This window comes from Bacillus sp. ISL-35 (assembly GCF_018613355.1).
In the GTDB taxonomy this organism is placed as follows: Bacteria; Bacillota; Bacilli; order Bacillales; family Cytobacillaceae; genus Mesobacillus.
This window is the reverse complement of the sequence record NZ_JAGGQK010000004.1, coordinates 288,358-346,028: the sequence shown is the minus strand read 5'-3', so window position 1 is coordinate 346,028 and position 57,671 is coordinate 288,358. Positions and strand designations below refer to the sequence as shown.

51 protein-coding genes and 1 pseudogene (1 of these 52 running past the window's edge) are annotated in these 57,671 nt (G+C 39.6%); 5 read left to right on the top strand and 47 right to left on the bottom strand.

Annotated features, from left to right (window positions below; genetic code table 11):
- On the bottom strand, positions 1-700 hold the 5' portion of the coding sequence (locus J7E38_RS07650) for a YitT family protein (RefSeq protein ID WP_215038299.1). It extends 209 nt beyond the left edge of the window; the window shows 700 of its 909 coding nt (coding positions 1-700); it begins with the start codon at positions 698-700; its stop codon lies beyond the left edge, outside the window.
- A 349-nt stretch (positions 701-1,049) separates the two neighbouring features.
- Between J7E38_RS07650 and J7E38_RS07645 the strand changes: the two genes are divergently transcribed.
- Together J7E38_RS07645 and J7E38_RS07640 are read left to right on the top strand one after the other, a co-directional pair.
- On the top strand, positions 1,050-3,623 hold the full coding sequence (locus J7E38_RS07645) for a CoA-disulfide reductase (protein ID WP_214706274.1): 2,574 nt from the start codon (positions 1,050-1,052) through the stop codon (positions 3,621-3,623).
- A gap of 316 nt (positions 3,624-3,939) precedes the next feature.
- Positions 3,940-4,896, top strand: a complete 957-nt coding sequence (locus J7E38_RS07640; protein WP_214706273.1) for an NERD domain-containing protein — start codon at positions 3,940-3,942, stop codon at positions 4,894-4,896.
- Between the two features lie 45 nt (positions 4,897-4,941).
- Here the strand turns inward: J7E38_RS07640 and prfB are convergent.
- The 26 genes from prfB to J7E38_RS07510 form a co-directional block, all read right to left on the bottom strand.
- Positions 4,942-6,052, bottom strand: a protein-coding gene (gene prfB, locus J7E38_RS07635) for a peptide chain release factor 2 (protein ID WP_215038298.1) whose coding sequence is annotated in 2 segments (ribosomal slippage) — positions 4,942-5,979 and positions 5,981-6,052 — 1,110 coding nt in all. Because the reading frame shifts where the segments join, the coding sequence is not laid out codon by codon here.
- A gap of 101 nt (positions 6,053-6,153) precedes the next feature.
- Positions 6,154-8,667 carry a preprotein translocase subunit SecA gene (gene secA, locus J7E38_RS07630; RefSeq protein WP_214706272.1) on the bottom strand — a complete coding sequence of 838 codons (2,514 nt, stop codon included), beginning with the start codon at positions 8,665-8,667 and terminating at the stop codon, positions 6,154-6,156.
- Between the two features lie 330 nt (positions 8,668-8,997).
- A complete protein-coding gene (locus J7E38_RS07625) occupies positions 8,998-9,840 on the bottom strand; it encodes a DUF1028 domain-containing protein (protein WP_214706270.1) in 843 nt (280 codons plus the stop codon).
- 108 nt (positions 9,841-9,948) lie between these two features.
- On the bottom strand, positions 9,949-10,494 hold the full coding sequence (hpf, locus tag J7E38_RS07620; protein WP_041963944.1) for a ribosome hibernation-promoting factor, HPF/YfiA family: 546 nt from the start codon (positions 10,492-10,494) through the stop codon (positions 9,949-9,951).
- A 173-nt stretch (positions 10,495-10,667) separates the two neighbouring features.
- On the bottom strand, positions 10,668-11,051 hold the full coding sequence (locus J7E38_RS07615; protein ID WP_214706269.1) for a DUF8042 domain-containing protein: 384 nt from the start codon (positions 11,049-11,051) through the stop codon (positions 10,668-10,670).
- A 9-nt stretch (positions 11,052-11,060) separates the two neighbouring features.
- Positions 11,061-11,402, bottom strand: coding sequence for a flagellar protein FliT (fliT, locus tag J7E38_RS07610; RefSeq protein WP_214706268.1), 342 nt, complete (start codon positions 11,400-11,402; stop codon positions 11,061-11,063).
- The gene (fliS, locus tag J7E38_RS07605) at positions 11,402-11,803 is read right to left on the bottom strand and encodes a flagellar export chaperone FliS (protein WP_214706267.1); all 402 of its coding nucleotides are present in this window, start codon (positions 11,801-11,803) and stop codon (positions 11,402-11,404) included. The genes fliT and fliS overlap by 1 nt, the downstream gene beginning before the upstream one ends.
- Before the next feature lie 22 nt (positions 11,804-11,825).
- Positions 11,826-13,928, bottom strand: coding sequence for a flagellar filament capping protein FliD (gene fliD / locus J7E38_RS07600; protein ID WP_214706266.1), 2,103 nt, complete (start codon positions 13,926-13,928; stop codon positions 11,826-11,828).
- A 12-nt stretch (positions 13,929-13,940) separates the two neighbouring features.
- Entirely contained in the window at positions 13,941-14,306 is a 366-nt protein-coding gene (flaG, locus tag J7E38_RS07595) for a flagellar protein FlaG (RefSeq protein ID WP_214706265.1), read from the bottom strand.
- 457 nt (positions 14,307-14,763) lie between these two features.
- A complete protein-coding gene (locus J7E38_RS07590) occupies positions 14,764-17,763 on the bottom strand; it encodes a methyltransferase domain-containing protein (RefSeq protein ID WP_214706263.1) in 3,000 nt (999 codons plus the stop codon).
- Positions 17,764-17,846: 83 nt separating this feature from the next.
- Entirely contained in the window at positions 17,847-19,424 is a 1,578-nt protein-coding gene (locus J7E38_RS07585) for a glycosyltransferase (protein WP_214706262.1), read from the bottom strand.
- 100 nt (positions 19,425-19,524) lie between these two features.
- Complete coding sequence (gene hag, locus J7E38_RS07580) at positions 19,525-20,388, bottom strand: flagellin Hag (RefSeq protein ID WP_214706261.1); 864 nt, start codon at positions 20,386-20,388, stop codon at positions 19,525-19,527.
- A gap of 139 nt (positions 20,389-20,527) precedes the next feature.
- On the bottom strand, positions 20,528-20,746 hold the full coding sequence (csrA, locus tag J7E38_RS07575) for a carbon storage regulator CsrA (protein WP_214706260.1): 219 nt from the start codon (positions 20,744-20,746) through the stop codon (positions 20,528-20,530).
- A gap of 6 nt (positions 20,747-20,752) precedes the next feature.
- A complete protein-coding gene (gene fliW, locus J7E38_RS07570; RefSeq protein ID WP_214706259.1) occupies positions 20,753-21,187 on the bottom strand; it encodes a flagellar assembly protein FliW in 435 nt (144 codons plus the stop codon).
- A gap of 14 nt (positions 21,188-21,201) precedes the next feature.
- On the bottom strand, positions 21,202-21,792 hold the full coding sequence (locus J7E38_RS07565; RefSeq protein ID WP_214706258.1) for a DUF6470 family protein: 591 nt from the start codon (positions 21,790-21,792) through the stop codon (positions 21,202-21,204).
- A gap of 45 nt (positions 21,793-21,837) precedes the next feature.
- The gene (gene flgL, locus J7E38_RS07560; RefSeq protein ID WP_214706256.1) at positions 21,838-22,728 is read right to left on the bottom strand and encodes a flagellar hook-associated protein FlgL; all 891 of its coding nucleotides are present in this window, start codon (positions 22,726-22,728) and stop codon (positions 21,838-21,840) included.
- Between the two features lie 10 nt (positions 22,729-22,738).
- Positions 22,739-24,286, bottom strand: coding sequence for a flagellar hook-associated protein FlgK (gene flgK, locus J7E38_RS07555; protein ID WP_214706254.1), 1,548 nt, complete (start codon positions 24,284-24,286; stop codon positions 22,739-22,741).
- Positions 24,287-24,304: 18 nt separating this feature from the next.
- The gene (locus tag J7E38_RS07550; RefSeq protein ID WP_214706252.1) at positions 24,305-24,775 is read right to left on the bottom strand and encodes a flagellar protein FlgN; all 471 of its coding nucleotides are present in this window, start codon (positions 24,773-24,775) and stop codon (positions 24,305-24,307) included.
- A gap of 57 nt (positions 24,776-24,832) precedes the next feature.
- Positions 24,833-25,102 carry a flagellar biosynthesis anti-sigma factor FlgM gene (gene flgM / locus J7E38_RS07545; protein ID WP_214706250.1) on the bottom strand — a complete coding sequence of 90 codons (270 nt, stop codon included), beginning with the start codon at positions 25,100-25,102 and terminating at the stop codon, positions 24,833-24,835.
- 78 nt (positions 25,103-25,180) lie between these two features.
- Complete coding sequence (locus J7E38_RS07540; protein WP_214706248.1) at positions 25,181-25,582, bottom strand: TIGR03826 family flagellar region protein; 402 nt, start codon at positions 25,580-25,582, stop codon at positions 25,181-25,183.
- 28 nt (positions 25,583-25,610) lie between these two features.
- A complete protein-coding gene (locus J7E38_RS07535) occupies positions 25,611-26,312 on the bottom strand; it encodes a ComFC family protein (RefSeq protein ID WP_214706246.1) in 702 nt (233 codons plus the stop codon).
- Positions 26,309-27,655 carry an ATP-dependent helicase ComFA gene (locus tag J7E38_RS07530; RefSeq protein WP_214706583.1) on the bottom strand — a complete coding sequence of 449 codons (1,347 nt, stop codon included), beginning with the start codon at positions 27,653-27,655 and terminating at the stop codon, positions 26,309-26,311. Before J7E38_RS07530 ends, J7E38_RS07535 begins: the two co-directional genes overlap by 4 nt.
- A 393-nt stretch (positions 27,656-28,048) precedes the next feature.
- Positions 28,049-28,888, bottom strand: a complete 840-nt coding sequence (locus J7E38_RS07525) for a DegV family protein (RefSeq protein ID WP_214706244.1) — start codon at positions 28,886-28,888, stop codon at positions 28,049-28,051.
- Positions 28,889-29,160: 272 nt separating this feature from the next.
- Complete coding sequence (gene sda / locus J7E38_RS07520; RefSeq protein ID WP_214706243.1) at positions 29,161-29,322, bottom strand: sporulation histidine kinase inhibitor Sda; 162 nt, start codon at positions 29,320-29,322, stop codon at positions 29,161-29,163.
- Between the two features lie 151 nt (positions 29,323-29,473).
- Complete coding sequence (locus J7E38_RS07515) at positions 29,474-30,157, bottom strand: response regulator (protein ID WP_214706242.1); 684 nt, start codon at positions 30,155-30,157, stop codon at positions 29,474-29,476.
- Positions 30,158-30,227: 70 nt separating this feature from the next.
- Positions 30,228-31,370: a sensor histidine kinase gene (locus J7E38_RS07510; protein ID WP_214706241.1), complete on the bottom strand. Its 1,143-nt coding sequence runs from the start codon at positions 31,368-31,370 to the stop codon at positions 30,228-30,230.
- Positions 31,371-31,766: 396 nt separating this feature from the next.
- Here J7E38_RS07510 and J7E38_RS07505 point away from each other — a divergent pair, with 396 nt between their 5' ends.
- Both J7E38_RS07505 and J7E38_RS07500 read left to right on the top strand, forming a co-directional pair.
- Positions 31,767-32,399 (top strand): YigZ family protein, encoded by a 633-nt coding sequence (locus tag J7E38_RS07505; RefSeq protein ID WP_214706240.1) that lies wholly within the window; start codon positions 31,767-31,769, stop codon positions 32,397-32,399.
- Between the two features lie 101 nt (positions 32,400-32,500).
- Positions 32,501-33,562 carry an LCP family protein gene (locus tag J7E38_RS07500; protein ID WP_214706239.1) on the top strand — a complete coding sequence of 354 codons (1,062 nt, stop codon included), beginning with the start codon at positions 32,501-32,503 and terminating at the stop codon, positions 33,560-33,562.
- A 74-nt stretch (positions 33,563-33,636) separates the two neighbouring features.
- Here J7E38_RS07500 and J7E38_RS07495 read toward each other — a convergent pair whose 3' ends face one another.
- From J7E38_RS07495 to J7E38_RS07400, 20 genes and pseudogenes are all read right to left on the bottom strand, one after another.
- Positions 33,637-34,692 carry a glycosyltransferase family 4 protein gene (locus J7E38_RS07495; protein ID WP_215038294.1) on the bottom strand — a complete coding sequence of 352 codons (1,056 nt, stop codon included), beginning with the start codon at positions 34,690-34,692 and terminating at the stop codon, positions 33,637-33,639.
- Between the two features lie 170 nt (positions 34,693-34,862).
- Positions 34,863-35,597, bottom strand: a complete 735-nt coding sequence (locus J7E38_RS07490) for a WecB/TagA/CpsF family glycosyltransferase (protein WP_214706236.1) — start codon at positions 35,595-35,597, stop codon at positions 34,863-34,865.
- A gap of 425 nt (positions 35,598-36,022) precedes the next feature.
- A pseudogene (tagH, locus tag J7E38_RS07485) lies at positions 36,023-36,808 on the bottom strand (teichoic acids export ABC transporter ATP-binding subunit TagH); the annotation flags it as partial.
- Positions 36,809-36,823: 15 nt separating this feature from the next.
- Positions 36,824-37,621, bottom strand: coding sequence for an ABC transporter permease (locus J7E38_RS07480; RefSeq protein WP_214706234.1), 798 nt, complete (start codon positions 37,619-37,621; stop codon positions 36,824-36,826).
- A 110-nt stretch (positions 37,622-37,731) separates the two neighbouring features.
- Complete coding sequence (locus J7E38_RS07475) at positions 37,732-38,928, bottom strand: CDP-glycerol glycerophosphotransferase family protein (protein ID WP_214706233.1); 1,197 nt, start codon at positions 38,926-38,928, stop codon at positions 37,732-37,734.
- A 3-nt stretch (positions 38,929-38,931) separates the two neighbouring features.
- A complete protein-coding gene (gene tagD / locus J7E38_RS07470) occupies positions 38,932-39,321 on the bottom strand; it encodes a glycerol-3-phosphate cytidylyltransferase (protein WP_214706232.1) in 390 nt (129 codons plus the stop codon).
- A 209-nt stretch (positions 39,322-39,530) separates the two neighbouring features.
- Positions 39,531-40,376, bottom strand: a complete 846-nt coding sequence (rfbD, locus tag J7E38_RS07465) for a dTDP-4-dehydrorhamnose reductase (protein ID WP_214706231.1) — start codon at positions 40,374-40,376, stop codon at positions 39,531-39,533.
- A gap of 1 nt (position 40,377) precedes the next feature.
- The gene (gene rfbB / locus J7E38_RS07460) at positions 40,378-41,364 is read right to left on the bottom strand and encodes a dTDP-glucose 4,6-dehydratase (RefSeq protein WP_214706229.1); all 987 of its coding nucleotides are present in this window, start codon (positions 41,362-41,364) and stop codon (positions 40,378-40,380) included.
- Positions 41,361-41,927, bottom strand: a complete 567-nt coding sequence (gene rfbC / locus J7E38_RS07455; RefSeq protein ID WP_214706228.1) for a dTDP-4-dehydrorhamnose 3,5-epimerase — start codon at positions 41,925-41,927, stop codon at positions 41,361-41,363. The genes rfbB and rfbC overlap by 4 nt, the downstream gene beginning before the upstream one ends.
- A 1-nt stretch (position 41,928) precedes the next feature.
- Entirely contained in the window at positions 41,929-42,816 is an 888-nt protein-coding gene (gene rfbA / locus J7E38_RS07450) for a glucose-1-phosphate thymidylyltransferase RfbA (RefSeq protein ID WP_214706227.1), read from the bottom strand.
- Positions 42,816-43,145 (bottom strand): hypothetical protein, encoded by a 330-nt coding sequence (locus J7E38_RS07445; protein ID WP_214706226.1) that lies wholly within the window; start codon positions 43,143-43,145, stop codon positions 42,816-42,818. Before J7E38_RS07445 ends, rfbA begins: the two co-directional genes overlap by 1 nt.
- Before the next feature lie 31 nt (positions 43,146-43,176).
- Complete coding sequence (locus J7E38_RS07440) at positions 43,177-44,691, bottom strand: glycosyltransferase (RefSeq protein WP_214706225.1); 1,515 nt, start codon at positions 44,689-44,691, stop codon at positions 43,177-43,179.
- Between the two features lie 109 nt (positions 44,692-44,800).
- Positions 44,801-46,348, bottom strand: a complete 1,548-nt coding sequence (locus J7E38_RS07435; protein ID WP_214706223.1) for a glycosyltransferase — start codon at positions 46,346-46,348, stop codon at positions 44,801-44,803.
- Between the two features lie 15 nt (positions 46,349-46,363).
- On the bottom strand, positions 46,364-47,299 hold the full coding sequence (locus J7E38_RS07430) for an NAD-dependent epimerase/dehydratase family protein (protein ID WP_214706221.1): 936 nt from the start codon (positions 47,297-47,299) through the stop codon (positions 46,364-46,366).
- Between the two features lie 27 nt (positions 47,300-47,326).
- On the bottom strand, positions 47,327-49,225 hold the full coding sequence (locus J7E38_RS23855; RefSeq protein WP_214706220.1) for a CDP-glycerol glycerophosphotransferase family protein: 1,899 nt from the start codon (positions 49,223-49,225) through the stop codon (positions 47,327-47,329).
- An 83-nt stretch (positions 49,226-49,308) separates the two neighbouring features.
- Complete coding sequence (locus tag J7E38_RS07420; protein ID WP_251030264.1) at positions 49,309-50,475, bottom strand: CDP-glycerol glycerophosphotransferase family protein; 1,167 nt, start codon at positions 50,473-50,475, stop codon at positions 49,309-49,311.
- A gap of 49 nt (positions 50,476-50,524) precedes the next feature.
- A complete protein-coding gene (locus J7E38_RS07415) occupies positions 50,525-51,550 on the bottom strand; it encodes a ribitol-5-phosphate dehydrogenase (RefSeq protein ID WP_214706218.1) in 1,026 nt (341 codons plus the stop codon).
- A complete protein-coding gene (locus tag J7E38_RS07410; protein ID WP_215038292.1) occupies positions 51,547-52,260 on the bottom strand; it encodes an IspD/TarI family cytidylyltransferase in 714 nt (237 codons plus the stop codon). Before J7E38_RS07410 ends, J7E38_RS07415 begins: the two co-directional genes overlap by 4 nt.
- Before the next feature lie 223 nt (positions 52,261-52,483).
- Positions 52,484-53,977 carry an N-acetylmuramoyl-L-alanine amidase gene (locus J7E38_RS07405; RefSeq protein ID WP_215038290.1) on the bottom strand — a complete coding sequence of 498 codons (1,494 nt, stop codon included), beginning with the start codon at positions 53,975-53,977 and terminating at the stop codon, positions 52,484-52,486.
- Positions 53,978-54,253: 276 nt separating this feature from the next.
- On the bottom strand, positions 54,254-56,440 hold the full coding sequence (locus J7E38_RS07400; protein ID WP_214706215.1) for a SpoIID/LytB domain-containing protein: 2,187 nt from the start codon (positions 56,438-56,440) through the stop codon (positions 54,254-54,256).
- 227 nt (positions 56,441-56,667) lie between these two features.
- On the opposite strand from J7E38_RS07400, the gene tagU reads away from it, so the two are divergent.
- Entirely contained in the window at positions 56,668-57,603 is a 936-nt protein-coding gene (gene tagU / locus J7E38_RS07395) for a polyisoprenyl-teichoic acid--peptidoglycan teichoic acid transferase TagU (protein WP_214706214.1), read from the top strand.
- The last annotated feature ends 68 nt before the right edge of the window (positions 57,604-57,671 follow it).

Genomic DNA, 57,671 nt, shown 5'->3' with positions numbered 1-57,671 from the left:
CGCGAACTTCATCCTGGCGGTTCGTGATGACCATCGCCATCTTCGAGCGCCCGATGCCAACCTGCACAAGGTCGATTGTTTTACTAGTCACATAAAGCCCGATCAAAGCATAAAGACCGCGTTCAATATCAAAGACAATCGCTGCCGACAATACAATGAGTCCATCAATTAACGCCACGCAGGTCCCAAGTGAAAGTCCAGTGTACTTATGGATGATTTGCGCGGCCAAATCCGTACCGCCAGTTGACGCATTTCCTCTAAATACTATCCCAAGGCCCAGACCGACACCGATGCCGCCGAACAATGACCCAAGCAAAGGATCGAGAGTCCAGGGCTTCACATCATTCGTCAGGAACACGACAAATGGAAGGAAAATGGTTCCTGCAAGAGTTTTATACCCATATTGTCTTCCTAGTAAAACAACCCCCGCGATAAACAACGGGATATTAAAAGCCCATTGCACGTATGCCGGCTCCCAGCCAAGCGTCGCATCCAAAATAGTACTGATCCCGCTCACTCCGCCTGAAGCCACACGGTTCGGCAGCAGGAACACATTAAACGATACAGCCACAATTCCAGAACCTATCAACACATATACATATTCAATCAGCTTGTAAAAAGCTGGATTAATCGTCCGATTTCGCCGTTTTTTCAATGTCCTATCCCCTTTTTCCATTAATGCCGTCAGTGAGTATAGCATGTGTCGAATTTTCTGTAAACGCTAGCAGTGCGCCGTGTTAAAGGATGAAAGAAAGACTTCGATTTTATATGGAGAGTTCTGTCATCTTTTTTTAGGCAACACAGTGTCAATTAGGAACCAGAGATTTTTTAAGCAAATGTTTCGACTTACCTGCAGAAATTTGTGAAATTATGAACATTGTTTGACGATTCACCAAATACCCTTACCCCTAGTCGTACTTTGTGATATATTTCACGTATAAGGATGCGGTCATATTGATTAGTCTTTCCTGTAATAAGAAGAAATTATTTTTTTAACTGAGATTGCTCAACTTTACACAATAAAATTCTCTAGAAAGAGGGTAATATATATGGCTAAAAAAGTGGTAATCGTAGGTGGAGTTGCTGGCGGGGCTACAACTGCTGCACGTTTAAGAAGATTGGATGAACAGACAGAAATCGTGATGATCGAACGCGGTGAATATATTTCTTTCGCAAACTGCGGCCTTCCATATTATATCGGCGGTGCCATCCAGGAACGCGATGCATTGCTTGTGCAAACAGTTGAAGGCATGTCCAAGAAATTCAACATGGACATTCGCAATCTGAGCGAAGTGACTCGTATTGACCGTGAACACAAGGTAGTAGAAATTACTGATTTAAAAACTGGTAAGAGATATGAAGAAAATTATGATGTACTGGTTCTTTCACCAGGGGCTAGCCCAATCAAGCCTCCGATTCCAGGCATTGGTGAAGCGGAAGCATTGTTCACGCTTCGCAATATTCCGGACACTGATAAAATCAAGGCATATGTCGATGAGCAGAAGCCGAAGAAAGCAACAGTCATCGGCGGCGGCTTCATCGGTGTTGAAATGGCCGAAAACCTCTGGGAACGCGGCGTCGAAGTAACTTTAGTTGAGATGGCAGACCAGATCATGGCGCCGATCGACTTTGAAATGGCTTCTATTTTACACCAGCATCTGCGGGAAAAAAGTGTGAACCTGGTTCTTGAAGATGGCGTGAAATCATTTGAAAACAACGGTAAGTTAATCAATTTAAACAGCGGCAAGCAAATCGAGACAGATTTGGTCATCCTTGCGATTGGCGTTGCTCCAGAAAATAAATTGGCTAAGGAAGCTGGGCTGGAGCTTGGCTTGCGCGGTACCATCCGTGTCAACGAACGCCTGCAGACAGCTGACGAAAGCATTTACGCAATTGGTGACGCGATTGAAGTGAAGGACTACATCAACGGACAGGCGACCCATATTCCGCTTGCATGGCCTGCCAACCGTCAGGGACGTATCGTTGCTGACCATATCAACGGCATCGACTCCAAGTACCAGGGAACACTTGGCACCTCCATCGCGAAGGTGTTCGACATGACCGTTGCCGCCACAGGTAACAACGAGAAAACATTGAAGCGTCTTGGCATTTCTTACGATGTCGTGCATGTTCACCCAAGCTCTCACGCCGGATACTATCCAGGTGCGTTCCCTATCGCGCTAAAATTGATCTTTGACCGCGAGACAGGAAAAATCTTTGGTGCTCAAGCAGTGTCTTATGATGGTGCCGACAAACGTATCGACGTTCTGGCAACTGCCATCAAAGGCGGCATGACGATTTTCGACCTGCCAGATCTTGAGCTGGCATACGCACCACCATATTCTTCTGCAAAAGACCCAGTCAACATGGCAGGTTACGCAGCGAAGAATATCGCCGAAGGTCTTGTGGAAACCGTTCAATGGCATGAAATCAACGACATCCTTGCAGACGGCGGCTACCTGATTGACGTCCGTGAGCCAATCGAGCGCGACATGGGCATGATTGAGGGATCTGTTAACATCCCGCTTGGGGAGCTTCGTGAGAGACTTGGAGAGATTCCTACGAAAGAAGTGTATGTATACTGCCAGGTCGGTCTCCGCGGCTACCTTGCTTCACGTATCCTTAAGCAGGCTGGATTCAATGTTCGCAATCTGGATGGCGGATATAAGACTTACTCTTGTGTCTACGAGCCGGATGCCAGCCAGAACTGTGGTACACCAATCAGCGATAATGGTGTTGCCCAGCGTAATGCTGCGATGGAGGAGATTGCTGCTGGTGCTGCGCAGAGCAGTGTTGGATTAGCAGTTGAGGCAGCTTTAGTGGCTGCGGCTCCTTCCGTCGCAACTGTACCGCCAACCGTGAAGACGACTCTTGATGCTTGCGGCCTGTCTTGCCCTGGCCCAATCATGAAGGTGTACAAAACAATCGGCGACATGCAGGACGGCGAGGTGATGGAAGTCCACGCAACAGATCCAGGATTCGCGAAGGACATCAAGGCATGGTGCGAAAAGACCGGTAACAAGCTAATCAGTAACAAGTTTGAGGATAAGAGATTCAAGGCACAGATCATGAAAGGAAACTTCGTGGTGCCTTTGAATACGATGGCAGCACCGGTGGAAGTTCCTACAGGCAAGCCAACAGCTGTTCCAGCTAAAAACGGTGCAACGATGGTCGTGTTCAGCGGTGACCTCGACAAGGCCATCGCAACCTTCATCATCGCATCCGGCGCCGCGGCGATGGGTAAAGAGGTAACCTTGTTCTTCACCTTCTGGGGACTGAACATCCTGAAGCGCAATGACGCACCGGCAACCGAGAAGGACATGATGGCAAAAATGTTCAGCATGATGATGCCAAAGGGCGCAAACGACCTGCCATTATCCAAGATGAACATGGGCGGCATGGGTGCGAAGATGATCAAGACCGTCATGGCCAACAAAAACGTCGACAGCCTAGAAACCCTGATGAAAAACGCCATGGACGCCGGCGTGAAGCTCGTCGCCTGTGGCATGAGCATGGACATTATGGGGATTTCAAAAGAAGAGCTGATTGATGGAGTCGAGATCGGCGGAGTTGCAGCATATCTTGGAGATGCTGAGGATTCTGGATTGAATTTGTTTATCTAATTTGGGAGCGGCCTTCTTCGGGGGGCCGCTTTTTTTGGTACAGCACGCGTGCGGGTTGGGTGGGTGGGATTGCTAAAAGAAGGTGACTGGCTTTTGTATTTTCCTAGTTAATTGGTAAACGTAGAGATTATTGCAGTTTTCGTAGAGAATGTGGTCCATTTCGTAGAGATTATGCTTTTTTCGTAGAGAATAATTGAGATTCCGTAGAGATTACCTTCGATTATTAGTGAATATTTCTCATCTCCCCCTCTTGTAGCAGGAATTATAGTATATTCTGTCGAAGAATTTAGGATCACACACAAGGAGGAAACCAATTTTGATTGTTAAAAGAAGAAAAGTACCATTAAGACTCAAAATAAATGATGCTATCTTAAGAAGATTGCCCGATCCACATCCCAAACGGGCAGAAGTCTTGCAGGATTCAATGAGATTCGGAGCTGGCCACAAAGGAGAGGTAACTTTAGACTACTACACTAGCCTGCTCCATGAAGATGCCTTTCACATATTTCAGGGTTTGCGCTTAAAAACAGGTGAAACTCATTTCCAAATGGACTCCTTGCTCCTCTCCCCTTCTTTCGCCATTATTATCGAATCCAAGAACATGGCAGGCACTCTCACTTTCAATTCCCAATTCAATCAAATGGACCGAAGCTTTAATGATAAGACAGACACGTTTGATGACCCACTTCTACAGGCAAGAAGACACCGCATTCTCTTGCTAAAATGGCTGAATCTCCATCATTACCCTATGATTCCTATCGAATACCTAGTCTTCAGCAGTAACCCTTCAACTGCCTTGCGAAACCCCACTAATGATCCAGAGGTATACCATCGCGTATGTCCACCCGGAAGACTAATTTTTAAAATTGAAGAGTTTCTTTCAAAGTATAAAAAAGACACGCTTACCTTAAAAGAACATAGGAAGCTAAGTAAGCTATTACTAAAGAGTGACCAGCCTCCTGATTCCCACCTTCCAAAATTTCAAATCACCCCATCTGATTACCTTACCGGAGTCCAATGCCCGTCTTGCACTCGTTATGCTATGGAGAGATACAGCGGTACTTGGAATTGTCCCCACTGCGGAGCAACTGCTAAAGATGCCCACTTACAAGCATTAGAAGACTATTTTCTCTTAATTTCCCCAACCATCAATAATCAGCAGTTTCGGTCGTTCGTGCATTTACCATCCCAAAAACTAGCATCCAAGCTGCTGGCAAATTCAAATCTCATTGCGACTGGAGCTACAAAAAGCAGAAGGTACCAACCGAAATAAAAAAATCCCCCGCCAACCCGGCGGGAGATTCCTAATAAGGTTGGGTTACTCACCCAAACTCAACTTAGACCTCAAATAAGCATCAATAAACATATCAATATCCCCGTCCATGACAGCCTGCACGTTGCCGGATTCGGCGCTGGTGCGGTGGTCTTTTACCATGGAGTATGGATGGAAGACGTAGGAGCGAATCTGGCTGCCCCAGCCGATTTCTTTTTGCTCGCCGCGGATTTCGTCCAGTTCGGCTTGCTGCTGCTCGATTTCACGCTGGTATAGCTTTGCTTTCAGCATCTTCATCGATGTTTCCCGGTTCTTGATCTGTGAACGTTCTGCCTGGGATGATACAACGACACCTGTCGGCAAGTGCGTGATCCGAACGGCTGAGTCAGTTGTGTTGATGTGCTGACCGCCGGCGCCGCTTGCACGGTACGTATCGATTTTCAGATCTTCCGGACGGATTTCGATTTCGATTTCGTTATTGAATTCCGGCATGACTTCACAGGATACAAATGAAGTATGGCGGCGGCCAGAAGAATCGAATGGAGATATACGAACCAATCGGTGTACGCCTTTTTCCGCCTTTAAATATCCATAGGCATTATGACCTTTGATCGCTAAAGTGACACTCTTGATTCCCGCTTCGTCACCAGGAAGGTAATCCAAAGTCTCAACCTTGAAGCCGCGCTTCTCCGCCCAGCGTGTATACATACGCAACAGCATCGAACCCCAATCCTGTGACTCGGTTCCGCCAGCACCTGGATGCAATTCAAGGATTGCGTTATTTTTATCGTATTCTTCACTTAACAGCAACTGAAGCTCGAACTCGCTCATGCGCTCTTTGAACTCGACAAGCTCCTTCTCCAGCTCTTCCCGAAGATCCGCATCGTCCTCTTCTTTTACAAGCTCATAAGTCAAATCGAGATTTTCGTATGTCTCGCTAAGCTCATTAAAAACATTTACCTGTTCTTTAAGCGCATTTGCCTCATTGATGACGACCTGTGCCTTCTGCTGGTCATCCCAGAAGTCAGGCGCAAGCATGCCGTCTTCTAACTCTGCGATTCGCGCTTCCTTATTTTCGAGGTCAAAGAGACCCCCTGAAGTCCGCTAATTTCTTAGCTGTTTTCTCAAGCTCATTTCTGATATCTGCTAATTCCATATCATTCACCTCATAGTATATTATAGCTTTTTGCTAAATGAATTTCACATCTGGTCTACAAAAAGAAACCAGCGGGTTGCCCGCCGGCCTCTTGTATCAGTTTATTCAGCTTTGCCGCAGCAGTTCTTGTATTTCTTGCCGCTGCCGCAAATACATGGATCATTACGGCCTACATCCATTGTTTTGACAACTGGCTTCTTCTTCACTTTTCCGCCTTCGTCTTCCTTCGGATTCACCGCCTGGCCTTTAGCAACTTCCTGGCGCTCAAGGTTGCTGCGGATTTCAGCCTTCATGATATATTTCGCAACATCGTCTTCGATGGATAGGACCATGCTCTCGAACATTGCGAAGCCTTCATGCTGGTATTCGCGCAGTGGATCGATCTGGCCATATGCACGCAGGTGGATACCCTGGCGCAGCTGGTCCATCTGGTCGATGTGGTCCATCCACTTCGAGTCAACGGAACGAAGCACGATGACCTTTTCAAACTCACGCATCTGTTCATCAGTCAACATTTCTTCTTTTTCATCATAGCGGACTTTCACCTTCGCCATGATGGCTTCGATGATTTCATCCTGCTCTTTGCCGCGAAGGTCTTCGACAGTGATGTCACCTTCATGAAGCAGGTTGCCGTTCACATAATCGATGATGCTGTTCAGATCCCATCTTTCCATATCTTCGCCAGCTGGCGTATGGGCGGAAACATTGCGCTCCAATGAAGATCTGATCATATTTTCAACGATGCTGCGAAGGTTTTCAGATTCAAGAACCTCGTCACGCTGCTTGTAGATGATCTCACGCTGCTGGCGAAGAACATCGTCGTACTGAAGCAATTGCTTACGGGCATCGAAGTTGTTGCCCTCAACACGTTTTTGCGCGGATTCTACGGCTCTTGAAACCATCTTACTCTGGATTGGCTGGGTGTCATCCATGCCAAGGCGTTCCATCATTGTTTTCATATTATCAGAACCGAAGCGGCGCATCAGTTCATCTTCCATTGAAAGGTAGAACTGAGTGACACCAGGGTCTCCCTGACGACCAGAACGTCCGCGGAGCTGGTTATCGATACGACGGCTCTCATGTCGCTCGGTACCGATGACCGCAAGACCGCCAAGCTCTTTGACGCCCTCGCCAAGCTTGATATCTGTACCACGGCCCGCCATGTTTGTCGCAATCGTCACCGCGCCCATCGAACCGGCCTCAGCGATGATATCAGCTTCACGCTCATGGTTTTTCGCGTTCAGGACATTATGCTTGATGCCTTTTTTCGATAAAAACGCAGAGATGATTTCAGATGTTTCAATCGCAACTGTACCGACAAGAACAGGTTGTCCCGCCTGGTGGCGCTCCGCGATATCATCGGCAACTGCCTTGAACTTGCCTTGCATCGATGCGTAAATTAAATCCGGACGGTCGTCACGAGCGATCGGACGGTTTGTCGGGATGACGACTACGTTCATGTTATAGATATTGCGGAATTCCTCTTCCTCTGTCTTTGCTGTACCAGTCATACCGGACAGCTTTTCATACATACGGAAGTAGTTCTGGAATGTGATCGTCGCAAGTGTCATGCTTTCATTCTGGATATCAAGGCCTTCCTTTGCCTCGATCGCCTGGTGCAAGCCTTCGCTGTAACGGCGGCCCTTCATCAGACGGCCAGTGAACTGGTCAACGATGACGATTTCGCCGTCCTGGACGACGTAATCAACATCCTTGTGCATGCTCGCGTGCGCCTTCATTGCCTGATTGATATGGTGAAGCAATGTCACATGCTTGATGTCAAAAAGATTATCAATGCCGAAAGCCTTCTCAGACTTCGTAATCCCTTCCTCTGTCAGCTGGACACCCTTCGTTTTTTCATCATATGTGTAGTCTTCTTCACGCTTCAATGTGCGGACGAATGCATTCGCCTGGATGTAAAGTGCAGCCGATTTTTGCGCAGAGCCGGAAATGATCAACGGCGTACGCGCTTCATCGATCAAGATGGAGTCAACTTCATCGATGACGCAGAAGTGCAGCGGGCGCTGAACCTTCTGGTCGGAGTAGAGCACCATGTTATCGCGCAGATAGTCGAAGCCAAACTCGTTGTTCGTACCATATGTGATATCAGCACGGTAAGCTTCCTGCTTCTCTTCCTTCGTCATGCTGTTCAGGTTGAGACCGACAGTCAGGCCAAGGAATTCATACAGCTGGCCCATCTCGACGGCGTCACGGCTCGCAAGGTATTCGTTGACCGTGATAACGTGCACGCCGCGGCCAGTGATGGCGTTCAGGTAAACCGGCATCGTCGCTGTAAGGGTTTTACCTTCACCAGTCTTCATCTCAGAGATATTTCCCTCATGAAGAGCGATACCACCCATCAGCTGGACTTTATAAGGATACAGGCCAAGAACACGCTTGGCGCCTTCACGGACAACCGCGAATGCTTCAACAAGAAGGTCATCAGTCGATTCGCCATTCTGGTAGCGATTCTTGAACTCTTCCGTTTTTTCCCTAAGCTGGTCATCAGACAGCTTTTCCATATCACCTGCAAGCGCATCGATTTGATCCGCCATTTTTGTCAATTTTTTAATATCGCGTTTATTCTGGTCGAAAATTTTCGTTAAAATCCCCATACAGACGCTCCTTTTATCTATTGAATCTCGTTGAAATCGAAAAGCGCAAGCGCCTTGTCCAGCCCCGACAAGCGTTGGAGGGCCGACCGGTGAAGTCGTTCTTTGACTTCATTGGGCGGACCGAAACGACTCGAGGGGCTAGGCGCTGGAGCTGGCCAATTCTCGAAGTGAATTATATTTATTATCCCAAAGAAAAAAGATTCGCCCTGAATGCACCGAATCCCTTTTAGAAAAATTCGATTTATTGCTTCTTACTATTTTACCACTTAGGACAAGGGGTGACAACCAATCGGAAAAGTCCCCCTGCCGGCTGACAGGGGGACTCAATGATTATTGATTTTTCATAAACTCCAAAACTTCTAGGTCGATCTTGCCTTTTTCCTGTTCACGTTCTTCGAAGTTTTCCGTGTGGATATAGGCAGTGAGCGCTTTATGGAGTTCAGCATCGTCTGCAGGGTCTGCCTTCAGATAATCAAGGCGCTTCAGATGCTGTACGACTGTATCCCTGACCTCTCCCTCGACTGCTACAACGTTCTCCGGCTTCGCTTTGGCAAAATAAAGCTGCTGCAAGCCATAGATGCGGATCAGCTCCGTGATTGGTTCAGGATGATCATCAACACGGAGGTCAATGTAACGGTCATTATAGCCTCCATAGCCACCCTGTTCCTTGACGACAAGAAGTGCCGCCGACTGCTGGCCCCTGCTGTCGCCACCAGCTTGCTGGCCGGCATTGAGTGCCTGAAGCAAGCGGTGTGCAAGCGAGCCTTCCGTTGATTCAAACGTTTCAGCAATTGCTTTTACCGTATTTTCGTCCACTAGAATATTTCCCTGGGCTGCAAAATGCTTGCCAGTCACTCCGCCTGCCCAGTCATAACAGTATGTACCTGTAAAAGTTGCTGCATTACCCTCGGCATCAATCAAGCCGACCTGGCGCATTTCTTTGTCTGGGTCGTCCTTTGTGATCAGCTCCATCGCCTCTTCAGCTGATTTTCCCTGCACCATCAATTCAAGTGCCTGTGGCCCATATGCTGTATTTGCGTAAGACTGAGTAGCCACAGCTCCCACTCCTGCTTTCGCAAATGGAACAACAGCCCCTACGCCAAGAAATTTAGATTGTACCGCAATTCCCCATTCTTTTTTCTGGGGATCATAACCTACGATTGAAAATGTCATATGTATCGCCTCCTGTAAAAATATTTCGGCACTCGGTATAATTTTCCCTTCAAAAGAACAAATTAAAACCCACAGCCAACTTCTGACTGTGGGTAGAGTGATAGATTATTACTGTGCTTCAATCAAGCCATAGCGACCGTCGTTACGCTTGTAAACAACATTTGTTTGGTTTGTTTCTGCGTTTGTGAACACGTAGAAACTGTGGCCCAGCATGTTCATCTGCAGGATCGCCTCTTCGCTGTCCATCGGCTTCAGGTCGAAGCTCTTTGTACGGACAACTTCAAGGTCTTCATCTTCTTCAACCTGTTCAACTTCTGTGAAAATCGGAACGAAATCCTTCAGGCTTTCCTTATCACGGAATTTGCGGTTGACCTTTGTTTTATGCTTGCGGATCTGGCGCTCAAGCTTATCAGTGATCAGATCGATCGCCGCATACATATCTTCATGAAGCTCTTCTGCGCGAAGCACAAGATCCTTCATCGGAATTGTAATTTCAACTTTTGATTTTTTATCTTGGTAAACTTTCAAATTCACATTTACATTGGCATTGGGTGACTCCGTAAAATAACGCTCAAGCTTAGCAACCTTCTTCTCAACGTACTCTCTGATTGCTGGAGTTACCTCAATGTTTTCTCCACGAATGTTGTAGTTCATAGTGGACTCCTCCTTTGGGATATGACTATGTATTACTAATTCTATTTTACCCCAAAGAACTCCTGCAAAAACAGTCTGAAGATTTGACATTTTTATGTCTGTTTTTACTGTCGGAATAGTGGATAATTTGTAGGATTTTGTCCGTAAATCAAAAACCGCCCGATTATGGGCGGCTAGAGAATGTAATAAGGCTTTATCTCCTGGTCGATCGTAAATCTCCAAGACAAAAACACTGGATATATTTTCTTACTGATTATCTGGTCAACCTGAACGATGTCATTAACGTTTCCCAGCAGTTCGGTTGCCTCAAGGACCTCTTCAAACCGCTCAATGTAAACCAAAAGGCCAGGGTTCTCGGCAAAATGTTCAGAAATAGCCGGATGGGAGTCATCAATCTGTGAAAAAGCAAGGAGGATATCTTCCCATAGGTCCATTGCTCCTTCATACCTTAACTCCTCAAAACATACCGGTATATGCTCGAATGCCTCCTGGATTGTCTCCAGCAAGCCCACATATTGCTGGACTATGTGGAATTTCTCTTCAGTCAGGGTTGCCATCCCATCCACCTAATTTCTTTTGTCGTAAAACACGCCGTCGGTCGAGAGGTTATCATATGGGTTGACGTACTTGTTATTGGATTCCTTTTTGGCCTGCAAACTTTTTATGTCCTTCTGAATCGAAATTTTCTCCGATTGTAAAAGCTGCATCAGCCTGGTATTCAGCTGGACCAGCTTTTTTCCGACCTCTACCTCATCGGGAGAAAAAGGTGGAATCATTTCTTTCATCAGGCTCTCACGTTCATCCAGCAAATCTTCGACACGACTAATTTTCCCATCGCGATCCTCTGTCGATTTAAGGATATCGATCAATTCCGCTGTCCGCTCGTAAAATTGGCTGACCGGACCCACTAGACTCTTCCACTCTCGGCAAATTGCTTCTGGCGGTTCACCTGGATGACCTGCTTCCAAGTATCGCGGAATTCCGTTACAAGTCCTTCGACTTCCTCCAGGATTGCTACTTCATTCTTGATATTCGCCTCGATTAAACGGCGGTATATATAATCGTAAAGAGACATCATATTCTGTGAAACTTCCAAATCCATATTCAGCGTGACCATCAGTTCCTGAACGATTTTCTGCGCCTTGATGATATTTGTATTCTTCGTTTCAATGTCCTTCTGGTCTATTGCATGTTTCGCCAGATTGATAAATTTTAAGCAACCGTTATATAACATCAACGTCAACTCACCCGGCGAAGCCGTGTTGACGGATGATTGCTGGTATGACTGGTAAGGATTATTTAATGCCATTTAGAACACTCCTTTTTAAAACTTACATACTGAACTGCTGCATCAGGTAGGCAGACTGGCTGTTCGCTTTTTGTATCGCTTTTTCCATCGCAGTGAACTGGCGCCAATAGCGGCTTTCCACTTGAGTAAGTCGTGATTCAAAACGTTTAATTTGACTATCAACACTCAACAAATCTTTTCCGAGGCTGAATTGCTGGTTAGTTGAAAAAGCATTCCCCGCCTTTTCTCTCAAATTGTCCATAATTTCATTGGCCGTATCATATAGTCGTTGTGTAATTCCGTTTTGCGAATCCGTATTACCAGTGGCATTGAACAATTTCTCGACAGACAGTGGATCTGCTTCAATCGCCTTCTTCAATTTTGCCTCATTGATCTGCAGCTTCCCGCCTTCAAGGTAATTAGCTGATGTGGTGATCCCGATGCTGGCCAGTTGGTTAAACAACGGGCTGACCTCGGCATTTTCGACTGGTGTGTAAAAATCCATCCGCATCTGCGACAATGCACCTGTTAGAATAGTATCTCTTCGCAACAAGCCGCTTTTAGACTTTTCTTCCCACTGCTCCTGTTGCTTTTCACTCAAGGTTTCACGCTGCTCATCTGTTAATGGTTGATAATCTTTATAATACGTCTCAGATGTTTTCTTTTGAATCTTATCAATTAGTTCATTGTATTTATCGACGAATTTCTTGATATTATCAAACACTGTTGTCGTGTCATTATTGATATTCACCGTAATCGCAGGATCTGTGTTCAATGCCGGATCTGTATTAGTATTGAAGGTCTGCTTTAAAGTAAAAGTTACTCCATTCATATCGAAAGTATTCGATGTCCGCTCTGTAGACAGGCCGTTGATGGTAAACTCAGCGTTGGCTCCAACTGTTGTAACCAGGCCTGATGCAAACCCTAAGGTATCTTCTATAAAGCTGCCGGAAAAATCCATCTCATTACCAGCAGTATTGAAATCTCCAGTTTCCTTCCTAGTCATGGTCATACCTTTGGTAAAATCATCATAGAACATCGTGACACCTGCATCGGAAGAGTTGACCTCGTTGATAACCTGGTTCAATGACTCATTTCCCTTTACCAGGAAATTCTCAGTCACCTTCACGTTCCCTGTTTTATAAGAAGAAACGGAAAAGTCGGTATACTTTTGATCATAGGTTAGTTCAAGTTTTATTGGATCCGTAGTTGATCCGGCCAGAGTACGCATAGCATCAGAAATCTTAATGTTTCCTGTGATGGTATCCAGCACCCCTACCTCTTCGGTTCCCCTCATGATTCTCCTGCTATTCGGTTCATTTGTTACTGTTTCAAGTGTCAAATCTTCCGGAGCAGCAGTGCCAATGTGCAACTTCAATCCTGTGATATTATCCAGTGCCCCATTTGTAAGTTGCAACGCCTGTGTGTCTTTTGTGATCGAAGATGTGGTTTCGGTTTTGGTTTTTGATACATATTCCACAGACACTGAGCTGTCTTTAGTAATAGTATTTCCGAAAATCAAGTTACCAGTGTTTGTATCAAATTGTACCTGAGCTTCCCCGGCAGTTGGTGTTCCCGTAACTACCTCATAGCTCTTGCCGTTCACCTTAACACTCCATGATGACAGCTTTGCAGAATCAAGGTTGTCTATTTCAGTTGCACTAAGCCCAAGATTGACAGTTGTACCCTCTGCTGTCGTTTTCACTGTCTTACTTTCCACGACTCCATTGTTAAAGGTTATACCATTTGTAAAAGTTTGCGATAACAATGGTTTACTGGCATCAAAACCCGTGCCAGCAATGGCACCTGAATTTTTAACAGTTTCCGCACTGGCCAATCTTTTCACACTGGAAATCGAAAAGGACGATTCGCTTGCAGAACTATTTGCAGTCGCTGAAACACGGGCATCATTCGTAGAGGAGGTCGTCCTTACCCGGAAGGTCGATGATAGCTTCATAGTCGTCAGGTCTTTCCGGAAATCCAGGAAGAGATTATTCATCGTACGATAATCATCCCGACGCCACTCTAAGACCTGCTTCTTTTGCTTCAGTTTATTAACGGGCATACGTTCTGCCTTCATTAGATCTCCAACAATTTGATCGATATCCATTCCGCTGGCCAAACCGCCAATTCTTAAATTCGCCATGTATAATCACCTTTAGATTTTTTTATCCACCATAAGACCAATGAACTTATTCATTGCTGCATAGAAGTCAAGCATTTTCTTTGGAGGAATTTCTCTTACAACTTCCTTAGTTTTTTCATCAATGATTTTAACAAAATATTCGTTTAACTCTTCGTGGAATTCAAACTTTAGTGCTGTAGGTGATGCTTCCATAAATTTGTTCATGGTATCTACAATTTCTTTAACTTTTTCTTTAGGTAAATTAATATGTTCTTGGTTCTGTTCTTTTAACTCTTTAAATAGTCCTAGATCAATTCCCTGGGTCTGGTTAGTTATTTCACTATTGTTGTTTGTTCTGAGTTGTGAGGAAATTGGGTTAGATGACAATCTTTCAATCATCTCTTTATCCCCCTACTTAAGTCTTTTATTAATATATCGGATAAAGGAACTAAAACTTTAAGTCTTTGACTTATATAATATTTGGTTATTCATTCTTTCTGAAAAATTAATAGGGCAATTTTACAAATCACTATCGATATTTTAACTGTCAACGAAAAAGAGGCTTTTGTGTATAATGCTGGAAAATTGGTAAGAGGATGGTGAAACCGACATCTAAATAAATATGGGTATTAAATAATACGAAGAATTAGTGGGGAAACAAAATAATATATTTAATTAAGTATTAAACATTCGAATTTAAACTAAACAACCAGTCCTAATGTAATTTTCGACAACTGGTTGTTTAGTTTTGGGACCTGTCTCAAAAACATTAATTATTTAATGATATTATTTTTGCAAATTTTACTTTCCATAAATACATTAAATACCATATTACGCAGTTTTTCGGTTCCTGATATTAAATTTCATCTAATAACTGTAGTAATTCTTGGCAAATACCTGGCCAGCTAAAATGTGAGTATGCATAATCTTGAATACCTATACATTTTTCTTTTAAAATAATGTCATTGCAATTTTCAATTAACATTCGAGCTAATTGCTCTATATTATCTATTTCAAAAATATCACCATATTTTTTATTATTTGTAATATCCCAAGCCGGAAAAATATCAGAAGATATAATATAGCAGCCATTCTTTGCAGCTTCTGCTAAGACTAAACCAAAGCTTTCAAATCGCGATGTTAACACAAAGACCTTTGCTTTTCTATATTCTTCCTCCAACAAATCTTTTTCCACTATATTTCCGGTTATTATTATTTTTTCCTGCAACTCAGGGTTTAAAATAAAAAATCTTTGAAGGTAAGAAATAAATTGTTCTTCAACCTGCCCGACAACTTTTAATTTCCAATTAGGCATTTTGGGAGAAGCGATTCTAAAGGCTTCCAATAATATTTCGTTTGCCTTTTGCACTAAACCAATTCTTCCAACTGTGCATATGAAATTTTCTTTTTCTTCATATTGAATCTTTAAGGGCTCTTCATGGGCAAGGCTATCAAAATCTTCAAAGAATCCATTTGGTATATATTCGATTCTAAGAGGCCATTCTTTATTCAAACCATAATGTCTTAAAGGCCATACTTCATTTAAATATTTATACATCCCTTTAGTTTCGACACTAATTACATCACATAGTCCTAATATATTTATAACTTCCTCATTTATCATAGAGTTCATAAATCTACTGTCTGCATCAAGTTTTAGATATACTTTCCCCACAGGATTTATAGCCTTATATGTTTGAATCCAAACTAAACTTCTTGTTTCTAAATGAAATAGATGAAGTATATCAATATTTAGGGCATTATTAAGTAAATATAACTTTCCATCTTCCAATGTATTCCCTGTTTTAGAGATAAAATCTATATTTAATCCACGTACTTCTTTTTCTAGATAAGGATAATCTCCGTTTTCATAGCAAGCAATTGTGGAATTAAAATCATGCTTTTTATATAAAGTATATCCAATCATACCAACATCTTTTGTAAGATGTACATTTTCTGTTTCAGGAAATAAAGTTACAAAGTTTTTTCTTCCAGCTTTATAATACGGTAATTCTTTAGCATTTTTAATTTCCGTTGCCTGATCTAATAAATAGGAATCACAATTCTCCATATTATTATTTAAAAATTCAACTTTATTTTTAGTGTCTAGTTCTAATAATTCTTTGTAAAGTGAGATAAACTCAGGGTCCTTTTCTTGAACGGAATCAAAATATTGCTTGGCTAGTTCAAATTCTCCTATACTTTTCAAGACAAAAATTAGATTATATATTGTATCAGAATCATCCGGTCTAAGTTCAAGAGCTCTTTGCAAATACGGAATAACCTCATCTATGGAAGCTTTTCCATAGTTTCTGATTGCAAGATAATTTAAAACTCCTATCTTATCTTCAACATGTAAACAAACACCCGTAATTACTTCTTCTGTACTGAAGCCTTCTAATTCGTTTAAATTTAATTCTAAATCTTCGTCTAAGTGGTGGATGAGATTTGTTTCTAAAGTATTTAATATATTAATCAATTTAGTTTTTTTATCACTTTTAACAGCTTTGACGATATATTGATATGCATTGTATTGCCCTTCTAATGATGAATCACTTATCTTAGTTAAAAGTTGAATAAAAGCTTCATCATCCGTAGTTTTCCCAACAGTTGAAGCACCAAATTCAATACCTGAATAATTTGCATCCAAAAGCATTTTCTTTATTTCATTTAAAGTAAAGAATCTAATGTGTGTTTTATCAAGTAACCCAGCATCTGTATATGTCCAGTTACCTTTAATAACCTTTTGCAGCAAACTGAAATGCATAACATTAGGAATACTTATCAGTACTTTACCATCTTCTTTTAAATATTTCCGAATATTTTTCATGACTGCCCATGGATCGTATAGATGTTCTAATACATCAGCTAAAATAATGTAATCAAAAAAACCCTTAGGATAGTCCATTTCTCTTTCTGCATCTTGTGCTTTAACATTAGCAAATTGGTTAGCTATAGCTGAGGCATTTTCGTTAAATTCGATTCCATATAAGTTTGCGTTTTTATACGAATTCTTGATCTTTAATAAAGTACCCCCACAGGCACAACCAATTTCAAGTACATTTATCGCTGCATCTTTTGAACTATCAATGAGCTCAACAATTTCATTTCTAATATAGGTAGAATACGTAGAATTAAATCCCCATTTGGTTTCAAATTTATCCTCATTCATTTTAAGTACTTGGTGGTATTTTTCTATGTCTTCTTTAAATGATGTTCCTCCATAATGGTGTATAAAAGTATCTTTACAGAGTATTAATTTATATCCTGCTTTTTGTATCCTAAAGGAGTAGTCATCATCTTCAAAATTCCCGGGGGAAAATATTTCATCTAGTAGTCCAACTTCTTCAATTACCGATTTCTTAATTAACATACAAAAACCAATAAGTTTTAGTCTTTGCTCCCATTTCTCTGCGTCTAATTGATTAAATCCTTTTGCAAATTGATGCATTTCTTCCATTGAAGAATATTCAACTGGGACCATTGTATAGTAAGCAGCAGAATTAGTAACAGGTCCTACAGCACCAATTGAATCACTACTATATAAACATGACTTTAAGTTCTTCAACCAATTTTCTGTAACAACTACATCATTGTTAAGAAGTAAGATATCATCACCACTTGCAACCTTAATTCCTTGGTTACATCCTGTTGGAAATCCTAAATTTTTATCATTGAAGATTGTAGTTAAGTCTGATTGTTTTTTCAACCAACTAACTGTCCCATCGGTGGATGCATTATCAACAATGATTATTTGATATGTACCTTCATCCGAATATCTTCTTATACTTTCAATACATTGTTTTGTATATTCTAATTTATTATGAGTTAAAATTATAATACTCGTTTTGAACATCGCTTATTTATACCCCTCGTGAAAACATTTATGATTTTTTCCGGTAAATGTTATATATCTCTTTTTAATACTTGTTATGTCGTTTAAGATGCAAACAATTCGTGTTTCCCGTGTATTTCCGCGTTCTTTATAATAAGTGATAGTAATTCTTCTTCAAAACTTGACAAATCATTAGTTTTTTCAAGGAACAATAAATTTAATAAGTTATTAATTGGCTCAGAAAATTTCAAACCAAAAAGTATATTTTTATACAAATCATCTTTTGTCTCCAAAGCAATTAGTATTAAGTCTACAACTTGAAATATACCTTGAGATAATATAAGGCTGATTTCCTCTATATTATTAGTTATAAAAAACTCTAAAATGTCATCTTTATTATCATCTAAGAAAAGATTTTTTAGTATTAATGCTTTTTCAACTTCTATGGCGAGTGGTGTTTTACTAATCAAAGATCTTGTTAGTTTTTGAACATGTTTATTTGGTATCATCAGCAAGATTTTAATTAATCTTAAGGGATTCATTGTGTTTCTTTTCAAACAATTATTGTTTATAAAATTTGTTAGTTCATCCATCGTTGAGTGCTTTGCTAATAAATTTATTAACTTCACCCAAACAAGATCATCTGATTCATTTATAGAAATAGTTTTTGAGTAGTGATGAACAGCTAAATGTAAATTGTTCTCCTTTTCATATAATTCTCCAAGATATCTATGCGGTAAATACTCTAAGTAATCCATACTCGAATCAGCAATTAGTTTATTTTTCTTTAACAATATGTCCTCAAATATATTAATTGTTTCCTTTATCTTCCCTTGGTTAAATAAGATTTTCCCTTTCAAGAATTTAAAATCAACTAGATTCTCAAAAACCTCTTCACTAGCATCTATAATTTCCATTGCTTCTGTATCTCTATTTGCAATATGTAAGCAGTTAACAAGTCTAACTAGCAATTTTTTTACCCAGTCAATATTAATATTTTCTTTTAATTGGTAGCCTTTTTTATAATAATTAATAGCTTTTTCTAAATTTCCTATTTGATAATATTCGTTACCGAGAAAGTAATAATCAATAGGCTCTTTAACTTTCTTCTTGATTAATAATGAAAGATTTCTTTTAGATTTTTGTTTTTCTTTAATTACATTTTCCATATACCCAGAATGAAAAATCTGAAGTTGGGCAAATCCCCTTTTTTCATGTGCCTCTTTGTGTTTTAACATCTCATGGATAGGCCTGTAATAGAAAATTATCCCATTATTTAGATATATCCTCTCATGATAATTGAGAACAGTATCTTTACCATTAGCCCCAACAAAATTCACTATTTGTACTGCAAGTATGTTGGAATCTACTGGATTTTCCTTTAAATTAGTTTTAAATTTCAAAAAACTATCGCGATCTACATATTCATCCGCATCAATTACAAAAATCCATTCTCCTGACGCCCTCGATGCAGCAAAATTCCGTGCCTTGGAGAAATCTTCATCCCATTTATAATCGTACACCATATCTGTATACTTTAACGCAATTTCTTTGGTTCTATCTACGGAACCCGTATCTGCAATAATTATTTCATCTGCTATGCCGTTCACTGATTCAAGGCATCTACTAAGTACCTTCTCTTCGTCCTTCACTATCAAACATACTGATAAAAATGGTTTCATTTATGACACTCCTTAGATGCATTTATTTAAAAAAAGGCCGTATAAAAAATACGACCTTTTTTTAAATATCCTATCTCCAAGAAGGAGATAGGAATTTTTTTTAACGTAATAATTGCAAAACGCCTTGAGGTTGTTGATTTGCCTGAGCAAGCATAGCTTGAGCAGCTTGAGAAAGGATAGAGTTCTTTGTTTGATTCATCATTTCTTTAGCCATATCAACATCTCTTACACGAGATTCAGCAGCTGTAAGATTTTCAGAAGATGTGTTTAAGTTGTTAATTGTGTGCTCTAAGCGGTTTTGGTTAGCCCCTAATTTAGCACGCTCATCAGAAACTCTTTGGATAGCTGAATCAATAACTGTAATTGCAGAAGTAGCTGCAGTTGCTGCAGTAGAGATATCAATACCAGAAGTAACTGATGCAGCAGCGGCTGAAGTTGCTGCAGAACCAGATGCTACACCTAGAGAGAATGCATCCATAGCACTAATGCCAAGGGCAAGAGTTTGACCTTCGTTTGCACCAATTTGGAAACTTAAGCTAGAAGCACCTTGACCATTTAATAATTTCTTTGTATTGAACTCTGTTTGATTTCCAATACGTGTAATTTCTTTAGTTAATTCATTGACTTCGTTTTGAAGAGCTGTTCTATCGTTACTTGTATTAGTATCATTTGAAGATTGAACAGCTAATTCGCGCATACGCTGTAAAATATCATGAGTCTCATTCAATGCACCTTCAGCAGTTTGAATCAAAGAAATTGCATCCTGTGAGTTACGTGATGCTTGATCTAACCCACGAATTTGCCCACGCATTTTTTCTGAGATTGCTAAACCAGCTGCATCATCTCCAGCACGATTGATACGAAGACCTGAAGCTAATTTTTCCATTGATTTTGATTGTGCACCAGTTGCATTGTTTAATTGACGGTAAGTGTTAAGAGCAGCAATATTGTGATTGATTCTCATTTTTTGTTTCCTCCTTGAATTTGTTGTTCACATCCTTGTGAACAAAAAGGGTATTTGTCTGAGTCAATAAGGTCGGCCGCCCTTATTTTCTCTTACAATAGTTTTATCGTCGTGTATTTAAAATTGTTTAATATTGTTTTTAATTTTTTTTCATGAATTTTAATAGAAAAGTAATATCTTGTGAGGCTTCCTGATTTTCTGTTTTGATTTGTTCAAGGATTTCACTTCGGAAGACCTCAATATTCTTTGGTGCATTAATACCTATTTTGACTTGGTCATTTTTGGCTGAGACGATAGTGATTTCGATGTCATCGCCGATTTTGATACTTTCGCCGTTTTTCCTTGTGAGTACAAGCATGTTTGGTCACCCCTTCACTTCTGCTTTTTCAAATATTGGGTGTTTAGTCTTATATTGTTCATTGTGTAGGACGACCTGCTTTGCCTTGCGGTTTTTCAGGTTAATGATAATTGGAGCCTGCAGGTTTGCGGTTGTTTTTTCGAATGGATCCTGTACAGTCAGGATTGAGTAGACTGTAACATCTTTTTCACTTTCTAAGCTCAATTCCTCTACCGCCCCTTCCTCCAGCTGAAAATCATACTCTTTCATAAAATGAAAAGGATTCGTCAGTACAAACGCCAATCCTGGAGTCGACACTGATTGGAGGACATAATAGAATTCATCATCAGACAATGGCAGCAACGCAAATTGTTTCTCCTCCACAAAACCCGGTATTCCTTTTTCAAAAGTCAAAATCTCATTAATTTCCACTTCACCATGGTACATCGTGTTTATTTTCATTTTAGAACCCTTCCTTAAATAGATTGTTCATAATTAATTCCGACATGCTTTAGATTGGCAAAATCTATTTTCAACGATGGATGCTGCTTCAAGCTAACTTCGGCTTTGCCTGCCGTATAACTAATTATCGGTTTGTTGATTCGACTCTCAATCACCGGTCGGTTTGTGTTCCAGGTAATTTCAACTTTGCCAGGGTCATATTCTAATTTCACACTACCCGAGGAAGGAATCCAGCCAATATTAAAATCAAGCAACGGGGACTCACTGTTCCGTTTTGCCTGATCTGCAATTGGATGGCCGCCATTCTCGATCATCATCAGCTCATCTCCATCCTGGGTAACCCGCGCAAGACCCGCGAGCCAATCTTGATAACCCTGCTGTGCCGCCTCTTCAATACGGCGGGATATATGCTTTAAATCCATATCAGCACGAGCTTCAGTCTGGTCAATCGTCAGTCTTGCTGGCCTGCGGTCAATATTTAGTTTGGCTGCGGGCTGCTGGATACTTAATTCCGCTTTGGGCTGCTCCATTTCCAGCCGTGATTGCATGGTACGGATTTCTGTCTGGCCAAAAGTTGATTGCAAACGTATTTGAGGAAATTCCATCACTCATCCCTCCTAGAAAAAAAAGCTATTCCCAATGAGAATAGCTTATCTTAAAAAGTCTAATAGTGTCGGCTGCAGAATTCGAGCTCCGACTCCAAGTGCTGCACGGTGGACGCTTTCCTGTGTCTTTAAATCGGTGATGACCCTTTCTATATCCGCGTCTTCATTATCTGACAGTACACGGTTGGCCATTATTTCTTGCTGAGCTATTCGATCATCAATCATTTCAAGACGATTGTATCGTGCACCCAACTCAGATCGTTCGGCTGAAAGCTTGTCCATTGATCCATCCAAGCGTCCAAGCAAACCTTCTAGTTCGGCTGTGTTGTCACTCTCCAATGCTGTCTGGATACCTTGGACAACATCAAAAAGTTCCTGATTGAAGACGCCATTTGGATTGACATTCGCCCTTAACGAAACTCCACGTGAGATTTCCACTTTGTACGAGTTAATATCAGGGTCAGCAAGGTTCGCCGCGACCTTTGGCGGATTCGCAGTCGGTACCGGCGGATGATCCGTATCTGTCCCATGGAAAATATAACGGCCGGATACCTGTGTGTTGGCGACCTGCACCATATCACCCTTTATTTGTTCTACCTCACGGGCAATAGCCTCACGGTCAGTAGGACTCAATGAACCTGTTTTCCCCTGAATAACCAGCTCACGAACCCGCTGCAAACCATTATTGGCTTGCTCGATTCCTGCCTCTGAGTTTTCCATCCACAAATAGAGTTCTGAAAGGTTCCGCTTATACTGCTCAACTTCCGTCAATCCTGATCGATAAAACATCCCTTTCATCGCAACGACAGGGTCATCAGAGGGCTTTGTAATTTTTTTTCCCGTAGACAGCTGGTCCTGGTACTGACCCATCCGACGATAGCTTTCACTTAGATTCCTTAATGAATTGGAAGAAAGCATTGATTGTGTTATGCGCATTTCATTTCACCTATCTTCCTGCAGTTCCCATGCCGTTGATGATTTTATCTAGCATTTCGTCCTGGAGGGTGATCATCCGGGCTGATGCATTGTAGGCATGCTGAAACTGGATCATATTTGTCATTTCTTCGTCTAAAGATACTGAGCTGACTGACTTCCGGCGATTTTCCACGGATTCTCTCAGTGAGCCACTATTTTGAGTAAGCCGAACAGCTTCTTGCGATTTAACAGCCATGCCGCCGATTACGCCTTCGTAGTAATTACGGAAGTTTGCTTGTTCGTTGTCGCCGGCGTAATCAAATTTTTCATTAATGATATTTGCAAGCTTTAAGATATTAGAAGAATCCCCGATTGTTGCATTCACAATATCTGCTCCATCTGCAGTTGCGATGTTATCAAGGCTCTGATTAATTGCATCCGCCAGCTGAATCCTGCTTGCGAATCCTTTACGTTGGAGGTCAGCATTCTCTGAATCAGCAAAGAATGAATTACCAGCCTTTGTCTGATTGGCAATGTCATTTGGGCTCATTCCGTCTTTGTGTACGTTGTTAAACTCTATTGCAAAGGTATAGGCAAGGTTATCCAACTCTGTCATCATATTAGGATAGACACCAGTCACTTTTCCGTTTTCCTCATAGCCATATGAATCTATTAAGGCTTTAAGCTTTCCAGTTGATTTTAGTTCAGTAAAATCAAACTTTGAACTGCCAATAGAAACGGTCTTAACTGCTTCATCTGCACCATCAAAGTTTACAGTCACATTGTTATTACGGTCTCCACTTACAAGAATGCCCAGCTCTTTACCACTGTCACTAACCATCTTAATGACTGCCTGTCCATCCGCCATTTTAAGTGAGCCGCCACCTGAGTTTGTGTAATCAACTTTAATATTTACTATGGAAGCTAATTGGTCAATCAGTCGGTCGCGCTCATCATATAAGTCATTAGGCAAATAACCATGTGGTTCTACATCAGCAATCTGGCCATTGATCTTACTAATCTGGTAAGTTAACGAATTGATCTCTTTTTCCGTAACAGAGATTTCATTCTTCAAATCTCGCTGAATTGAAGAAAGTGAATTTTGTAGATAATTGAACGTCTCTGCAACCGCAATCCCACGCTGACGTACTACCGAACGAGCACCTGGATTGGTCGGGTTTACAGCTAAATCCTGCAATGACTGCCAAAACTGGTCCATTGTCTTCGCAAGACCTGATTCGGAAGGCTCATTCAATACTTCTTCGAGTTTAGTATAAGCCTCTGCCCTAGTTTCCCAGTATCCCAGCTTATTATTCTCGCCACGGTACTGGACATCAAGGAAACTTTCCCGCACACGTTGGATCGAACCAGCTTTTACCCCAGTACCAACTTGCCCAGGAATCTGAGGGCGGTTAAGTGAAGCGTTTGGATACGGCTCTGTCTGCTCAAAATTAATCCGCTGGCGTGTGTAGCCCGGAGTATTGGCATTCGATATATTATGTCCTGTTGTATGCAAAGCGCTCTGCTGCGTGAACATTCCGCGGCGCGCTGTTTCTAATCCCATAAAGGTTGAACGCATGTTTCGTTCCTCCAAATATTATGCTTTTGAGTTGAACATTCCCGGCGATTGACCAGGCTTTGCTTTTTTGCCAGCTGGCGGTCCATAATTAATCTCTTTTTCTTGAGGCATTACAAGGCTCTTGGAAAAATTGATGAATTGCAGTGATTGATGAATCAGCTGCTGATTCAGTTCGTTCCGCGCCTTGATTTCTGTAATGACATCTAATAAATCTTCTTTTTTTTGTAAAAGCTGCTCTTTTCCTGCAGGATTTGCCTCAGCTATTTCCTGTAAAGATGCATTCGGTAAAATCGTATTTGATACAGCGGCCCGTTCTTGCTCCAGCTTATTGATTGCTGCCATATGGGCCTGTTCATCCTTCAAAAGCTGGTCGAGGGCAGCCGTATCTCCTTTTTTCACGATGTCGGTCTTTTTTACCGTCAATTCGTAAAGGCTTTTATGTACCTTGTGTAATTTATTCATGATGCTAATCAGTGATTCAACAGACATGGACTGCCCTCCTTATTAGGCATAAAGAAACACTCGTCTGTGAGACGAGTATATTTCTTATTTATTACGATAGAAATTGATGATGCTTTTGGCAGTCTCTTTTGAATCCAGTTTATATGTGCCGTTCTCCACCTGGATTTTTAATTCCTCAACCTTTTGCTTGCGTTCCACTGATACCTGGGAAAGCTGCTGCATTTCCTTGGCAGTTGAAGAAATCTCGACTTTATCAGCCTTTTTGTTTTGGGCAGCTGCGGCTGCATCCAGTTTGTTCATTTGGCGTTTATATGGATTGATCCCGGATGGGCCAAAATTATTATTTATCTTCATCGTCTAAACCTCTCTTTCAGAACGATTTCTACCTTTATTATCGGCAATGGTCCGCTGATATTTAATGATTCTTTTCACCTAATCTCGATGTGTGAAAAAAGTCGCGCGTTTTGCTAGTTCTTTCTTCCGTTGTTCTTCATATTCAACAGTTTTCAAATCCGCCTTTAAACCGCTTGCGCAGGTTGCACAGAGCCTGCCTTCACGTATAATACTTCCACATTTGTCACATGGGTAACCGAAGTTTGGGAATTGAGTCAGCTGGAATTTGCCGGCTTTAATAAATTTTAAAATTAACTCTTCAGAAACGCCTGTTGCTTCTACAACTTGCAAGATCGTTGCCGCTCTATTTTCACGTTTTCTCATGAACTTGGAAACTAAATCATAAGCTTGTTCTTCTTCTTTCCAGCATTTTTCACATACATCACGAAATTTATTTTTCACATAAAGTGAATCGCATTTTGGGCAATTTTGAAGGTCCACTGTCCTTCCTCCTTCAATCATATCTCATCTAGCGTGCCAAAGTGAATGAATACACCTTTGCCGCTCCGTTGTCTTTTAATATTTTAGCCGCATGTCTCAGCGTTGAGCCTGTAGTATATATATCGTCAATGAGCAAAATTGTTTTACTGTTAAGATTTAGTTCTGTTTCCAATTTGAAGACCTGTTGTAGATGGATTCTTTCTGGACGGGATTTTTTTGACTGTTTTTCAGTGTGGATTCTTGAGAGCAGGTGGATTGGGTTAAAGCCAGCAGTGGTGATTAGAGCTTCAGCTTGATTGAAGCCTCTTTCGAAAAGTCGTTCTTCACTGAGAGGAATGGGAACAATATAATCATATTGAAAATCTTGCAAAGCCTGCCGGAGATCTGCAGCAAATACACTGACCAGAATATAGTCTCCGCGGAATTTAAATTTAGCGATTACGTTTTTTATATAATCGGTATAGCGGTACAGTGACCGGTTCTGATCAAGAGTTCCACTCCAATTCCCATCCTCCTCCCAGCGCCTGCAATCCAGGCACATATTCTCCGAACGATATTCCGATTCCAAAAAGGCAAATGGCCTGCCGCAAATTTCGCACACTTCACCAGTTATCGCAGCAAGGTTTCCCTTGCACTCTCCACAAATATTAGGACTCTCTTTTTTACCAAAAAGGGATTGCCACGATAATACTGGTTCCATTTCTGCATGGCATAATAAACAATGATTCATACATCAATCAGTCCCTTCTCGATCCCTTCCTTGTTCATCATCACAATTTGCCTGCGGGCACTTAGCATTGCTTCTGTTTTCCCATAATGAAAAAATGTTACAGCACCTGTGGGATATTCCGCACTCCTCCCTGCCCGGCCGGCAATCTGGACAAGGGCACTCTCGGTAAAAACCCTGTCCTCCGAGCCGATGACGGCAACATCGATATTGGGTATGGTAACACCTCGCTCTAAAATCGTTGTCGTCAGCAAGATTGTGATTTCTTTGTTGCGGAGTTTCATTACTTTTTCTTTTCTGTCGGGGTCTTCAGCATGGACGGATTCAATACGAGGATTCAGTTTGCGAAGGATGAGGAGAATCTTGTCCATAACGGCTATTTTCGGAGCGAAGATCAATGCCTGCTTCCCACTGGCCAGCCTGGATTCCACCCATTTTTTTATCGGAGAGGACAGCTTTCCTTTTTTCAGCTGTTTCTCCCAATTTCCTGACCAGACAAACTCGGGTAACGGCAAAGGTTGTCGATGGAAGCGGGCAGCAATCGTGATGCAGTTTCTTTTGCCCGTTCGGCATTCTTTTTGCCACTGGGTGTTGGGTGTTGCCGTTAAGTAAATTAAGGAGGATTCATGCTTCCTTGATTGCTGGACGGCATATTGGAGGGTTTCATCGATAGAATAGGGAAAGGCGTCAACTTCATCGACAATCATGACATCAAACGCTTTGTAAAAACGGAGCAGCTGATGCGTGGTAGCAATGGTGAGCTGGGCATATTCATGGCGGTCTTCACTGCCCCCATAAAGAGCGGCAACCTTTATTTCCGGAAACACTTTTTGCAGTCGGGGTGCCAGTTCCAAGACTACATCGGTCCTTGGCGTAGCCACACAAACTCGCTTGCCTGTGGATAAAGCATTTGCTATGCCGGCGAATAGTACTTCTGTTTTGCCCGCTCCCGCTACTGCCCAGACAAGGAGCTCGCTTGAGTTTTCCACAGCATCCGCCACACTTTTGGAAGCAACATCTTGACCTTCTGATAATTGACCATCCCAAACAAGTGGTTTATCCACAACTTCAAGTTTCGGGTCTGGCCCTGCCCAGCTGATTAGAGGTGTACACTCGCTAATCCTCCCCATCATCAAGCACTTTCGGCAATAGAATTCTACTTTTCCACACCTGGCACAGGGGAACTCCGCAAACCAGGATGGATCAGTTGTGCCGCATCTTGTACAAGACAGCTCTTTACGATTAAAACCCTTTCGATATACTATATATCCATGTTCATGGTGATACTGGAGTTCCTCTGTTGTACAAGGCAGTTCATCAGTCAACAACTGTTTACCTATGAGCATTTTTTGCAACTGAGGATTGTATTGGAAAGGGCGGTATATGGATAACGCAGGATTGTGGGTAATTGGAGGAGTGAATGTCCATTCATCAACAGACTTTTTGGTGTTGGGGATTATTTTCTCTTCTTTTATCAAAGTTAATCACAACCTTTTGTGGATTAATATGTGGATAATAGCAATTTCCTGTGGGTAATGTGGGTTAATTTGTTGGTAACTCTATGTTTTTATAGATGTGAGCGTTTTTCGTTGTGGGTAATTGCAATTGAGGAGTAAATGTACTGTTGGTAAGTGGGGCATTTTGTTGATAACTACCATTGTTATGTGGATAATGAATAAAAGCGCCACCTCCTATTACGGAAATGGCGCTTTGACAGTGTTGTAATAACTTTTCCGTGTTTACTTCTTATACCAGCCCATCCCCATGGCGCCTTCACCAAGATGGGTTCCAATGACCGGACCGAAGTAGCTTAATAGGAATTCGACATTCGGGAACTGGGCCTCGAGCTCGCTTTTCCATTCAAGCGCTTCTTCCTCACGATTGGCATGGATCACAGCCGCGCGGTATTCACCCCCGCTGTTCGCGTCTTCTGCAAGCATTTCGACGACACGGTTCATCGCCTTTTTACGGGTACGGACCTTTTCGAATGGAACGATCTTTTTATCTTCAAAATGCAGCAGCGGTTTTACCTGCAGGAGGCTTCCAATCAATGCCTGGGCACTGGACAACCGGCCGCCGCGCTGAAGATGGCTTAAATCATCCACAATAAAATAAGCACGGATTGACTCTTTCATCTTATTCATTCGCTCGATGATTTTCTCAGGTTCAATACCTTGTTCTGCCAGCTCAGCGGCTTCCAGAGCATAAAACCCCTGCACCATCGCACTTATTTCAGAATCAAAAGTATATACTTCAATACCTTCAACCATCTCACCTGCACTCACTGCGCCTTGATAGGTTCCACTGATCCCACTGGATAAATGGATACTGATGACTGAATCGTAGTCTTTGGCCAATTTCTCAAAAAGCTCGATGAACTCGCCAATAGGCGGCATGGACGTAGTCGGTAACTCACGCTGCTTGACTTCCTCGTAAAACTCCTCAGCATTGATGTCTATTTCTTCTCTATATGTCTCATGATCGAATATCACGCTTAACGGAATCATGTGGATATCCCATTTCTCCCGTAACTCCTTTGGGATGTAAGCAGTACTATCCGTAACAACGGCCGTTTTCATTATTATATTACCATCCTTATGTTTTTCTCTACAGTATGTACAATCCCATTTTATATGAACTTCCTTTAAATTGCATTCTTTCGGGAAAAGTATTTTGATAAAGAAATTAGTAACTGAAAAGAGAATCCGGCAGCGATGATTCTTGATTCCTTTCCCGATTACGAATCCCCTTTTAGTAGAACTATCTAAGACCTTTATAAATAAACTTTTAGGTTAACCGGTGATTAGTGCAATAAAAAAACACTGGCAATCGCTTGCGCAGTGTCACATCATTAAGAAACGTATTCAATTTCTAAGCTCTCTATTCCTCGGTTATCGATTTCTTCTATTAGCATTTCAATAAAATTTTCATCTAAGTTTAATAGAGTAGCCTTTTGGTAAGCTTCTATTAACTTTTCATCTGTCAGTTCCCATAGTGAAGATATTTTGACCACCCCTTCGCTTTACTGTTCCTTAATTATATCGGATATTATTAAGTTTTTGTAAATCTCTGGTGGTTTTTTTGTCGTATTTTTCCAACATTAAACTGCACCAATCGACAAAAAACCACATCTGTCGATTCGACAAACGTGGTTTCCTTAAAGATTATCTTACCTCTACCCAGCCATTCTTAATCGCTACGACTACAGCCTGGGTACGGTCGTTAACATTCATTTTCTGCAGAATATTACTTACATGGTTCTTTACTGTCTTTTCACTGATAAAAAGTGCTTCCCCAATGCCCCTATTGCTCTTACCATCTGCAAGAAGCTGAAGGACTTCACATTCACGGCGAGTCAGCAAATGTAACGGGCGGCGAATTTCAACCTGAGATATGTATTTGTCTGTACTACCTTCATCAGCTGACAGTCGACGATATTCTTTTACCAGGTTGTGAGTCACTCTTGGGTGCAGATAGGATCCGCCATCGGCAACTACTTTGACTGCCTCCACTAAAGCATCAGCGTCCATTTCCTTCAGAAGGTACCCAGTCGCTCCAGTTTTAAGAGCATGCGTGACATAATTCTCATCATCATGAATCGATAAAATAATGACTTTAGAATCAGGATACTCCTCTATCAATTCAGCTGTTGCCTCAACACCATTTCTGTTAGGCATATTAATATCCATAATAATGACATCTGGCTGGTACTGTTCTACTAATGCAACAGCTTCACTGCCGTCATCGCCTTCAGCGACTACTTCAAACGTTGGTTCGAAATCCAGGATCCTTTTTACCCCTTCTCTGAAAAGTTGATGGTCGTCAATAATGACAATCTTTGTTGTCATAGCATTCGCCTCCCTTATGGCTTCTGTCTCTATTTTTCTCTTTATTGGCAGATCAGCTGCCTCTATCTTTTTATAAGTTCATCGGAACCTGGATAATGACCAGTGTCCCAGTGCCAATTTTTGAATGGATGGATAGCTCACCTTCCAAAAGCTCGACTCTTTCCCTGATTCCAAGAAGACCAAATGACTCTGGTTTCTTTTCATTAATGTCAAAGCCTTTGCCATCATCCTTTATGACTGCCATTACGTGATCTCTCTTTATCTCCAGCTTCACCTGAATCAAGGTTGCTTGCGCATGCTTCAACGCATTTTGGACCGATTCCTGGATCATCCGGAATAGTGCTACTTCATACTTAGAAGGCAGCCTTTTATCCTCACCGATATTAGTGAATTCAATTCTGGTAGTCTTATGATACTCTTCGATTGTCTGCAAATACTTTTTGAGGGTAGGAACTAATCCCAGATCGTCAAGAGCCATTGGCCGCAAATCATAGATGATTCTCCTGACCTCATATAGAGCTGATCGAACCATCTTTTTCATGCTCTTAATCTCGCGAATGGCCTCGTCTGCTCCACGCTCTTTGTAAACCCTCTCAATCAAATCGGAACGCATCATCACGTTAGCCATCATCTGGGCAGGCCCATCGTGAATTTCACGGGAAAGCCGTTTACGCTCATCCTCTTGGGCCTCAATAATCTTAAGACCAAAATCCTGCTTTTCCTTGGCAGATTCAAGCGCTTGGCCCATTTGGCGAATATCACTCATCATGTAGTTCATGACAACTGATATTTGGGATACAAGGTGCTCTGCTCGTTCAATCGTCTCATTCAGACCAACAAGCCTTCGTTCCAAATCATCCCGCTTTTCACGCAGCTGCTTTTCTAATTGCCTGTTCATTGTAAGGTCCATTTGGAGCTTGTGGGCTACTTCATACGCCTCGCGAACCTGCACTTCGGAATAGTCCTTAAAATGCTTGCTTACTTCCGAAAGTCGCAGCCTCGCTCGTCTTACCTGGGCATCCAGCTTGTCGCCATCATTAATGATTTGTGCGACCTTCCTCTTAATCTCTTTTAATTCGTTGGTGATAGACTCATAATCCGTCCGGCACTGTTCAGCGATCCGGAAGATCTCGTCTTTGCTGTCCCCAACGGTTTCGATCATTTTTTCCAAAATCAGATCGAGGGCTTTCGTGTCGAATTTTTTAATCGCCATGTAAACTCCCCCAAGGGCGGCACTAATGATATTTTAACTTGAAAACTAATTTGTTACTAATTTTCAACAAGAAAATCATGCCAATTTTGTTGAAAATCGATACAAAGACATAGATTTGATTTTTAATCCTAAGTCTTATATCCTATTATTTTAGGAGCTAAACTCCAAAATTAAAATTAAAACATTTTTCCAAAAACAAATTATAGCTTGTCAGACCACTAACTATTATACCATTCGTACCCATTTACAGTATTAAAGTTATATTACAATCATAAGACACCATTGTTCCTCGATTGCCGTCAACTTATAATGAATTGTAGCACTAAGTACCCGTGTCGAACATAAAAACGATGTCGATTATAGGGTTGGGAAATTTTCGAGAGAGGTGAGCCAGATTTGCTTGCTAGTTACTATACGGTAAAAGGTTACGGAGAACATGAAATCGAGATTCAAAGGTCTCGGTTCATCGCATATATTCAAAGAGCAGAAACAGAAGTAGAAGCCCAAGAGTTCATCCAGAAAATCAAAAAACAGAACTGGAATGCCAACCATAATTGCTCGGCTTATATAATTGGCGAAAATGATCAAATCCAAAAAGCTAATGATGACGGTGAGCCTAGCGGGACTGCTGGTGTGCCGATCCTTGAGGTTCTGAAAAAGAAACATTTAAAGGACACAGTTGTTGTTATAACCCGTTATTTTGGCGGAATTAAGTTGGGCGCGGGCGGTCTGATACGCGCTTACGGGAAATCAACGTCCGAGGGACTGGCAGCGACGGGTATAGTGGAAAGAAAGCTTATGAGAATTATGCACACGACCATCGCCTACACTTTACTTGGAAAAGTGGAAAACGAACTTCGCTCCTCTGTTTATCAACTGAAGGAAATTCATTACTTGGATAAAGTTGGAATCGAAGCTTACGTAGAAGAGGACCAGACTGAAGCATTCAAAGAGTGGATGGTCGAGATGACTAATGGCCAAGCCAATATAAGGTCTGGGGAAGTAATCTACATGGAACAGGATGTCTGACAAAAAATTCAATTTACGAACCAGCTAAAAGGTTGTAAAATGGAGGTTGGGCAATTTTAATCTTTACAATAAATTAACATTATAATAAAGGAGATTAATATATGGCTTCACTTAGGAGCAATAATAATTTTCATAAAAAGCGTTTAAGAAGGAAAAGAGTGATTCGATGGGTCTTACTGCCACTCATGCTTATATCACTTAGCTTCATAACATACGGCGCATTCTTATTTAATAAAGCTGAGTCGGTAATGGAAGAGTCCTACAACCCAATTGATCGTGAAGGAAAAAGAGCAGTAAACCCGTTCGATGAAAATTTTTCTGTATTATTCATTGGAGTAGATGACAGTAACAAACGTCAATTTGAAGGAAGCTCACGGACTGATGCTTTAATGCTTGCTACATTCAACCAGGAAGACAAATCAATTAAACTATTAAGTATCCCAAGAGACTCATACGTCCATATTCCTGAAAAGAACATTTATACAAAGATTAATCACGCACATGCATACGGTGGCGTAGAGCTTACATTGGAAACAGTAGAAGAATTACTTGATGTTCCTGTTGATTATTATGTAAAAATGAATTTCGATGCATTTATCGATGTAATTGATGCGCTGAATGGAATTGAAGTGAATGTACCTTACACGTTCACGGAGCAAGATTCTAAAGACCGCGCTGGTGCAATCACTTTAAATGAGGGTCTCCAGACTCTTGATGGCGAAGAAGCCCTTGCTTTAGCCCGCACGAGAAAACTCGATAACGACATCGAACGCGGAAAAAGACAACAGGAAATCATCAAGGCGATTATCCAAAAAGCTGTATCTGTGAAGTCAATTGGTAAGTATACCGATGTCATGGAAGCAGTCGGTAAAAACTTGACAACTGACTTAAGATTCGATCAAATGAAATCTTTCATTGAATATGCGACAGCAGGAAGCAACCTGAATACAGAGACATTAAATCTTGCTGGGTCAGATTCTAGAATTGATGGAATTTATTATTACCAGCTTGACGAAATAGCATTAGCGGAAACAATAGCAACATTGCAATTGCATCTCAACATTAGCTCTGATAATTCTGCTGCGACTACTACAGATACAACTAGCGACAATATGACAACAGAGCAAAATACTGACAGTAATGGCCAAACGATAACCCCTTAAATATAAGGGGTTATTTTTTTTCAATGATAAAATCTTTACGAAAACCCCTCGTCTTAAAGACGAGGGGCAATTTATCAACGATTTTTTTCATATTTAATTCCACGAACCATATTAAGCAGCGGCTTATAATCTTTATGCACTAAACCTACACTTTCTACAATCAATTCAATCGACAAGATCATAATGGAGAGAATCAATAATGATCCCCACATGGTTGTAAAGGAGAAGATAAAGCCTGTCAGCCCAAACATTGCGCTGATGGCATATATCAGCAGCACTGTTTGCCTGTGTGTGAAGCCAAGGTTAAGCAGGCAATGATGTAAATGTGACTTATCAGGTGCAGCAAGGGGTGCCTTCTTTACAAGGCGTCGAACAATAGCGAAGATTGTGTCTGTCATCGGCACTCCAAGCATGATAACAGGAATAATAAAGGAAATGAACGTTACATTTTTAAATCCTAATAATGAAAGCACGGCAATCATATATCCTAGGAACAATGCTCCTGTATCACCCATGAAGATCTTCGCTGGATGAAAGTTAAAAATTAAGAACCCTAACGTACTTGCAAGAAGAAGGAAGCCAATCGTCATAACATATACATCGCCCATTACAATGGCCATCCCCGAGATGGAGATTAAAGCAATTGAGGAAACACCGGCTGCAAGTCCGTCCAATCCATCAATTAAATTAATCGCATTTGTAACCCCAACAATCCACAGAATGGTAATTGGCAAGCTAAATGCTCCAAATTCAAGCCTTCCACCAAAAGGAAGATTAATGAAATCAACATCGATCCCGCCCCAAACCACAACTACCAAGGCAGCTACAATCTGATTGAAAAATTTGACCTTAGCAGAAAGGCCAAAGATATCATCCATGATTCCAGTAAACAGGATAATGACGCTTCCTGCTATGATTGCCAGGTGGTATGGACTATCAGGATTCATAATTAATAACCCAATTACAAAACTAATATAGATAGCTAGCCCACCCATACGAGGCATGATTTTTTGATGGACCTTCCTTGTATTAGGATAATCAGTGGCTCCTAATCGGAACGCCAACTTTTTGATTATTGGTGTTATAAGAATAGAGCATAAAAAACATAATATTAAGGTCAAATAAAACATAATGACCCTCCTCATGTATAGAATGCCCTAATAAGCGAATTATTGCAGGCATTATTTCTAAGAATGTTTACCAAACGTTCCTATTTTAGCACATATTGGTCAGTTTGTGGTTCTTTTTTTGTTACCACTTATTTGACGAGCAAAATAATAAAAAGTTTCAGAAAAAGCTGCTAATTATTTCTATACTTAGACTTTATAACATCTAAAACAAACAAAGGGAGAAATAGCATTCTCTTCCATCGGGATGGTTGTTTGATTAACCGGTAAAGCCATTCCAGATTGCTCTTTCTCCAAAATAGCGGTGCCCGTTTAACTGTACCAGCAAGGACATCTATTGTACCGCCTACACCAATGAATACCCCTTTTTCGAACAATCTTAAGTGACTTGAAATCCATTGCTCCTGTTTTGGGAATCCCATTGCCACTAATACAATATCCGCCTTAGACGCTTTTACTTTCTCAATAATTTCTTCCTCATTATTCTCAAAAAAACCATGATGTCTGCCAGCAAGTTTTATCCCAGGATACTTAACTGACATGTTACTCGCTGCCCTTTCGTTCGTTTCTTCAGTTCCGCCTAAAAGAAATATACTCCAGCTATTATCAACAGCTTGTTCGAGTAAATTCATGGTTAGATCAAAACCAGTTACTCTCTCTTCCAATGGTAATCCTAAGATTTTGGAGGCAAGTAGAATTCCGAAACCGTCCGGAACAATATAATCTGCAATTAAGAGATTTTCCTTATAGAGGTTATTCCGTTTTGCATACATAACGATTTCTGGATTAGCCGTAACAATAAATGTTTTTTTTGATGTGTTTATATTTCTTACCGTTTCATTAACCATTTCTTCGAATGTAATATTTATAAATGGTATATCGAGTATTTTTACTTTGTCATTATTCATAAAAAAACACCCTATTCCTTCACTGAAAAATCTCATCTATTAACATTATCATGAAATACAGTTAGAAGAAATAGTTCTTTTATATACTATTTATGGATGTATAGTTAAAATCATCCCAGCTTAAGGATGCAACGTCCATTCATTCCTATGCAATTTGTTTATTCCGCCTTTTTTTCCGTTAACCTCATCAAAATTAATAATCAATTTAAGTGCAGGTTCCACAATTGGTTTGGCCATTTTTCTAATCCATGGTATTGAAATAACCAACTAAGTCCTCTCCAGAAAATTAAGATTATATGATGTAAAAGGTTTTTTCTCAGATATTTACCCTAATGTTATATATTACAAACCCTTATAAAAAAGCAAAAAATCTAAGCCATCTATCAAAGACAGCCTAGATTTTATCAATTTGTATGGGCAACCATGCCGCTTTGTTTGCGAATGACTTCTTCTCTGAACTTCTTCTGTTCAGCAGGCGTCATCGCTTTATACTTTTTCAAAAACTTTTCATACTCCGGTATTACTTCTGAAACAGGACCATATGCCTTAATTTCCCCGTATTCCAGCCATAAAGCTTTTTCGCAGAACTCTTTAATCTGTCCCATGGAATGGCTGACAAAGAAGATTGTTTTGCCTTGTTCCTTAAACTCAAACATCTTATTTTTGGATTTCTGTGCAAAAGCCTGGTCTCCTACGGATAAGGCTTCATCTATGACCAAGATATCAGGATTAACCGTTACTGATATAGCGAATCCTAGTCTTGACTTCATACCGCTTGAATACTTCTTGACAGGCTGATCGATGAATTTTCCAATATCCGCAAAATCAATGATTTCTGGTTCCATTTCCTTGATTTGTTTTTTATTGAATCCAAGCATTAAGCATTTTAACTCAATATTTTCACGACCAGTCAACTGATTATTAAGACCGGAAGCTATCGCAATCAACGAAGTCTGCCCTACTGTTTCTACAGTTCCAGATGTGGGAGGAATAACTCCTGATATGATATTTGACAGGGTTGATTTCCCTGAACCATTTACACCGACCAAACCGATTACATCACCTTTTTTGGCTGTAAACGATATATCTTGAAGCGCATAAAAATCTTCGCCATATCCGCCTGGCAATATGACATCCAGGAGTTTCTCCGAGCTTTTTTTATGCATTTTATATTTTTTATAAACGTTTTTTACGATTACTGTTTCACTCAAATGAGAAACCCCCTTTTACATATAGTCAACAAAATGATTTCTGAATTTCACATGCAGTGCAGACCCAATCATGAGAAGAATTAGCACCAATCCCCAGAAATAAAGTGTTAATTGCATATTTTCAATTATATACCACGATTCACCTAATATCGAAGCTCTGTATCCTTCAACCAAATAATAGAATGGATTAACCAGCATGATTTTCTTTATAAATCCATGAGGGACCCATAGCAATGGCGTTAAGTAGAGAAGCATCCTGACAATTGAAGTAACTATCATTTGTACATCCCTGACAATGGTAGCCAGCGTAGATGTAATTAGGGAAATTGCGATAAGTAACATTAAGGTCCCAAACATGAAATAAGGCAATTGTATAAAGTAGATAGAAACGGTAAAATCCGTAAATTGTAACCCCAGTGTAATTAAAGCGACCAGTATCAGATGCGAATAAAATTTTGATACAATTACGTATGTCGGAATGACACTCATAGGAAAACTCATCTTAGATATAAAATTTATCCTTGTATAGATTGACTTCGAACCCTCTAACAGAGATTGGTTTACAAAGAACCAAACGGACATTCCGGAAAGCAGCCAATAAATAAAAGGTATTCCGTTTACATCTTGACCTCCACGAATCCCAAATCCGAATACAAACCAATAAATCGCAAGCTGAATCGAAGGGTTTATAACTTCCCAAAGCATCCCAAGATAATTATTATTGTTAGCACTTTTCAATTCAAATAAGGATAATCTTCTAATTAAGTAAAAGCTGTTTATTTGCTCCTTGATAACCGTAAACATTGATCTCATAAAAAAATTTCCTTCCTATAGCCAAGTAACAACATTGTTCATTATACATTACTTTCCCCATACTATGCATAGGAAAAACACAAGCCCCGAGAAATGCTTCTCGAAGCTTTTTATAATGCTCTTTGTTTCTGGTAAGCTTGATTCTCATTAAACATGTAGCTGACTAAATTCTTACTTGATTGACCACGGGAATATTTATTCCACTTTCTTGCATATTGATTAATCATATTTAGGTCAAAGGCATTATTCTGTATCATCTCAACAATTGTATGAGTATCCTTGACAATTGGGCCTGGGAATTCCTCAATCATACCAGTCCAAATTCCACGTTCTTTTTTATACTGATCTAAATCATACATATAAAAAATCATTGGTTTTCTCATTAAAGAAAATTCAAATGGAATAGATGAATAGTCAGAAATCAGAATATCTGCAATGAGAAGCAAGTCATTAATTTCATACATGGGTGATGAATAATCAAAAACAAATCCGGGAAATTTAGCACTATAGTCAACATTATTTTTAACTGCCGGGTGCAATCGTAGAACTAAAACAAACTGATCACCTAAATCCTTCGCCATTTGCTCAAGATCCAACTGCAGCTTAAATTGATTTAACTCATTATCTCTATATGTTGGTGCATACAATATAACCTTTTTCTCATTCAATGCTTGGTTTTCACCAAACAGCCTTTGTTTGCTTTCCTTTATCTTTTGTGCATCAAAGAAAAAGTCTGTACGAGGAATGCCAGTTTTTAATAATTTACTAGAATCAAGTCCAAAGGCATCGATAAAGATAGATTCCATGATATCCGAGCCTACAATAACTTTATCTAAACTATTGTACACCTTTTTAAAACGGTCCTTCGCTTTTGCACTTCTAAATTTGACAGATTCGTCCTGCAGCCCAAATTTCTTAATCGCACCAGTAGCATGCCATAATTGAATTGTTTCAACACCCTGACGCAAGTTAATAGCGGCAAAAAAACCAAAGTAATTATCCACGACGATCTTATGTGATGTTGCTATGTGGTAGACCGACTTAAGCCAATATATAATATTATTAGTTTCAAAAGGAATGATAGTCGCAGACTCATAGTCTTTAAATAAATTAATGCTTTTCCCTTTACATAAAAAAACTACGTCATAATTCAAATTTTGCCGACGCATTTCTTCATAAACATATTGAGTGTTATCTCCAAATGAAACGATAAATGTTACTTTGTCCTTCAATGGAAGTGTATTAAATAAAGTAAAGAACATTTTAAAGAAAAGGAGGTATATTGATATGGAAAGTTCTCTTACCATTCTTCACACCCTCTTTAAGTCAGTTTTAATTTTTGTCGTAGACACTCCCGTAGTTCGCGGAAGATAGATCACCTGGCATAACTCCTTAAGGAAATCAAAATGTCCCTTCCAGTCTTCTCCCATTACGAAAATATCAACTTCATGGTCTAATACATCTTTAATTTTTTGCTCCCAGTTGTTTTCTGGAATAACTTCATCAACGTATTTTATTGCTTCCAGGATCAATTTTCTATCCTCATAAGAATGATAAGCTTCTTTATGCTTCATTAGATTGAATTCATCTGTAGAAAGGCCAACAATCAAATGGTCGCCTAACTCCTTTGCTCTTTTCAGGATGTTAATATGACCTGTATGAAGCAAATCAAAGGTACCATATGTCAATACTTTTTTCATTAGCTTCTCAACTCCTTGTTGTACAGGTTAATTTATAAGGTCAATTTTAATATTTACAAAATCTCAATAAATCAACATAAATTTAACCTATTCTTCATTATATAGCTCAGAATGCATAATTTCAAACTCATTAACGTTTATTTCATTTCCTCAACAGCCTAATTTTTCCCTATATAAAAAAAGTGAGGGAAACAAAAGTTTCCCTCACTTTATTTTTCTACATCCTCCATAAAGCGTACAAGAGCATTCTTCCATGATGGAATAACGAACCCAGTTTCCTTCACACTGCTAAGCGACATAATCGTGTGCTTAGGGCGAGTAGCCTTTTGTGGGAATTCATTTGAGTCCACGGGTAATACCTCGACATCTTGATCCTTGAGAATTTCTTTTGCAAACTCAAACCAGGTAGCTTGTTCATCATTCGAAAAGTGGTAAACTCCGCCCGGGATATTGTTCTTTACAATGTACACCATAAATGATGCTAAATCATAGGCATATGTCGGCCGGCCGAATTGGTCATTCACTACTTTAAGAGTATCCATTTTTCCGGCCAATTTAAGCATGGTATAGACAAAGTTATTGCCATTTTCCCCAAAAACCCAAGACGTACGTATAATATGAGCATTCGGACTATATTCCAAGACAGCTTTTTCACCTGCTAACTTAGCCGCGCCATACTCATTCAAAGGATTTGTAGGATCATTTGTTTGATATTGGTCTTGCTTTGTACCGTCAAATACATAATCAGTACTAATGTAGATTAATTTGGCAGAAACCTTTGATGCCGCTTTGCTGATGATTGCCGATCCATCTCTATTCACTTTCCAGTTCAGTTCTTTACCGGTATCTTCGGCCGCCTCGACATTTGTATACGCTGCACAATGTAGAATCCAATCAGGATTGATAGAATGAATCACTTCATTCACCTTTTGTTCGTTAACAATATCCAAGTCTTCACGCCCGAATGAAAATACCTCGAACTGATCATTTTCTTTTAATATCGAAACAACATCCTGTCCTAATTGTCCATTCGCGCCAGTTACTATTATCTTCATTTTATTTCTCCAATTTAGCGCGTTCTTTCAGCGGGCGCCACCAAGCTTCATTATTTAAGTACCAGTCAATTGTCTCAACAATACCTGTTTCAAAGGTGTACTTTGGCTTCCAGCCTAATTCGTTTTGTATTTTTTGAGGGTCAATTGCATAGCGACGGTCATGACCAAGACGATCTTCAACATATTTAATTTTATCTCTTGAAAGCTTTAATTTCTCAACAATGATTTCAACTATCTCATTGTTAGTCCTTTCATTATGTCCGCCTACGTTATATACTTCACCTGGTTTTCCTTCATGAAGTACGAGGTCAATTGCAGAACAATGATCCTTTACATGAAGCCAGTCCCGAACATTTTTTCCATCGCCATAAATCGGCAACTCTTCACCATCAAGCCCGTTCGTAATCATTAAAGGGATTAATTTTTCCGGGAAGTGATATGGACCGTAGTTATTGGAACAACGAGTAATATTTACATTCATTCCATAAGTTTCATGGTATGAGCGAACGAGCATGTCTGCTCCTGCTTTACTTGCTGAATAAGGACTGTTTGGAGCCAGTGGCGTTTCTTCTGTAAAGTATCCTGTTTCACCCAGTGAACCATATACTTCATCAGTTGAAACCTGTAAATACTTCTGGATACCGGTTTCTTTTGCAGCCTCTAAAAGGGCAAGAGTTCCCTGTACGTTTGTCTCTACAAATACTCCTGGATTTAAAATGCTGCGGTCAACGTGAGATTCTGCGGCAAAATTGATGATTGCATCAATATTGTGTTCCTTAATAAGCCCCACCACTAACTCTCTATCAGTAATATTGCCTTTTACAAATACATGGTTAGGGTTATCTTTCAAATCATCAAGGTTGTGAATATTCCCTGCGTAGGTCAATAAGTCTAAGTTCACTACTTTATACTCTGGGTAAGTAGTTAAAATATGCCTTACAAAATTGCTGCCGATAAATCCGGCTCCACCTGTTACGATTAAATTCATCCTTTAAAATCCTCCCAAACAAAATTGTTTTCTGCATCCTTTAGCTTCGGATGTTTTCCATCCTTTTCAGACAGGATTGGAGCAGAAACCGGCCAATCGATTGACAAGTTCTCATCATCCCAGGCAACCCCACGGTCATGCTCTGGGGAATATAGCTCATCCACTTTATAAAGTACATTTACATTTTCAGTTATTGTACAGAATCCATGGGCAAATCCCTTTGGAACCAATAATTGACGTTTGTTATGCTCGCTAAGGATATAGCCCTCCCATTCACCATAGGTTGGAGAGCCTTTACGCATGTCCACCACGACATCATAAATTGCTCCAGTTGCCACTCTTATCAGCTTGGTTTGCGCCTTGGGAGCTAATTGATAATGCATCCCTCTTAAAACACCTGCTTCTTTAGATAGCGAATGGTTGTCCTGAATGAACTTTTCAGTTATTCCATTTTCATGAAACAGCTTTTCATTATAGCTTTCCATGAAAAAACCGCGGTGATCGCCGAAGGACTTTGGTTCGATTAATTTGACACCCTTTAATTTGCTTTCAATAACCTTCATATCATTTTCCTTCCTTTGCTGCTTCACGCTCTACTAAGCGAAGCAAGTACTGGCCATATTCATTTTTCTTAAGTGGCTCCGCTAATTTCTTTACTTGTTCCGCGTCAATATAGCCCATGCGGAAGGCGACTTCCTCAAGGCAAGCAATTTTTAAGCGCTGACGCTTTTCAACGGTTTCGATAAAAGTCGAAGCTTCGAGTAAAGATTCGTGTGTTCCTGTATCCAGCCAGGCAAATCCTCTTCCCATTAATTCCACTTCTAAATCGCCACTTTCAAGATATAAGCTATTCAAGTCGGAAATCTCTAATTCGCCTCTTGGCGATGGCTCAATTTGTTTAGCAAACTCCACAACCCTATTATCATAAAAATAAAGTCCAGTTACAGCATAGTTGCTCTTTGGATTGTTAGGCTTTTCCTCAATAGAAATGGCTTTCATATTTTCATCAAATTCGACAACGCCAAATCGTTCAGGATCATGAACATGATACCCAAATACAGTTGCTCCTTTTTCTTTTGACGCAGCGCGCTGAAGCATTTTTGACAACCCTTGCCCATAGAAGATATTATCTCCTAGTATAAGTGCTACGGTGTCGTCACCAATGAACTCTTCACCGATAAGAAAAGCCTGTGCCAAGCCTTCTGGTTTTTCCTGTACCTTATATGAAAGATTAATTCCTAAATCAGAACCGTCACCAAGCAACTGTTCAAAACGATGTGTGTCTTCAGGTGTAGATATGACCAAAATATCCTTGATTCCCGCCAGCATAAGTATTGATAACGGATAATATACCATAGGTTTATCGTAAATCGGTAACATTTGTTTAGAAATAGCTCTAGTTAACGGGTACAGTCTTGTCCCACTTCCGCCCGCTAATATAATACCTTTCATTAATTATCACCTCGAATAACTTTTTTTATGGTTTTTAATATTCTCTTCATTGAATTTTTTTGATTTTGCGGTGTTGGTGAGTGATTTACAGTTTGTGTGTTTACATCATTCTGTACTTTAATTGATTTTTCTTCAACATCCCTAATCTGGACAAATTCTGTATTCATCACTCCATCCGTATCAACAGGACGAAGTTCAAACCAACCTTCTACACTAGGATATACTATTAATTCCTGGCCTGAATTATTATGCTCATTAACAACCTTTGCATTAACCGAAGGCCTAGCATATGTTTTCACGTTCTCCCTCAAAGTCCTTACTTTTTTCATTTTAACCCTCCCTAATTTTCCAAACGGTCAACTAACTGTGAATTTTTACATCCAATGAAATATTATCATGAGGCTTTGTAAAATAGGCACGGATAGAGTAATTATGACCAAAAGAAGAGATATTGGAATTTGTCTTTTGGGCTGCTACCGAAGCTGCCCTCGAAGCCCCAATCCGCCTTCTTTTTGTATAACCACCGATAGATGCTTCTACAAATAAATCCCATGGACCAATCAGGTTTTCATCAAACAGAATTTCTCGGTAATCAACCACAAATTCAAAATTTCCCTTTGATATTGAAGATTCATTTTTATGCGATACTTCAAGGCCAGAATTTCGATGTACAAGAATCAAGTCGTAATGAACATCAAAATTTATTAATAAGTTTTGAACAAATTCGCCTCTAATAATGAATTCCTTTTGTCCAAAAAATAAATCGTTAATAAACACATTTGAGGTATTTTTAAAATTCACAACAAATTCTTCATCATAGGAACATTCCTTTGACAATTGTTTAAGATTTGCATAAATTAAGCCATTTTCAACTCTCGTTATATCATTCGATGTTATTTTTTGTATATCTCTGTGGACAGATAATAATTTAGATACATCGTTATCTTTCGCCACTTTTACTAAATACTGAAACCTTGTAGCTAATGAGGGGATAATCTCGTCTTCAACAAAAGTATTAAAAAATAATTTGGTTTCATTGAGCCATTCTACTTTTTGTTCCAGAGTTAACAGTCCCGATAAAAGATGCCCTTTAAGACGACTAGCATGGAGAAACCGATTTAAAAAAGCAATTTTTAATTCTTTCTTATAAAGTGCATTTAGGTTGCTTTCTCTAATAAACTCCATGATTCGGTTAAAAGAGAAAAAGAATTCTTCTGCTGGGAAATACTTAAGGCTAAGATTCTCATTTCCCCTGGCAACAACAAAATAATAATCATAATCGGCCATAACTGTAATAACTTTAGCACTTATATAACATTGCATCACAAAGAGCTGATCTTCCCCAACTACAGCCTTAGGATGAAATTCAAAGCCATTTTCTCTTATAAACGAAAGGTTAAACATTTTATGAGGAGCAAGTGAATAAATGAGATTATCTGAAATGATGTCAGCATTTAAACGATTACCTTTTTTAAACATTGATTGTGGCACATGCCTACCATTTACTCCAACATATTTGCCGTAAATTACATCGGATTTATTCTCTTTAGCCGAATTATAAAGTCTTTCGAGTGCTTCCTCTCCTAGAAAATCATCATTATCGAGAAACATGATAAACTCTCCACGAGCTGCTTCAATTGCATTATTTCGTGGAATCATTGGTCCTCCTGAATTAACTTCCCTGTCGATCAAAATAAGGTTGTCCATAATTTTACTATAGGATTCTATAACTTCTTTACTGTTATCCGTAGAGCAGTCATTAACACATATGACTTCAAATTCATTAGAAGGCATAGTCTGATTAATTAACGAATCCAATGTAACATTTAAATGCCTTGCTGCATTGTAAATAGGAATTGCTACAGTAACTTTCAATGTCTTTCCTCCATCTTTAGTTTGTGAACCAAAGTAATAATTAGTAAGCGAACTTTTAAAAAACGCATTCAATTAATGTTAATACGTACAAACAAAGTTTTAATATTATTTACTCCTCTTTCCTCAACTGGTTAAAAAGTTCAATCCATTTACTAATGACTAATTCTGTTGAGAAATTACTGACAACAAATTCTTTTGCCGCTCTTCCCATTTTAAGTCTTAATTCGGGATTTCTTAATAGCTCAATTATTTTCGCAGATAAGGCCTCTCTGTCTCCTTTTGGAACAAGGAAGCCAGTTTGTCCATCCTTAATAATGTCCCTCATGCCATAATTTACATCGTAACTAACGACTGGTACCTCACAAAACATTGATTCTAAGCTCGCAACATTTAACCCTTCAAATTGAGAAGTAAGAATTGTACCATTGGTCTTACCTAATAACTCACCAACATTGGGAGTATACCCCTTAAGAAAAACACTTTTTTCCAAGCCTAAATTTCGAATAATTCCATTGAGTCTTTTCCTATCTTCCCCGTGGCCATAAATCTCCAGCTTAGCATCCGGGATTTCTTTGATTACAAAGCTAAATGCCTGAATTGCTTCATCTATAGCTTTTTCCGGATGATATCTTGAAATCATGGTTACTAAATTGGGAACACGATTGACTTTAAAATTTCTGATTGGAGTAATGAAATTAGGGATGACGTAAACATTCCCAGAATCGCCAAACTGCTTTAGTATATCTTTTTTTTGCGATTCAGTCAGTACAATTAAAGCATCTGCCTGTTCCACGTTTTGGAGCAAGGTTACATGGTCTTGCTTAATAGGACTGCCATACACATAAGGAGAGTCAAGATGATTCGTATGAATCGGATAAATCCTGTATGCCACTTCGCTATCCATGCTTAACACTTTAGCGGCCGAACCTACTCCGTCACAGATTAGAAATGGTTTTTCCAATTGTTCACGGCATAACTCATTCAGCCAGTATACATGAAATTCTTTATTGTTCTTGAATTCCTTTACCTGATTAGAGAATTTATTAAACAAGTATATTCTTTGGATAATGCCATTCTTGTGATTATACCATTTGTTTAGGTAACAAAAACCGTCTTTGGTATAGTACAATTCCTGGCTGGGCTCGTTGCTGATAAAATCAAAGTATATTTTTCGGCTTATATAGCCTTCCTTGTGGAAAACTTCTCTAAAAACTCTGGCCCTATTTTCATTAAAATAGTCAATATGGGAAATAAGCCCTGATTTAGACCATTTTTTATACTTAATATAAAGTCCATCCCGAAAATACCGCGCATACTTTTTATCTTTGTAGTCATTATCCTGAACGGAAAACCCTTTTTCCATTAAGAAGGAGGCCGTACGATAATATTTCCGTTGTTTTTCTGTTACAACGCCAGTAGTATTTATTTGCTCATAATAATTATGTATGTTTAAAATGTTTACCTTCTTGGAGAGTCTTCCATCTTTTCGAAGCTTATCCTGAATTTCATCATAGTTGTCTTTATCATCCAAGCTGATTAAATCAACATCAAAATTAAAGCGTTTTGTAAGTTCCGCAGATCTGCTCAGCATGACACTTGTGATTCCACCTTTATTTATATCGATATCATAAAGGAGCATAAAGATTTTCCTATTCAAGATACCTCCCCCCCTTTATATTTCTTTGCCTGCTGAAAAATGCAAATCATACATTTCATTAAGCCCATCTTTTATAGAATCCTTTGGCTTCCAGCCTAATTGAGATATAGTAGACTGGTTGCTTAGGACACTCTTTTTTATATCCCCATCTCGTTCATTTTGAAAAATAATCTTTCCTGGATCATCAGCCATTTGAATCATTGTATTCGATAATTCATTCAAGCTAATTGCTTTGCATGTTGAAACATTAAAGGTTTTCCCACTTCCATTTTTTAATGCCATAAGATTTGCGTGTGCTACATCTCTTACATATACAAAATCTCTGGTTTGTTCACCATCACCAAAAATAGTCAGAGGTTCACCGTTTTTTATTTTTTCCATAAAAATCGAAATGACTCCACCCTCACCGTTTGGATCCTGCCGTGGGCTAAAAACATTAGAATACCTGAGAACGGTATAATCCAACCCATGAAGGTGGTGATACATTTCCAAATACTTTTCTACTGTCAGCTTAGAAACACCGTACGGAGACAAGGGATAGACAGGATGTTCAGTATCAATCGGGAAATATTTTGGTTCTCCATAAACGGCAGCACTAGAGGCATAGACAATCTTTTTCACCTTTGCCTTCAGTGCAGCCTCTATTACTTTTATGGATCCTTTAATGTTTATCTCTTCATCCAAAATAGGACGCTCTATCGAGTTAGCCACACTTACCTGGGCGGCATGGTGTATGATGTAATCAGGCTGAGATTCCAAAACAATCTCGTGAAATTCAGGACTGAGTATGCTGCATTCATAAAGAGAAACATCCATCCCTGATATGTTACTCTTTTTGCCAGTGGATAGATTATCAACAACTAATATCTCAAAGCCTTTCAGGGCCAACTGTTCAACGATATGGGATCCAATGAATCCACATCCACCGGTAACCAAAACTTTTTCTACCAATTCAGATGGCCCCCTTCCTGTTATAAGTTAAAATTGTCTTTCTTCCAGTTCTTTATCTAAGATAAGATGATCTACAACCCTCGAGCTCGATTTTCCGTCGTGATGATCAAAGAAATACTCAATAAATGGCTTAATTTTCTCCATTTTAAAATCTTCTTCTTTTATCGTCTGTATAATATCATCAGTTGAGCGAGCGAGTGGGCCAGGAATAAAAGAAGTGTACTCATAATAGAAGTCTCTCTTTTGTACATATTCCTCGACGTCGTATGCAAAGAAAATCATCGGCCTGTTAAGCAGGGCGTACTCAAAGCATACTGATGAGTAGTCAGTAATAAGAAGATCAGTAACAAATAGCAAATCGTTAATTTCCCTATACGAAGAGAAATCATAGAAGAAGTCTTTATACTGATATGGAATATTAAAATCGTTTTTCACAAAAGGATGAATTTTGAACAAGAAAACATAATCATCCTTTAATTCTTGATAAAGCTTTTCCAGGTTTAGCACTTCCATTGGATAATGAGCGGATTGCTGGCCATTTCCACGAAACGTTGGAGCAAAGGTAATCACTTTTTTATTTCGCAGGAAGGGAAACTCCTGATAAAGCCTTTGTCTCACTTCTTCTTTATACTTTTCATCAAAGAAGATATCTGTTCTTGGAATTCCGGTTGGAACAACCTTTTCTTCATCTATGCCAAATCCCTCTGCATAATATTTCGCTACATGCTTGGAACTGACGATTGCTTTAGTATAGTTTCTATGGTTCTTTGATGTAGGTGAAGGACCTCCAGGACGCCCAATACGGCTGAACCCGAAAGTTTTAAATGCGCCAACAGCATGCCATAGTTGGATAAGTTCCGCGTCCTCGCGTATTTCCAGCGGATAAATCATCGGATAAAAGTCATCCAGAATGATAAATTTGGAAGTAGCCAAATGGTATGCCAGTTCTTTGATTTCCTTAAAAGATTTTTTCTCATCCACTCCCCTTTTCAGCAGGAAGTGATATTCATAATTCAATCCTTTTTTGATCATTTCATCGTAAACAAACTGGAAATTCCCGCTCATCTCACTTCTGCTGTCAGATGCGAAGATCACTTTGTTTTGATTAATCGGGCGCATTGAGTACATTTTATATAACAATCTGAAGCCAGTGGAATTAAAGAAACGATAAATAACTCCCCGCTTTTTCTCATCGGCATCCAGGCTCATTTCCCTTGGGTCAAAGTCTTTTAATTTGGAAGAAGTAATCTTTAGAGTTTTAACAGGCTGGTCATAAGTAGCCAGCAAATTAAATTTCATCTCTCTTTTGGCGGTGAAATATTCCATTTTAGCCGAATGGAATCCTTTTTCAAGATAAGGCTGAATGTTACCTAACGGATAGATTTTCCGATATCTTTTATCTCCCAACACATGGACTTCAATTTCAATATAAACTTTATATTCAGAATCGGGAAGAGGCTTGTTATCATCAATTGTTGCAAAGTTGACCTTCCCCTCAAATCCAGCCCATCTATATATAAAATCAATTTTTTCTTCGGCATAAACTGTTTCCACAGGAATGTCCTGAAGTGATATAATAATTTTCTTCCCCATTTTGTCGATTAAAACCAATCTTTTCTTTACAAGATCTTCGTCTGTGATAGGAAGGTTCTCAAGGTAATAGTAACCTTTAACAGTCATGATTGGACCATTCCACTTTAAGTAGGTCACTTTACGCCTAGGTATCAGATTCTCTTCTTCTCCAGCAAGTTCATTGATAATAGGAAGTGATTCACCTAAATGATCTTTTTTAATAATGATGCGTTCATCATCAATCAGTACCGGCAGATCCGAAGAACTGTAAGAATTATCAACAATCGATGTCTTAACAGGAGTACTTGACTTGAAGAGGATTCGCTTAATTTTCCTTTTCACCCTAGAAATCATATATTTCGCTCCAATCTATAAGAACAAATTACTTATTTTATTAATAATAAATAGGGGATTTCCTTAATCCCCTATTTTCATATTCAATTATTTTGATTAGCCGGCATTCCCAGTAAATGATTGACGATTCTTTTGCTTGATTTGCCATCGAAATGGTTAAAAAAGAATCCCCTGAATTCACTGACCAAGCTTTCATCAAAATCCTTTTCAACAATCCATCCAGCCAGGGATTCAGTATCAGTAAATAACGGGCCAGGTATAAACCTTCTAAAATCAAAGTAAAAGTCGCGCTCAGCTATATATTCTTCCAAATCCGGAGCAAAAAATGCAATAGGCCGGCATAATAGGCTATAATCAAAAATAACGGAAGAGTAGTCAGTAACCAGAATGTCTGAAATAACTAACAGCTCCTCAATCGTCAACTGCCCCTCAAGCTTTATAGCAAAATCTTTTGTATCCTCTTCGATCATCAGACCTGCTTTCATATAAGGATGAAGATTAATCAATAAACAATACTCATTTCCTAACTGTTCCTTTAAGAAGGGAATATTCAATGGGGGCAAAAACTCATTTTGATAATGGCTGCTTCCCCTGAATGTCGGGGCATAGAGAATAAACTTTTTATCTTGGAACTCCGGAAAAATCCTATCAAATTTTCTTTTTGCTTCCTCCTTTACATTCTCTTTAAAGAAGAAATCAGTACGCGGGATTCCAAAAGGATAAATTTGACTAGAGTCCATATCAAAAGCTTCGGCATAAAACTCTACGACATTACTTGAACTAACATATACTCTTGTATAGTTTGAATGAATCTTCACATGCTTTAAGTAGGCTTTACTTGGACCAAAAGGTTTATCGATCGTACTTAAGCCGAACTTCTTAAATGCCCCAGCCGCATGCCAAAGCTGTACAATATCTGTACCTTCACGCGGTTTTATGGCATAGACAGGAAAATAAAAATCATCAATGATAAAAAAACGAGAGGTAGCCAGTAAATAGCTCACCTTTATCATATGTATCACATAGGTGATTTTCCCGGAAATAGAACTGTTGAATTTTTTAAACAGAAAATGATATTTATATGAATCCTCTCTTTTTATGAACTCATTATAAATACAAAGAAGGTTTCCTTCGATTTTTCCAGAACGGTAGGAGGCGAAGGTAACCTTTTTTTGATCGACAGGAAATAAAAAGCTGAATATGAAAAAAGGAATCCGGATTAGATTTTTCACCAAAATAGTGGGAATCATTTTTAAGTTCACGGACATGATCCTGCCTTTCTCATATTCAGCGTTACAATTATATTTTCCACTCCATCACTGTCTTGCCCCATGAGGAGGTTAAATCCTTTTCAAAGGCATCAATGATATCCTGGATCGTTCTTACCTCATGCACTTCTCCAACAAGGGTACCCAGTCGATCGACAAACTCAGAATGCTCTACCATGAAGTCCACCGTATTCTGGAAATCAACTCGTCCACTACGGCTGCTCCCTATTACTGTAATTCCCTTTTCCAGTATCATTCTAGTGTTTATTTCTACTGGGTACTCAGATACTCCCATAATGGAGATAGAGCCTTCAGGCTGTAAATGATCAATGATCTGGTTAATTGCATATTGACTGCCTTTTCCGCCTACTGCTTCAAATGCATGGTCAATAAAGAGATCCTCAGGAATTTGATCTATTTGATAAGCCTCATCAATAAATGAAAAATGATCGAGCTTATACTGATTCTTTCCGAATATAATAACTTTACTGTCCTTATAACGTTTTTTCAGCATTAAAGAAGTAATGTAACCCAGATTGCCATCACCCCATACACCAAACACATTCCGGCGATGATGTGCTCTTGTTTCAAAACGCACAAGAGAGTGCATAGCAATTGTGATTAATTCGATAAATGCGGAAACATAAGGATCAATATCCTGCGGCAACACAACCAGACGGTCACGATTCAGGAATACATAATCCTGCATGAATCCATCATAACCGCTCGACCGGAATTTACTCGATCTTAAATAGTTTTCAGCAATAACCTCGTCCGTTTCCGTAGGTGTATTAGGAACCATCACTACAGGAGTACCTGTTTTGAATTCCCCTTTTGGGTCATAAACTACCTTACCTATCCCTTCATGGATAAGAGCCATCGGCAACTTCTTCGCCATGGCTTCCTTTCCGCGAGTCCCAGTATAGTAACGCTGGTCAGCTGCGCAGATAGAAAGATGTGTCGGCCGGACTACAACATACTCAGATTGTAGGGAACGATCCTTATAAGTCACTTCAAACTGCCGCGGAGAGACTAGACGGTACACTTGATTAATCATTTTGAGATCCGCTCCTGAATTATGGCATTAGCAACTTTTAAATCGTAAGGAGTCGTGACTTTGATATTGAACACTTCTCCCCTTACCAGCTTAACCTTATCCCCGTTAAGCGCACAGATTTTAGCTGCATCTGTTAAGATGGTTTTTTGTTCTTCAGTCAATGCATTATAATAATTGACTAATTTATTAATGTTAAAGCTTTGTGGTGTTTGCCCCTGATACATCGTGTCACGGACAGGAATATTCGAAATTACTTCGCCGTCTTCCGATTGGATAATCGTATCAATGGCTTCAATCACAGTGTCAACTGCTCCATATTTTAAAGCCGCATCGATATTTTCATCAATAATGCGGTGTGTCAAGAATGGACGTACAGAATCATGAGTGATAATGACGTCATCATCATTAAGTCCAAAGTTCTTTTCCACATATCGAATGCCGCTCATGATCGATTCATTGCGGTCTTTTCCACCCTCGACGACAACCACTCGACCGTTATCACCGATATGCTTTTTAATGATATCCTTCGTGTGGTTGATCCAATCCTTTGGTGAAACGATGATAATTTTATCAAAACGGTCATTCAATAAGAACTTCTCAATTGTGTGAATAATAATTGGTCGATTATTGAGAGTCAAGAACTGTTTAGGCATATTAATATTGCCCATACGCGTTCCTTTACCCCCTGCCAAGATTTCTGCGTAAATCACCATTACCACTCCTGTTCTACTGTGTTTTTATTCGAGCTTATAGCAAATGTAAGTTTTTGAAGTATATTGTAAAAGATTGATAGTAAAATACATAATTCAATATACACTTTTTCATTTTCATTATCAAGCAAAGGCAAAACCCAAGACAGTCAATGTACAGTACTGATAGGCAATAAAAAAAAATCAGGCTGGTAAAACCTTTAGCCTGATTTTTCAATTCCTATTAATTGTAGTAATTCATGATCCCTTTATAAATGGCATCAGCTGCCTTTTGTCTGTAAGTATTGCTGGCTAATTTAGATGCATCTGTCGAATTACTGATAAAGGCAATCTCCACTAAAACACTAGGCATCTTTGAATTTCGAATAACATAAAACCCGCCTTCTTTGACTCCTCTATCTCTAGTCCCCATCGCTTTAACCAGTTCAGTCTGTATTTCTTCAGCAAGTTTTTTACTGGAGGCTGAAGCATAGGTGCTATCATACCATGTTTCTGTCCCATTTGCTGAGCCAGAAGTATAAGAATTGACGTGGAAACTCACAAAAGCATCGGCCCCTGATTTCTCAGCCGTTTTAACTCTTTGGTCTAAAGATAGGTAAGTGTCAGTTTGTCTCGTCATGACTACTTTAGACAAAGAATTGCTAAGCTTTGAATTGACTCTTTTAGCTATATCCAGAACAATCTCTTTTTCTACTAAACTGTAACCAGCTGCTCCGGGGTCTGTTCCACCGTGGCCCGGATCCAGCACAATCGTTTCCCCTACAATATTATTGCTTATTTTAACAAAAACACTGTCACTTACGGAAATTGGTCCGCCTAAAACGGTAAACCTGCTAAGCCCATTATTAACAATCGAGTTGGTAATAGCGACAGGAAGACGGTCAGGTTCTGTTAACAATATAGGCGCGTTCTTTTTTGCAGCTAGAACCGACCCTGTTAAGGCATCTGCAAAAATAGAGCCTTTTGTAACAAAAGCTGCAGTACTGGCTGAAAAGTATGCATTTGCAATATTTGCGGAAACTTCAAATCGGCTATTTCCGCCGAATCTCCTTGGATTAGGGACATTATTATAAACTGTTTCGGAAACACTTAAGGGCCCACCTGATATAATCGTTTGGCTGATTGGCCATTGGTCAATAAGTGCCTGCGTCGAGCTATCCAATAAAGACTTTGGATTTGTAAGTAAAATAGGATAACCATTTCTTGCTGCATAAGGTGCAATTGATAAGGCATCAGGGAAATTAAAGCCGTCAGCAATTACCACTTTACTTGTTGGCCCAATTTCCTTTGCGATATTATTCGCTACCTCAACACGATTCGACCCTGAAATCCTTCTTACCGATATTCCCAGATTTCTAAGTTCTCTAACGATATTATCAGAGACACTGATTGTGCCACCGACAATGATGACGGATTTAGCATTTAATCTTTGAATTTCTGTTTTTACCCTGCTATCTAAAGCAATTGGTTTTGTTAATAGAATTGGTGCATTGTATTTATAAGCCAAAGGCGTTGCAGCAAGTGCATCTCCATATGCATCCCAGTTTGCAATAATAACTGTCGAGGCACTGGACCATCCATTCTTCGAAACATTAATCGCAACATCAAAACGATCGTTTCCGCCTAGTCTTATGTCATCAGCTGCAGCAGAAGCCTGAATACCGACAAATAACGACATAACCAGGGCAAGAACACTGAGTAAAAGCTTTTTTTTCATCATTCTGCTCCCCATGGTGTATTGTTTTTTCTCATAAAAAAAATTTAAATTAAATCCTATCCTCCTTTATGATTAAATACCGGTGGCATATTACAAGACTTCCTAAATTATAACATATTTCTACACAATATTTGGTTGCTCTCTTAATTTACTTCTATTTTTGATAAATATTTACTAGAGTTTTTCTTAAATTTGCCTTCATTTATGTTTAAAACTAAGAGGATATGTGTAAATAAAAATAGCTTCTCTAAATTATAGAGAAGCTATTAGATAAATTTAATTATTTACTAATGAAGCTCCAGGATAGTAGAAGCTCAAGATTTCGTTATACTTTTTTCCGAGGGTCGCCATTTTATAGGCACCATACTGGCTCATGCCAACACCATGCCCGAAACCACTACCGGAGTAATTAATCGACACATTCGGCAGATTGGCTGCTACACTTTCATTAACCGAAATCGGTCCGCCTAAAATCGTGAACTGATCAAAAACATTATTTGCAATCGAGTTTTCAATTGGCTGCGTAAGCTTGTCAGGCTGGATCAGAAGAATCGGCGCATTATTTTTGGCCGCCAACACCGAACCAGTAAGAGCATCAGCAAAAATAAAACCTCTTGTTATGAAAGCCTGTGAACTTGTTGAAAAATAAGCATTTGCTATATTTGCAGAGACTTCAAATCGACTGTTTCCGCCAAACCTTCGTGGGTTAGGAACGCTTTTATAAACTGTATCAGATACACTTAATGGCCCGCCGGATATTATTGTCTGGCTAATATTCCAACTCTTAATTAGATTCTGTGTTGAAGAAGTCAATACATGGTTATGATTTGTCAGCAAAATCGGATAACCATTTCTTGCGGCATAAGGTGCAATGGAAAGGGCATCCGGAAAGTTGAAGCCATCAGCGATTACCACTTTGCTGCTTGGTCCAATTTTTTTAGCGATATTGTTGGCCACTTCCATACGGCTATTACCAGCAATACGGTCAACGGATATTCCCATACCCCTTAACTCACTCACGATATTTTCAGAGACACTAATAGGCCCACCTACAATAATGACCGATTTAGCTTTCAATCTCTTAATCTCATCTTTTACTCTAGGAGTTAAAGCAGCAGATTTTGTTAAAAGCAATGGAGCATTATATTTATAAGCTAGCGGTGTAGCTGCCAGAGCATCACCAAATGCCTCCCAATTTGCCAATACCACATTATTTGCACTTGACCAACCTGCTTTAGAAACATTGATGGCTACATCAAATCGGTCCATTCCCGATAAACGCGGGTGACCTAACGTCTCGCTTCCAGAAACTAGCGTGCTTTTCATGTTTAATGTGCCAAGAATCGTACGCATTGCATTAGCAGTCGTTTGGTGAGTGACAGTAAAGGTTTTAATCTTGCCATTTTCCATCCTGAAGGTATTTGTAGATTTGTCCTTCACAAAGAATTCCACTGTCATCGAAGCACTGATGCTTCTTCCGCTGCTGTTTTTATTGATAAACTTAAGTTCAGGAATTCTGACAATCTTTATTTCTGTATTTTTATAGTCAGTAAGAGTATAAAGCCAATTTTTAATGTAATTGGTTACTGACGGTGTTTTTTCTACAGTTGCGCCCCACCAATTTTGCGGGTTCGCTAAATCCAGCTTTCTAGGATCGATTTGATCTTTGTTGTAAGTGACATTCCATTCCATTTTTGGATCATATGGATCTGCCTTTGCAGGAAGATAAGGAACCTGAGATGTTCCCCACATGTTAGAGTTCGATTCAATTTCTCCTCCGTTACTCGATGAATAAACCGCACTAATGCGGGATCCATTGTACTTAAGAACTTTTCCCCGGGTTTCTTCAACAGCTCTTGTTGAATTAGGATGCCATTCATATCCTCCGTAAACCTGGAAAGATTGAGTATCAGACACAGACTCAGTACTCCCAATTTTCCCAGCAGAATATGTACGAGAAGCAACTGCCTGCGCCTTAAGAGCTTCAAGGCTCCATAGCGCTGGCATTTCATGCGGGACTACACTTTTCAGATAATCTTCGAATGGAATATTCAAATTAGTAGGACGGACATATTTTCCTGCCTCTAATTCGTATTTAATATCCCCTAAATACTTCTTTTCTTTTGTACCATAAATGGTGTGAACACTACTGGTAGAATACAAATTTGATACAACTGTAAAAGGAGTGTCAAAATCTTTTAGTTTCTCTGCGGCCAAATAAAGGCTTAACTTTCCACCTTCAACTTTAACTTTATATACCGTATTCTCCTTCAATTCAATTTCCGCATCTTCTTTAATACTATGAGCGCCTGTAAAAGAGAAGGTCAACTCCGTTTTATTTCCTATATAATTGCTAAGCTTCACAGAAATCGTCTCTGCATTAGCATCCACTGGCTTTAAACTACTAACAGACAGCACCAAAACAAAAACAATGACCAACGAAAGTACTTTTTTTAAATACAATTCCTAAGTTCCCCCTTGTAGTCTTTTATTTTACGAGTATATCACAATTGTTTAACAAAAAGGTCGATTTTTGTAAAAAATAAGGAAAATTACACGTATTTAAAATAAATTTGTAATCTATGAAAAAAGTTGCCAATTTACAAAAAGAGGGATATTCAAATACTATACTTTTTGGTATTCTTATGGTTAGCAATTAAATTATTTTGTCACTACATGGAGGACAACAAATGAGAGCCGAACAGCATAAAGGCAAGAAGAAAAGAACGTGGCTCCGCGTAACTGGAGTCATTTTTCTTTTGTTAATATTAGGTGTAGGTGCTTATGTATACAGTGTTTACTCATCATTAACTAAAGCAGTTGATACAATGCATGAGCCAATCGAGCGCAAAGTTTCTGATAAAAGGACAGATGAACTAACCTTTGAAAAGAAAGATCCCTTCACTGTACTGATGTTAGGAGTAGATGAACGCACCGGTGATAGAGGGCGATCAGATACTATGATTGTATTAGCAGTAAACCCAGAAAAAAACTCTACTAAAATGCTGAGCATCCCTCGTGATACGAGAACACAAATCGTAGGCAAAGGGTTCGACGATAAAATCAATCACGCCTATGCATTCGGTGGAGTAGAAATGTCCATGGATACAGTTGAGAACTTCCTTGATATTCCGATTGATTATTATATGAAAGTAAATATGGAAGGTTTTGAAGATGTCGTTAACGCTGTTGGAGGAGTAACAGTCAATAACAGCTTTGCTTTCTCCCAAGATGGAGAAAACTTCCCTGAAGGAGAAATAGTACTTGACGGCAAAGAAGCTCTTTCATTTGTAAGAATGCGTAAACAAGACCCAGGCGGAGATTTCGGTCGTCAGCAAAGACAAAGAGAAGTCATCCAGGGTGTGATCAGAAAAGGAGCAAGCTTCAATTCCTTAACTAAGTTCGATGATATTTTTAAAGCTTTGGGACAAAATGTAAAAACAAACATGACATTTGATGCGATGGTAGACATCCAAAAGAATTATAAGAGTGCAGGTGAAAATTTGGAACAAATTCAGGTACAAGGCAGCGGAACAATAATTAATAAGATTTATTATCAAGTTGTTTCGGAAAGAGAAAAGCAAAGAGTTCAAGTTGAAATGAAGACACATTTAAATCTTAATTAATATTAATTTAAAGCCCTTTTGAATCCTTCAAAAGGGCTTTTTAATCCTTATAAAGCTGTAAGAATTTT

Bases quoted from the DNA above. Each gene is read 5' to 3' on its own strand.
- csrA (WP_214706260.1), bottom strand. From the start codon at position 20,746: ATGCTTGTACTCACAAGGAAAAACGGCGAAAGTATCAAAATCGGCGAT.
- J7E38_RS07445 (WP_214706226.1), bottom strand. From the start codon at position 43,145: ATGAAAAAAGTAAGGACTTTGAGGGAGAACGTGAAAACATATGCTAGG.
- J7E38_RS07645 (WP_214706274.1), top strand. From the start codon at position 1,050: ATGGCTAAAAAAGTGGTAATCGTAGGTGGAGTTGCTGGCGGGGCTACA.
- J7E38_RS07530 (WP_214706583.1), bottom strand. From the start codon at position 27,655: ATGCTCATAGGTAAACAGTTGTTGACTGATGAACTGCCTTGTACAACA.
- J7E38_RS07490 (WP_214706236.1), bottom strand. From the start codon at position 35,597: ATGAATAATGACAAAGTAAAAATACTCGATATACCATTTATAAATATT.
- J7E38_RS07480 (WP_214706234.1), bottom strand. From the start codon at position 37,621: ATGAGATCAATGTTTACGGTTATCAAGGAGCAAATAAACAGCTTTTAC.
- tagD (WP_214706232.1), bottom strand. From the start codon at position 39,321: ATGAAAAAAGTATTGACATATGGTACCTTTGATTTGCTTCATACAGGT.
- J7E38_RS07615 (WP_214706269.1), bottom strand. From the start codon at position 11,051: ATGGCAACCCTGACTGAAGAGAAATTCCACATAGTCCAGCAATATGTG.
- hpf (WP_041963944.1), bottom strand. From the start codon at position 10,494: ATGAACTACAACATTCGTGGAGAAAACATTGAGGTAACTCCAGCAATC.
- flgK (WP_214706254.1), bottom strand. From the start codon at position 24,286: ATGCGTTCAACCTTTATGGGATTAGAAACAGCGCGCCGCGGAATGTTC.
- flgM (WP_214706250.1), bottom strand. From the start codon at position 25,102: ATGAAGATAAATAATAATTTTGGCCCATCCGGGATCAATCCATATAAA.
- J7E38_RS07585 (WP_214706262.1), bottom strand. From the start codon at position 19,424: ATGAAACCATTTTTATCAGTATGTTTGATAGTGAAGGACGAAGAGAAG.
- J7E38_RS07415 (WP_214706218.1), bottom strand. From the start codon at position 51,550: ATGATTAATCAAGTGTACCGTCTAGTCTCTCCGCGGCAGTTTGAAGTG.
- J7E38_RS07565 (WP_214706258.1), bottom strand. From the start codon at position 21,792: ATGGAATTTCCTCAAATACGTTTGCAATCAACTTTTGGCCAGACAGAA.
- J7E38_RS07535 (WP_214706246.1), bottom strand. From the start codon at position 26,312: ATGAATCATTGTTTATTATGCCATGCAGAAATGGAACCAGTATTATCG.
- rfbB (WP_214706229.1), bottom strand. From the start codon at position 41,364: ATGAATTTAATCGTAACAGGTGGAGCCGGATTTATCGGCAGCAATTTT.
- J7E38_RS07475 (WP_214706233.1), bottom strand. From the start codon at position 38,928: ATGGTAAGAGAACTTTCCATATCAATATACCTCCTTTTCTTTAAAATG.
- secA (WP_214706272.1), bottom strand. From the start codon at position 8,667: ATGGGGATTTTAACGAAAATTTTCGACCAGAATAAACGCGATATTAAA.
- J7E38_RS07510 (WP_214706241.1), bottom strand. From the start codon at position 31,370: ATGGCGATTAAAAAATTCGACACGAAAGCCCTCGATCTGATTTTGGAA.
- flaG (WP_214706265.1), bottom strand. From the start codon at position 14,306: ATGATTGAAAGATTGTCATCTAACCCAATTTCCTCACAACTCAGAACA.
- J7E38_RS07500 (WP_214706239.1), top strand. From the start codon at position 32,501: ATGGCTTCACTTAGGAGCAATAATAATTTTCATAAAAAGCGTTTAAGA.
- J7E38_RS07550 (WP_214706252.1), bottom strand. From the start codon at position 24,775: ATGTCTGTTGAATCACTGATTAGCATCATGAATAAATTACACAAGGTA.
- hag (WP_214706261.1), bottom strand. From the start codon at position 20,388: ATGAGAATCAATCACAATATTGCTGCTCTTAACACTTACCGTCAATTA.
- rfbC (WP_214706228.1), bottom strand. From the start codon at position 41,927: ATGAAGGTTATTGAAAGCAAATTAAAGGGTGTCAAATTAATCGAACCA.
- tagU (WP_214706214.1), top strand. From the start codon at position 56,668: ATGAGAGCCGAACAGCATAAAGGCAAGAAGAAAAGAACGTGGCTCCGC.
- J7E38_RS07420 (WP_251030264.1), bottom strand. From the start codon at position 50,475: ATGATTCCCACTATTTTGGTGAAAAATCTAATCCGGATTCCTTTTTTC.
- J7E38_RS07590 (WP_214706263.1), bottom strand. From the start codon at position 17,763: ATGTTCAAAACGAGTATTATAATTTTAACTCATAATAAATTAGAATAT.
- fliD (WP_214706266.1), bottom strand. From the start codon at position 13,928: ATGGCGAATTTAAGAATTGGCGGTTTGGCCAGCGGAATGGATATCGAT.
- J7E38_RS07515 (WP_214706242.1), bottom strand. From the start codon at position 30,157: ATGACAACAAAGATTGTCATTATTGACGACCATCAACTTTTCAGAGAA.
- rfbD (WP_214706231.1), bottom strand. From the start codon at position 40,376: ATGAAGATAATAGTAACTGGCGCGAATGGACAATTAGGACAGGATGTT.
- J7E38_RS23855 (WP_214706220.1), bottom strand. From the start codon at position 49,225: ATGATTTCTAGGGTGAAAAGGAAAATTAAGCGAATCCTCTTCAAGTCA.
- J7E38_RS07405 (WP_215038290.1), bottom strand. From the start codon at position 53,977: ATGAAAAAAAAGCTTTTACTCAGTGTTCTTGCCCTGGTTATGTCGTTA.
- flgL (WP_214706256.1), bottom strand. From the start codon at position 22,728: ATGCGCATAACACAATCAATGCTTTCTTCCAATTCATTAAGGAATCTA.
- J7E38_RS07525 (WP_214706244.1), bottom strand. From the start codon at position 28,888: ATGAAAACGGCCGTTGTTACGGATAGTACTGCTTACATCCCAAAGGAG.
- fliS (WP_214706267.1), bottom strand. From the start codon at position 11,803: ATGGCATTAAATAATCCTTACCAGTCATACCAGCAATCATCCGTCAAC.
- fliW (WP_214706259.1), bottom strand. From the start codon at position 21,187: ATGAAAATAAACACGATGTACCATGGTGAAGTGGAAATTAATGAGATT.
- J7E38_RS07625 (WP_214706270.1), bottom strand. From the start codon at position 9,840: ATGACATTTTCAATCGTAGGTTATGATCCCCAGAAAAAAGAATGGGGA.
- J7E38_RS07495 (WP_215038294.1), bottom strand. From the start codon at position 34,692: ATGTTTTATTTGACCTTAATATTATGTTTTTTATGCTCTATTCTTATA.
- rfbA (WP_214706227.1), bottom strand. From the start codon at position 42,816: ATGAAAGGTATTATATTAGCGGGCGGAAGTGGGACAAGACTGTACCCG.